Annotated in this window: 53 protein-coding genes and 4 tRNA genes (2 of these 57 only partly in view); 13 read left to right on the forward strand and 44 right to left on the reverse strand. The window is 68.3% G+C overall.

Annotated elements, in window-relative coordinates; all coding sequences use genetic code 11:
- The 4 genes from OG579_RS08005 to OG579_RS08020 all read right to left on the reverse strand — a co-directional run.
- Positions 1-680 carry the 5' end (the start) of a dihydrolipoyl dehydrogenase family protein gene (locus OG579_RS08005; protein ID WP_328858702.1) on the reverse strand. 733 nt of this gene lie to the left of the window's left edge, so the window shows 680 of its 1413 coding nt (coding positions 1-680); the start codon lies at positions 678-680; the stop codon falls past the left edge of the window.
- A gap of 12 nt (positions 681-692) precedes the next feature.
- Positions 693-1553, reverse strand: a complete 861-nt coding sequence (locus OG579_RS08010; protein ID WP_328858703.1) for a DMT family transporter — start codon at positions 1551-1553, stop codon at positions 693-695.
- A 10-nt stretch (positions 1554-1563) separates the two neighbouring features.
- Positions 1564-2457, reverse strand: coding sequence for a DMT family transporter (locus OG579_RS08015; RefSeq protein WP_328858704.1), 894 nt, complete (start codon positions 2455-2457; stop codon positions 1564-1566).
- Between the two features lie 106 nt (positions 2458-2563).
- Positions 2564-3520 carry an esterase/lipase family protein gene (locus tag OG579_RS08020; protein WP_328858705.1) on the reverse strand — a complete coding sequence of 319 codons (957 nt, stop codon included), beginning with the start codon at positions 3518-3520 and terminating at the stop codon, positions 2564-2566.
- Positions 3521-3644: 124 nt separating this feature from the next.
- On the opposite strand from OG579_RS08020, the gene OG579_RS08025 reads away from it, so the two are divergent.
- Both OG579_RS08025 and OG579_RS08030 read left to right on the forward strand, forming a co-directional pair.
- The gene (locus tag OG579_RS08025; protein ID WP_328858706.1) at positions 3645-3956 is read left to right on the forward strand and encodes a hypothetical protein; all 312 of its coding nucleotides are present in this window, start codon (positions 3645-3647) and stop codon (positions 3954-3956) included.
- Positions 3953-4441 (forward strand): SixA phosphatase family protein, encoded by a 489-nt coding sequence (locus tag OG579_RS08030; RefSeq protein WP_328858707.1) that lies wholly within the window; start codon positions 3953-3955, stop codon positions 4439-4441. The genes OG579_RS08025 and OG579_RS08030 overlap by 4 nt, the downstream gene beginning before the upstream one ends.
- 6 nt (positions 4442-4447) lie before the next feature.
- Here the strand turns inward: OG579_RS08030 and OG579_RS08035 are convergent, their stop codons facing one another.
- A complete protein-coding gene (locus tag OG579_RS08035) occupies positions 4448-5395 on the reverse strand; it encodes an NAD(P)/FAD-dependent oxidoreductase (RefSeq protein WP_328858708.1) in 948 nt (315 codons plus the stop codon).
- Positions 5396-5399: 4 nt separating this feature from the next.
- Entirely contained in the window at positions 5400-6293 is an 894-nt protein-coding gene (locus OG579_RS08040) for an alpha/beta hydrolase family protein (RefSeq protein WP_328858709.1), read from the reverse strand.
- A 90-nt stretch (positions 6294-6383) separates the two neighbouring features.
- Here OG579_RS08040 and OG579_RS08045 point away from each other — a divergent pair, with 90 nt between their 5' ends.
- Both OG579_RS08045 and OG579_RS08050 read left to right on the forward strand, forming a co-directional pair.
- Positions 6384-6824 carry a hypothetical protein gene (locus tag OG579_RS08045; protein WP_328858710.1) on the forward strand — a complete coding sequence of 147 codons (441 nt, stop codon included), beginning with the start codon at positions 6384-6386 and terminating at the stop codon, positions 6822-6824.
- A gap of 38 nt (positions 6825-6862) precedes the next feature.
- Entirely contained in the window at positions 6863-7576 is a 714-nt protein-coding gene (locus OG579_RS08050; protein ID WP_328858711.1) for a type 1 glutamine amidotransferase, read from the forward strand.
- On the opposite strand, the gene OG579_RS08055 is transcribed toward OG579_RS08050, so the two are convergent.
- Together OG579_RS08055 and OG579_RS08060 are read right to left on the reverse strand one after the other, a co-directional pair.
- Positions 7554-8459, reverse strand: coding sequence for an undecaprenyl-diphosphate phosphatase (locus OG579_RS08055; protein ID WP_328858712.1), 906 nt, complete (start codon positions 8457-8459; stop codon positions 7554-7556). The genes OG579_RS08050 and OG579_RS08055 overlap by 23 nt on opposite strands.
- Positions 8460-8528: 69 nt before the next feature.
- Complete coding sequence (locus OG579_RS08060; RefSeq protein ID WP_328858713.1) at positions 8529-9614, reverse strand: DNA polymerase IV; 1086 nt, start codon at positions 9612-9614, stop codon at positions 8529-8531.
- Positions 9615-9787: 173 nt separating this feature from the next.
- Here OG579_RS08060 and OG579_RS08065 point away from each other — a divergent pair, with 173 nt between their 5' ends.
- The 4 genes from OG579_RS08065 (at position 9788) to OG579_RS08080 (ending at position 13790) form a co-directional block, all read left to right on the forward strand.
- A complete protein-coding gene (locus OG579_RS08065; RefSeq protein WP_328858714.1) occupies positions 9788-10759 on the forward strand; it encodes an alpha/beta hydrolase family protein in 972 nt (323 codons plus the stop codon).
- Positions 10760-10857: 98 nt separating this feature from the next.
- On the forward strand, positions 10858-11304 hold the full coding sequence (locus OG579_RS08070; protein ID WP_328858715.1) for a VOC family protein: 447 nt from the start codon (positions 10858-10860) through the stop codon (positions 11302-11304).
- A gap of 18 nt (positions 11305-11322) precedes the next feature.
- The gene (locus OG579_RS08075; RefSeq protein ID WP_328858716.1) at positions 11323-12669 is read left to right on the forward strand and encodes a glutamine synthetase family protein; all 1347 of its coding nucleotides are present in this window, start codon (positions 11323-11325) and stop codon (positions 12667-12669) included.
- Positions 12669-13790 (forward strand): amidohydrolase family protein, encoded by a 1122-nt coding sequence (locus OG579_RS08080; RefSeq protein ID WP_328858717.1) that lies wholly within the window; start codon positions 12669-12671, stop codon positions 13788-13790. The genes OG579_RS08075 and OG579_RS08080 overlap by 1 nt, the downstream gene beginning before the upstream one ends.
- A gap of 253 nt (positions 13791-14043) precedes the next feature.
- Here OG579_RS08080 and OG579_RS08085 read toward each other — a convergent pair whose 3' ends face one another.
- The 15 genes from OG579_RS08085 to rplJ all read right to left on the reverse strand — a co-directional run bounded on the left by OG579_RS08085 (position 14044) and on the right by rplJ (position 35036).
- Complete coding sequence (locus tag OG579_RS08085) at positions 14044-18000, reverse strand: DNA-directed RNA polymerase subunit beta' (RefSeq protein ID WP_328858718.1); 3957 nt, start codon at positions 17998-18000, stop codon at positions 14044-14046.
- A gap of 33 nt (positions 18001-18033) precedes the next feature.
- Positions 18034-21540, reverse strand: coding sequence for a DNA-directed RNA polymerase subunit beta (gene rpoB / locus OG579_RS08090; protein WP_203225474.1), 3507 nt, complete (start codon positions 21538-21540; stop codon positions 18034-18036).
- A 354-nt stretch (positions 21541-21894) separates the two neighbouring features.
- On the reverse strand, positions 21895-22929 hold the full coding sequence (locus OG579_RS08095; protein ID WP_328858719.1) for a hypothetical protein: 1035 nt from the start codon (positions 22927-22929) through the stop codon (positions 21895-21897).
- Positions 22929-23642 carry a hypothetical protein gene (locus OG579_RS08100; protein WP_328858720.1) on the reverse strand — a complete coding sequence of 238 codons (714 nt, stop codon included), beginning with the start codon at positions 23640-23642 and terminating at the stop codon, positions 22929-22931. Before OG579_RS08100 ends, OG579_RS08095 begins: the two co-directional genes overlap by 1 nt.
- Before the next feature lie 68 nt (positions 23643-23710).
- On the reverse strand, positions 23711-24952 hold the full coding sequence (locus tag OG579_RS08105; RefSeq protein ID WP_328858721.1) for an MCE family protein: 1242 nt from the start codon (positions 24950-24952) through the stop codon (positions 23711-23713).
- Positions 24949-26256, reverse strand: coding sequence for an MCE family protein (locus tag OG579_RS08110; RefSeq protein ID WP_408068765.1), 1308 nt, complete (start codon positions 26254-26256; stop codon positions 24949-24951). The genes OG579_RS08105 and OG579_RS08110 overlap by 4 nt, the downstream gene beginning before the upstream one ends.
- Before the next feature lie 4 nt (positions 26257-26260).
- The gene (locus tag OG579_RS08115; protein ID WP_408068766.1) at positions 26261-27535 is read right to left on the reverse strand and encodes an MCE family protein; all 1275 of its coding nucleotides are present in this window, start codon (positions 27533-27535) and stop codon (positions 26261-26263) included.
- Positions 27532-28575, reverse strand: coding sequence for an MCE family protein (locus tag OG579_RS08120; protein ID WP_328858723.1), 1044 nt, complete (start codon positions 28573-28575; stop codon positions 27532-27534). The genes OG579_RS08115 and OG579_RS08120 overlap by 4 nt, the downstream gene beginning before the upstream one ends.
- Positions 28576-28587: 12 nt before the next feature.
- Positions 28588-29661 carry an MlaD family protein gene (locus OG579_RS08125; protein ID WP_328858724.1) on the reverse strand — a complete coding sequence of 358 codons (1074 nt, stop codon included), beginning with the start codon at positions 29659-29661 and terminating at the stop codon, positions 28588-28590.
- A complete protein-coding gene (locus OG579_RS08130; RefSeq protein WP_328858725.1) occupies positions 29658-30989 on the reverse strand; it encodes an MCE family protein in 1332 nt (443 codons plus the stop codon). The genes OG579_RS08125 and OG579_RS08130 overlap by 4 nt, the downstream gene beginning before the upstream one ends.
- Positions 30990-30992: 3 nt before the next feature.
- Positions 30993-31853 carry an MlaE family ABC transporter permease gene (locus tag OG579_RS08135; RefSeq protein ID WP_045823813.1) on the reverse strand — a complete coding sequence of 287 codons (861 nt, stop codon included), beginning with the start codon at positions 31851-31853 and terminating at the stop codon, positions 30993-30995.
- A gap of 12 nt (positions 31854-31865) precedes the next feature.
- Positions 31866-32672, reverse strand: a complete 807-nt coding sequence (locus tag OG579_RS08140) for an MlaE family ABC transporter permease (RefSeq protein ID WP_328858726.1) — start codon at positions 32670-32672, stop codon at positions 31866-31868.
- A gap of 44 nt (positions 32673-32716) precedes the next feature.
- Positions 32717-33838: an ABC transporter ATP-binding protein gene (locus tag OG579_RS08145; RefSeq protein ID WP_328858727.1), complete on the reverse strand. Its 1122-nt coding sequence runs from the start codon at positions 33836-33838 to the stop codon at positions 32717-32719.
- A 196-nt stretch (positions 33839-34034) separates the two neighbouring features.
- Complete coding sequence (gene rplL, locus OG579_RS08150; RefSeq protein WP_045823850.1) at positions 34035-34424, reverse strand: 50S ribosomal protein L7/L12; 390 nt, start codon at positions 34422-34424, stop codon at positions 34035-34037.
- 87 nt (positions 34425-34511) lie between these two features.
- A complete protein-coding gene (gene rplJ, locus OG579_RS08155) occupies positions 34512-35036 on the reverse strand; it encodes a 50S ribosomal protein L10 (protein WP_045823816.1) in 525 nt (174 codons plus the stop codon).
- Between the two features lie 623 nt (positions 35037-35659).
- On the opposite strand from rplJ, the gene OG579_RS08160 reads away from it, so the two are divergent.
- Positions 35660-37669, forward strand: coding sequence for a CocE/NonD family hydrolase (locus tag OG579_RS08160; RefSeq protein WP_408068812.1), 2010 nt, complete (start codon positions 35660-35662; stop codon positions 37667-37669).
- Between the two features lie 85 nt (positions 37670-37754).
- Here OG579_RS08160 and OG579_RS08165 read toward each other — a convergent pair whose 3' ends face one another.
- The 13 genes from OG579_RS08165 to OG579_RS08225 all read right to left on the reverse strand — a co-directional run bounded on the left by OG579_RS08165 (position 37755) and on the right by OG579_RS08225 (position 45403).
- Positions 37755-38258, reverse strand: a complete 504-nt coding sequence (locus tag OG579_RS08165) for a TIGR04338 family metallohydrolase (RefSeq protein ID WP_328858729.1) — start codon at positions 38256-38258, stop codon at positions 37755-37757.
- Positions 38255-39076 carry a DUF2786 domain-containing protein gene (locus tag OG579_RS08170; protein ID WP_045823853.1) on the reverse strand — a complete coding sequence of 274 codons (822 nt, stop codon included), beginning with the start codon at positions 39074-39076 and terminating at the stop codon, positions 38255-38257. Before OG579_RS08170 ends, OG579_RS08165 begins: the two co-directional genes overlap by 4 nt.
- A gap of 106 nt (positions 39077-39182) precedes the next feature.
- Complete coding sequence (rplA, locus tag OG579_RS08175) at positions 39183-39905, reverse strand: 50S ribosomal protein L1 (protein WP_328858730.1); 723 nt, start codon at positions 39903-39905, stop codon at positions 39183-39185.
- Between the two features lie 124 nt (positions 39906-40029).
- On the reverse strand, positions 40030-40461 hold the full coding sequence (gene rplK, locus OG579_RS08180; RefSeq protein ID WP_045823855.1) for a 50S ribosomal protein L11: 432 nt from the start codon (positions 40459-40461) through the stop codon (positions 40030-40032).
- Between the two features lie 102 nt (positions 40462-40563).
- Positions 40564-41388: a transcription termination/antitermination protein NusG gene (gene nusG, locus OG579_RS08185; RefSeq protein WP_045823856.1), complete on the reverse strand. Its 825-nt coding sequence runs from the start codon at positions 41386-41388 to the stop codon at positions 40564-40566.
- A gap of 102 nt (positions 41389-41490) precedes the next feature.
- Positions 41491-41937 (reverse strand): preprotein translocase subunit SecE, encoded by a 447-nt coding sequence (gene secE, locus OG579_RS08190; protein WP_045823940.1) that lies wholly within the window; start codon positions 41935-41937, stop codon positions 41491-41493.
- A gap of 97 nt (positions 41938-42034) precedes the next feature.
- Positions 42035-42107: transfer RNA gene (locus OG579_RS08195), tRNA-Trp, on the reverse strand.
- Between the two features lie 227 nt (positions 42108-42334).
- Positions 42335-43420, reverse strand: coding sequence for a fused (3R)-hydroxyacyl-ACP dehydratase subunits HadA/HadB (locus OG579_RS08200; protein ID WP_055792888.1), 1086 nt, complete (start codon positions 43418-43420; stop codon positions 42335-42337).
- Positions 43421-43585: 165 nt separating this feature from the next.
- A complete protein-coding gene (gene rpmG / locus OG579_RS08205; protein ID WP_045823858.1) occupies positions 43586-43753 on the reverse strand; it encodes a 50S ribosomal protein L33 in 168 nt (55 codons plus the stop codon).
- A gap of 83 nt (positions 43754-43836) precedes the next feature.
- Positions 43837-43910 (reverse strand) — tRNA-Met (locus tag OG579_RS08210).
- Between the two features lie 38 nt (positions 43911-43948).
- Positions 43949-44021: transfer RNA gene (locus tag OG579_RS08215), tRNA-Thr, on the reverse strand.
- Positions 44022-44174: 153 nt separating this feature from the next.
- Positions 44175-44258: transfer RNA gene (locus OG579_RS08220), tRNA-Tyr, on the reverse strand.
- 203 nt (positions 44259-44461) lie between these two features.
- Positions 44462-45403, reverse strand: coding sequence for a hypothetical protein (locus OG579_RS08225; RefSeq protein ID WP_328858731.1), 942 nt, complete (start codon positions 45401-45403; stop codon positions 44462-44464).
- Between the two features lie 250 nt (positions 45404-45653).
- Here OG579_RS08225 and OG579_RS08230 point away from each other — a divergent pair, with 250 nt between their 5' ends.
- A complete protein-coding gene (locus OG579_RS08230) occupies positions 45654-46145 on the forward strand; it encodes a YajQ family cyclic di-GMP-binding protein (RefSeq protein ID WP_328858732.1) in 492 nt (163 codons plus the stop codon).
- Positions 46146-46160: 15 nt separating this feature from the next.
- Here the strand turns inward: OG579_RS08230 and OG579_RS08235 are convergent, their stop codons facing one another.
- On the reverse strand, positions 46161-47177 hold the full coding sequence (locus OG579_RS08235) for an Lrp/AsnC family transcriptional regulator (RefSeq protein WP_328858733.1): 1017 nt from the start codon (positions 47175-47177) through the stop codon (positions 46161-46163).
- Positions 47178-47340: 163 nt separating this feature from the next.
- Here OG579_RS08235 and OG579_RS08240 point away from each other — a divergent pair, with 163 nt between their 5' ends.
- Entirely contained in the window at positions 47341-48765 is a 1425-nt protein-coding gene (locus OG579_RS08240; protein WP_328858734.1) for an MFS transporter, read from the forward strand.
- Between the two features lie 64 nt (positions 48766-48829).
- Here OG579_RS08240 and htpX read toward each other — a convergent pair whose 3' ends face one another.
- Positions 48830-49696, reverse strand: coding sequence for a zinc metalloprotease HtpX (htpX, locus tag OG579_RS08245; protein ID WP_055792896.1), 867 nt, complete (start codon positions 49694-49696; stop codon positions 48830-48832).
- An 84-nt stretch (positions 49697-49780) separates the two neighbouring features.
- Positions 49781-50797, reverse strand: coding sequence for a polyprenyl synthetase family protein (locus tag OG579_RS08250; RefSeq protein WP_045823861.1), 1017 nt, complete (start codon positions 50795-50797; stop codon positions 49781-49783).
- 130 nt (positions 50798-50927) lie between these two features.
- On the opposite strand from OG579_RS08250, the gene OG579_RS08255 reads away from it, so the two are divergent.
- Positions 50928-52202, forward strand: coding sequence for a geranylgeranyl reductase family protein (locus tag OG579_RS08255; RefSeq protein ID WP_328858735.1), 1275 nt, complete (start codon positions 50928-50930; stop codon positions 52200-52202).
- Positions 52203-52235: 33 nt separating this feature from the next.
- Here the strand turns inward: OG579_RS08255 and OG579_RS08260 are convergent, their stop codons facing one another.
- From OG579_RS08260 to OG579_RS08280, 5 genes are all read right to left on the reverse strand, one after another.
- Entirely contained in the window at positions 52236-52925 is a 690-nt protein-coding gene (locus tag OG579_RS08260) for a demethylmenaquinone methyltransferase (protein ID WP_055792901.1), read from the reverse strand.
- Positions 52926-53000: 75 nt separating this feature from the next.
- Entirely contained in the window at positions 53001-54146 is a 1146-nt protein-coding gene (locus OG579_RS08265) for a glycosyltransferase family 4 protein (protein ID WP_328858736.1), read from the reverse strand.
- Between the two features lie 82 nt (positions 54147-54228).
- Positions 54229-54711: a DUF3592 domain-containing protein gene (locus tag OG579_RS08270; protein WP_045823865.1), complete on the reverse strand. Its 483-nt coding sequence runs from the start codon at positions 54709-54711 to the stop codon at positions 54229-54231.
- A 57-nt stretch (positions 54712-54768) separates the two neighbouring features.
- Complete coding sequence (gene menD / locus OG579_RS08275; RefSeq protein ID WP_328858737.1) at positions 54769-56412, reverse strand: 2-succinyl-5-enolpyruvyl-6-hydroxy-3-cyclohexene-1-carboxylic-acid synthase; 1644 nt, start codon at positions 56410-56412, stop codon at positions 54769-54771.
- A 158-nt stretch (positions 56413-56570) separates the two neighbouring features.
- Positions 56571-57353, reverse strand: coding sequence for an SDR family NAD(P)-dependent oxidoreductase (locus tag OG579_RS08280; protein ID WP_328858738.1), 783 nt, complete (start codon positions 57351-57353; stop codon positions 56571-56573).
- A gap of 85 nt (positions 57354-57438) precedes the next feature.
- On the opposite strand from OG579_RS08280, the gene OG579_RS08285 reads away from it, so the two are divergent.
- Positions 57439-57671: the beginning of a helix-turn-helix transcriptional regulator gene (locus tag OG579_RS08285; protein ID WP_328858739.1), read on the forward strand. The gene runs 616 nt beyond the window's last position; 233 of the gene's 849 nt are visible here — the first part of the coding sequence; it begins with the start codon at positions 57439-57441; its stop codon lies beyond the right edge, outside the window.

Consider the following 57671-nt stretch of genomic DNA (forward strand, 5'->3'; position numbering starts at 1 on the left):
CGCACCTCGACGCCCGCCGCGCGCAGCCCCTCGATCACCGCCTCACCGACGAAGTCGTCGAGGGCGCCGAGCACCTGTCCGCGGACGAGCATCGTCACCGCCGTGCCCAGTGCGCTCATCCACGTCGCCGCCTCGCAGGCCACCACGCCGCCACCGATCACGATGAGCGACTCGGGTACCTCGCGAACGCCGGTCGCGTCGCGCGACGTCCACGGGTGCACGTCGGCGAACACGCCGGGGACGCTCGCGGTGCTCCCCGTCCCGAGGACCACCGCCTGCCGCGCGGACAGGGTGCGTTCGCCGTCGTCGGTGGTGACGCGGACGGTGCGGTCGCCGACGAGTGCTCCGCGGCCGGAGATGACGTCGATGCCGGCACCCTGGGCCCAGGACCGCTGCCCGGAGTCGTCGTAGCCGCTGACCCAGGTGTCGCGCCGTGCGAGCAGGGCGGCGGTGTCGAGATCACCGACCGACACACCGTCCAGGTGTCGACCCGCGGCGGCCACCTCCACCGGCCGTAAGAGCGCCTTGCTCGGCATACACGCCCAGTAGGAGCACTCACCGCCGAGGAGATCGGCCTCCACGATGGCGGCGGTGCGGTCGGATCCGGCGATGGCGAACTGGGCGGCCACCTCACCGGCGGGCCCACCGCCGATGACGATGACGTCGTAGGTGTCGTTCATCGGCCCAGCCTGCTACGCGATGAGCTCGCTGTCACGGGGGGCCGTCGACGCGGGCGTGTCGACACCCCGCACCGCCGACAGGGTGGCGAGGGTGATGACCGCGCGGACCATCACGACGAGCACGATCACCATCACGGTGGTCTGCCACCAGCCGACGATGACCGCCTCCCCCAGCAGGGTGACGCCGAGCGCCATCGACACCGCGGGTTCCATCACCGTCATCGCCGGGAACGAGGTCTGCAGTTCACCGGCGACGAAGCTGCGCTGCTGCGCGACGACACCGCCGATCGCCACGACGACGAACAGATAGACCTCGGGGCGCGCGTAGAGGTTGAGCGGATCGTGCAGCGCCACGTAGACGACGGTCTTGATGAGCAGTGCGCCGATGCCGAACAGTGTGCCGGCGACCAGGCCGTAGAACAGGGCGCGGTTGTGGTCGCTGGATCGTTCGGCGATCACGACCAACACGATCAGCAGCGCGATGATGGCGGCGATCGTGGCGACGATCAGGGCGTGGTCGGGTCGGCGATCGACCTCGCGCGGGTCGGCGATGAGCAGGAAGATGCCGACGCAGGCGACGAGCACGCCACCCCATGCCCACTCGTAGCGGCTGGGGTGCCGGTGGTCGAGCCACGCCTCGAGCGGCAACGCGAACAGCACCGCGAGAACCACCAGCGGCTGCACGAGCAGGATCGATCCGAGGCCCAGCGCCGCCGCCTGCAGACCGAACCCGCCGAGCGCGATGCCCGCGCCGAGACACCACACGAGCGTGATCGCGCCGCCCTCGCACGAGGCGCGTTGACGCAGCACGGTTCCCGCCGCGATCAGCGCTGCCGCGCCGACCGCCAGCAGCGCGGGGAGCCAGGTGTGCACGTGTTCGAGGTTAGTGGCCGGCCCGGGATGTGCCACCCAGGGAAACGCCCGTCGCGTTCGCGGACACCAGTTCAGGCGGCGCCTCGAACTCCGTTTCGCGAGCTGCGGCGTGCTTGGCCAGCACCACCACCGCGTAGAACATGAGGATCAACACACCACCGGCGAACACGCCCTCGACGACGTCGACATCGGCGCGCTCACCGAGCAGGAGCACGCCCAGCGCCATGGCGACCGCGGGTTCCATGACGGTCATGGCCGGGAACGAGGTCTGCAGGTCGTGGGCGGCGAAGGCGAGCTGTTGCGCCCACACCGACCCGCCCGCGACGACGATGATCAGGTAGAGCTCGGGGTGGACGAAGATGTGCGCGATCCCCTCCCCCATCTGGGTCGTGACGCCCTTGACGAGGAACGACTGCACACCGGTCAACAGCCCCGACGCCGAACCGAAGAGCAGCGCCCGGTAGTGCAGCGACACGAACTTCGCGCCCACCACCAGTCCGGCGAGGACGACGAGGACCGCGACGACGGTGCCGACGAACACCCACGGGCCCGGGGAGGACTCCGACGGTGTCGGCATGGCGATCAGCACGAACGCGGCGATGCACAGGGTGAGGACGATGCCCCACTTCCACTCCTGGAACGTGAGCCGCCGATGGTCGAGGTAGGCCTCCATCGGCAACGCGAACAACACCGACAGCACGATGAGCGGCTGCACCAACAGCAGGGTGCCCAGCCCCAGGGCGACGGCCTGCAGCGCGAACCCGCCCGCGGCGATGAGCACCCCCAGCCACCAGCGCCGGGTGATGCCACCGGTCGGCGTCGACGACCGCTGCCGCACCAGGGTTCCCGTCGCGACCAGCAACGCCGACAGCACGGCGAGCGTCGCGGGCAGGAACAGGTGCATCGCGCCCACGCTACTGGCCCACACGGGGCGCCGCGCCGTCCTCGGGGGCCCGGGAGCGGATTCTCAACGAAGTCTTATCGAGCACCCCGGACAGGTGTGCGACCGATCACCCGACGATCGGCAGGACCGGCAGGCAGGGCACGGATCGCGGGTGTGCGGGATCGAGTGCGTTGAGGACGTAGGTCGCCGCCCGGCGCGAGGCGGCGACGGCGACATGGTCACTGTGGTCGGCCGAACACCCGTTCTGCACAACGATGTTGGTGACGTCGTCGCCGGGCCGCCCCGCCACCTGACCGGAGGTGTACGGGATGACCGCTTCGTCGTACATGGTAGAGATGTTCGTGTACGCGATTCCCGGGACGTAGGGACCGCCGCCGGCGTTGACCTTCGCCAGCAGCGCCGACCCGGTCTGCATCTGGCCGCACGCCGCGCACACGGGTAATCCGGTCTCGGTTATCCCGAGACGCCGCGCCACCACGCCCGCCTGCGCTCCCACCGCACCGCCGGTGCCGTTCCACAGCGGCGCGAGCGACACGTACCGACCGACCGAGGACGCACCGCCGAGGTATCGGACGAACCAGGTCGGCATCAGGGTGCCCTGCGAGTGGCCGACGATGTCGACCTTGGCCGCTCCGGTGGCCTGACGGACGCGGTCGACGAAGGTGCGCAGCTGCGCGGCGCTGGTCTCGATGCGCCCCATGCCCCCGACCTGGTCGAACGGCGCGATCGACGTCACCGTGCCGTAGGTGAGGGCGAACACGCAGTAGCCCTCGTTGCGGAGCAGCGGGACGTAGGTGCCCCAGTTGGTCATGCTGCCGCCGCCGGTGCCGTGGACCAGGACCACCGGATTCGGGTGTTCGGCCGTCGGTCGGCACCGGAAGTCGTTCGATCCGGGCAGCGATCCACCGGGGTGGCCCAGCGCGTAGGGGATGCCGGAGAAGAAGTTGTACGACACCGGGAGCGGGGCCGCGCTCGCCGGCACGACCGACGCGGTGACCGCGCCCGCCGCGAGCAGCAGACCGACGAGCGTCCGCACCACCACCGAAGTAGAACGTGTTCTCATGGGCGGAACGTAACACCTTGTCAGCCGGGGATGGCGTCGTTCGAGCGAGCGACATCGCGACGACTTCGCGCCACGCCGCAGGAGGTGTTTCGCCGATGTCGGTCATCGGATCTACCGTCATCGGGTGGCATCACGCAGGACGGGGACTCCCAGGACGGGGACGCGCGGGATCTCCGACGAGTTGGAGCAACTCCTCACCCTGTCGCGCGCGCAGATCGACCGCGCGTTGACCGACGACGGTGCCCGTGACGGCCTGATCGAACTCAGTCTCGACGAGGATCTCGAACTCCGTGAGGCCGCGGCCGCGGCGCTCGATCGCGGCGACGACGAGCACGCCCGGGCCTACGAGCAGGAGGCGTCGGCGTGGCGACACACCGCGCGGCTGCTGCGTGGGGAAACCGGTTCGGATCGTTCGGCGCGGTCGCGCACCGCATGACGCGCACGCTGATCCTCATGCGCCACGGCAAGTCGGGATACCCCGAGGGCGTCGGCGACCACGAACGTCCGCTCGCCGAACGCGGCATCGCGCAGGCGACACTCGCGGGCGAATGGTTCGCGCGTGACGGCCTCACCGTCGACGCCGTCGTCTGCTCGACCGCGACCCGCACCCGCCAGACGCTGCAGTGCACGGGCGTCGACGCCGCCTCGGTCGATTTCGTCGACGACGTGTACGGCGGCATGCCCGAACACATCCTCGCCGCCATCCGCGATCACGTGCCCGCCGACGCCGAGACGGTGTTGGTGGTCGGCCACGAACCGGGGATGCCCGCGACCGCCGTCACCCTCGACCCGTCGGCCGACATCGACGGGTTCCCGACCTCGGCCTATGCGGTGCTGCGGATCGCGGTCCCGTGGGATCAGATCGGCGTGGCCGCCGGATCCGACACCGCGACGCTGGTGTCGATGAACATCCCCCGCTAGGCGAACTCAGGCGTCGCGGCGTGCGATGATCGCGGCCGCGAGATCGGTGCCCGACCGCCACGCACTCTCGACCCGCGGCGACCCCTCCGGGCACCACTGGTCTCCCGCGAGACCGACGAGCCGACCGTCGATCTGCTGCAGGGAGTGGGTGGCGTCGTGGGCGCCGGTCGGCTTGGCGAAGGTCCAGCGGTGCGCGTGGGTCCACTCGATCGCCGACCGGCCGATCCCGAGCAGCTCGGTCACCGCGTCCTCCACCTCTCCGATCACCTCGGCGGGATCGTCGAGGTGGGCGGCCGCGAGGTCGGGCGTGGTGTGGGCGACGAGCACCGCGGCACCGTCGCCGCGGCGCGAGCCGTCGTCGGCGACGAACGACACCGACGGGTGGTCGTTGACGAACGCGGCGTGGGTGAACGGCAGGTCCCGCATCGACTCCGGCTCGAATCCGACGGCGACCGCGATGACCGGGTCGTAGCCGACCGGATCGGCGATCTCGGTCAACCGCGCGGCCTGCGGATCGGGCATCGCGATCACGACGTCACCCTCGGGCAGCGCGTCGAGGTCGGCGGTGGTGACCTCGATGTCGCCGAGGACGTCGCGGACGAGTGATCGCAGGCCGCCGGGGGTCGCCCACCGCATCGGGCCGGTCGAGGTCGAGGGCTGATCGCCGTCGGCCAGCACGCCGAAGGTGTCGGCCCACTCGCGGGCCAGACCGCGGTCACGCCACTCCCCGACCACCGCCTCGAAACCGTTGTCGCGCACGGTGAAATACCCGGCCCCGACATCGACCCGGCGGCCGTGCAGCTCGGGGGAGGCCATCCGTCCCCCGGGGGCGCGCCCGCGGTCGAGCACGCGCACCGGCACGCCGGCGGCGACCAGCGCGGCGGCACACGCCGCGCCCGCCATCCCCGCCCCGACGACGGTCACCAGCGTGCCCAGGGTGTGTTCGGTGCTCATCGATTCACCGTACGTGCTCGGGCCAGGGGTTCTCGCCGTCGAGCAGCCAGCGCACCGAGTCGGCCCAGAAGTCGTCGCGGTGGCGGCTGTGGAACAGCCCGAAATGGCCGATGGAGCTGTGGCCGAGCACATCCGGTGACAGCTGGACGAACTCGTGTGACGTGGCGGGCAGGTAGGCGAGCACCCGCCGGACGGCCGCGGGCGTGGCGTACTCGTCGTCGGTGGTCGCGACTGCGAGGACGGGTGCGGTCAGGGCTGCGGCGACGGCCACGACGTCGGCGCGTTCGGCGCGGGGGTAGTTGTCCTCCATGCGCGGGCGACGGCGCGCGCACTCCATCGCGACGCCGCGCGGCAGATCCTCCATCCAGCCGAGACGCCGCGCCGGGAAATACCCGCACACGAGGGTCAGCAGCGGACCCACCACGCGCCAGCGCCAGATCAGCCGACGCCGCGCCCATGGCGCGAAGTCACCGCGCCACGCGTACTGGCCACCGACGCTGAGCACGCGCGCGATCTCGGTGTTGCGCGGCGCCCACAGCGGGACCACCCCACCGACGCTGTGTCCGACGACGGAGACCGGCGCGCCGGGCCATCGGCGCCCGGCCTCACCGAGCACGGCGTCGAGGTCCTTCCGGCCCCAGTCCTGCCAGCGACATCGCATGCCGCGCAGGCGGCTCGGCCGCGAGTCCCCGATGCCGCGGTAGTCGAAGGTGACCACGTCGAACCCGGCGTCGGCGAGGAACGCCGCATAGCGGTGGTAGTAGCGGGCGAGCACGCCCGTCGCGGCGGTGATGACGGCGACCCCGGGGCGCCGCGGGGCGGTCGCAGAGGCGGGCCAGTGGTGCCCGTGCAGCACGAACCCGTCGGCGCAGGTGATCTCGATGGGGACGGCGGTCATGCGCGCGAGGACGCCGGTCGGTCTCTCGCGGTGGTCACCGGTTCAGCGTATCCGCGGCCGGTGTCGCGTCGGGCTCCCTAGGATCGCGGCATGACGATCACCCCATCCGCCGTTGACACCGTGACGAAGAAGCTGTCCCGGAAGTCCCGATCCACCGACCGCGCCAAGACGGTGCTCCCCCTGGTCCTCGGCGGTGGCCGTGCCGCGCTGGGGCTGTCGATGCTGCTGGCACCGGCCAAGACCAACGCACTGCTCGCCGGCGCCGACGCGAAGCTGCCGATGATGAAGGTGACCACGAGGCTGTTCGCGGCGCGCGAGGTCTTCGTCGGCGGCGGCGTGGTGGCGGCGACGTCGGCGAGTCCGGCGGTGCTCACCTCCACCATCGAGGCCGGTGTCGCGCTCGACGCCGTCGACGCAGTGTCGTTCGCCGTCACCAAGGGGGTGCCGCTGACCACCCGCCTGTTGACCGTCACCGCGGCGGTCGGTTACGCCGCACTCGGGATCTACACGCTGCTGGTCCTCGAGGACTGAACCCTGCCCGTCGCGGACGGTGCTGCGAGGATGGGGCGGTGACCACCGCACTGTTCCTCGCCCACGAAGACGACCGTGACCGCGGACGCGTCGAGGCCGGATCGCTGGCCGACAACACCCGCGCCCGCGGCTTCGACGTCGTCGTGGCCCATCCCGGCGACGACCTGCCCGACCCGACGAGCGTCGACTTCGTGGCGGTGCTCGGGTCCGCGCACGCCGCCGACGACGACTCCCTGCCGTGGCTGGCGCCCGAACGCGCCTACGTGGCCGCCGTCCTCGACGCCGGCACCCCGGTGCTCGGGGTCTGTTTCGGCGGTCAGCTGCTCAGCCGCGTGCTCGGTGGTGTCGTCACGCGGTCACCGCACCCGGAGGTCGGGTTCGCGACGGTCGAATCGACCCGCGACTTCATCGATTCCGGGCCGTGGATGCAGTGGCACTTCGATCACTTCACCGTGCCGCCGGGCGCCGAACTGATCGCCCACAACCCCAACGGCGCACAGGCATTCGTCTCCGGCCGCAACCTGGGCCTGCAGTTCCACCCCGAGATCTCCGCGGGGTCGTTCGCGGCGTGGCGCCTGGGCTGGACCCGCGAGTCCGAGATCGAGGTCGAACGCGACTTCGGCATCGACGTCGACGACCTCGCCGACCGCATCGCCCGCGACGCGGAGAACCTCAGCTCCCGGTGCGGGCGACTGCTCGACGGGTTCCCTCGCGCTGTAGATCGGGGCCTCAGGCGAACAGCGCGATGCTGATCCCGCCCGCGACGAGGCAGTAGGCGACGAACGGGTAGAGCGTGCGCGTGCGGAAGAACCGCGCGAGGAACGCGACGGCGGCGAGGGCGGCGACGAACGCGCACACCGACCCGACCAGCACCTGCCCGCCGATGCCGTCGCCGGCCGGCCCGAACAGCTCCGGGATCTTCAGCACGCCGGCGGCCAGGATGACCGGCGTGGCGAGCAGGAAGGCGAACCGCGCGGAGTCCTCGTGGTCGAGTCCGCGCAGGATGCCGCCGGAGATCGTGGCGCCCGACCGCGAGATGCCCGGCAGCAGCGCGAGGATCTGGAACGCGCCGATCAGCGCGCCGTCGGGATAGGTCAGATCGGTGACGTCGTCCTTCGCATGTCCGGACCGGCCGGCGCCCGAGGTGGCGTGCCTGCCCGAGCTCGCCGATGTCCGGCGGCGCAGCACCTCGGCGGCGAGCAGCACCAGACCGTTGAGGAAGAGGAACACCGCAGCGATCAACGGCGTCGCGAACACCTCACGCAGCGGCTTCTCGGCGACGAGTCCCACGATGCCGACCGGGATCGTCGCTATCACGATCAGCCATCCGAGCTTCGCCTCGGGAGTGTCCACCGAGCGGGTTCGCAGCGAGCCGACGAGTCCACCGATGATCGCAACCCAGTCGCGACGGTAGAACACGATCAGCGCGAGCGCGGTCGCCACGTGCAACGCGACGAGGAACGCGAGGAACGGGGTGTGCCCCGGGCTGTTCGACTCGGTGACGAGCTTCTCCCAGCTACCGCCGATCCAGGCCGGGACGATCAGCGAGTGCCCCAGGCTCGACACCGGGAACAGCTCGGTGACGCCCTGGAGGAGCCCCATGACGACGGACTGGGTGTAGGTCAGCGTGCTCACGGGAGCCATCGTGGCCTCCGGCCCGCGTCGATGTCATATCGCCGGGGCGACTTGTCGCGAAGGTCGCGATCAGGTGTCCGGATCGGTCAGTTCGAGTCGTACACCGAGCAGTCGGACGGGTCGGTCGAGGTCGAATTTGTCGAGCAGGACGTGCACGGCGGGGGAGATGTCGGCGAGCGACGTCGTCGGTGCGGGGAGCTTGCGCGACTTCGTGCGCGTGAAGAAGGTCGTGGTGCGCACGGTGACGGCGACGCGGAACACGACGCGCCCCTCGCCGACGATCTCGGCGAGCAGGCTCTCGGTGAGCTCGGCGAGCCGGTCGTGCATCTGCGCGACATCGGTCAGGTCCGTCGGGAACGTCTGCACCTTCGAGTGCGACCGTGCCGGTTCGGGTTCGGTGGTGATCGTGGCGTCGCCGCCACCGCGCGCGAGCACGTGGAGCCAGGTGCCCTGGTGCGGACCGAACATGTCGATCAACGTCTGCCGAGGTGTGGCCGCGAGGTCGGCGACGGTGTCGACGCCCGCGGCGGCGAGCTTCGCCGCGGTCTTCGGTCCGACGCTGTGGAGGTCGCGGGTGGGGCGCTCACCCATCTCGGCCCTCCAGTTCTCGCCGGTCAGCGTGAACACCCTCGCCGCGGGGTCGCCGTCGACGGGGCGCTTCTTCGCGATGTTGGTGGCCATCTTCGCGCGCTGCTTGTTGTCGCTGATACCCACCGCGCTGCGCAGCCCGGTGACCGCGGCGACCGTCTCGCGGATCGCCGCGGCGACCGGCACCGGATCGTCGGCGTCGACACCGACATAGGCCTCGTCCCATCCCCAGACCTCCACCGGGTGCCCGAGGGACGCGATCGCCTCCATCACCCTCGCCGACGCGGCGTCGTAGGTGGCGTGGTCGGTGGGCAGGAACACCGCGTCGGGTGATCGCTTCAGCGCCGCCCGCATCGGCATCCCAGCGCGCACCCCCTGCTCACGGGCCTCGTACGACGCGCAGGTCACCACCGTGCGGGGTTGTTCCGGGTCGCCCGAGCCGCCCACGATCACAGCGACCCCCACGAGTTCGGGGTCGCGGATGCGCTCCACGGACACCTGGAACTGGTCGAGATCGACGTGCAGGATCCACCGGTGACGCGCCGTCGACGACGCGGGCGGGGGCATTGCACCACCTGTGAGTTCGGGGACCTGCACAGCCCGATTGTCCCCCGTATGTCATCCTCCACGGGGGAGTCCGTACGGGTGGGGATGCACGAACGCGGACGAATCGTGGAAAAATCTGCCTGCGAATCCAAACAGGAGTGGTGTGTGTGATGACGTCTGAGGGTGGCCGAACGATGAAGCGAACCGGTGTGATGACCCGACCGCGGCCGGTCGTCGGCCTGATCGTGTCGCTGCTGCTGGCCGTCGGCATGCTCGTCGCCGGAACCGGCACCGCCTCGGCGTGGGGCCCCAACCCCGCTCCCACCTTCCGCGCCGCGAAGATCGACGGCTACGGCATGGGCGACCCGGTCATCCGCACCTGGGCCTCGACCACCACGAAGCCGTCGGCAGCACCGACCATCATCTTCCTCGACGGTCTGCGTGCCACCAACGACGTCAACGGCTGGGAGAAGGAGACGAACGTCGCCTACCTCAGCCAGCGGGGATACAACGTCGTCATGCCCGTCGGCGGCCAGTCGAGCTTCTACGCCGACTGGGACAACCCGAGCCCCAGCGCCGGCCAGACGCGTCCCTACCGCTGGAACAGCGTGCTCACCGGCAGCCTGCCCGCGTACATGGACTCCCTGGGATTCTCGCGCAACCGCACGCTGGTCGGCCTGTCGATGGCGGCCAGCCCGGCGATCATGCTCGCGACCACCCGCCCCGACCTCTACTCCCGCGCCGCGTCGATCTCGGGCTTCCCGCACCCGACCGCGCCGGGCATGCAGACCATGCTCCGTGCGGCGGCGTTCGATTCGGGTCGCTTCGATCTCAACGACATGTGGGGCATCTTCCCCAACGTGCGCGCCTTCCAGAACGATCCGTGGTTGAACCTCGGCGCGATGCGCGGCAAGCATCTGTGGGTCTACGCCGCCGCAGGCGTCTGGAACGGGCCGCCCACCAGCGTCGCCACCTTCGGAACCGGTCTGTCCGGCTCAGCGCTCGAGGTGGTCTCGATGGAGCAGTCGCAGACCTTCGCCCTCGCCGCCCGTGCGGCCGGCGCGAACGTGCGCAGCAGCTTCTGGCCCGTCGGCATCCATGCCTGGCAGTTCTGGCAGACCGAGATCGGTCGCATCGAGCGCGCCGGCTGGTTCCGCAACGGCTGATCCGGGTACGTCTCGGGATCGCGGTTCATCGAGGACCGTACCTGTCCTCGATTGCCGAGAGACTGGTCACACCAGTTCATCGACGAGAGGACCCGATCATGACCAGCAGTGTCGACAGCCCGACGAACGCACCGACCGTCCCCGGCGGCCCCTGGACGCTCGAGGTGATCATGCTGCCCGTGTCCGACGTCGACCGGGCCAAGGATTTCTACGCCCGGGTCGGCTTCACCGCCGACCATGATCACGTGGTCCCGGCCGGCTCCCCGGGCAACGCCGGTGACACCGACATCCGGTTCGTCCAGATGACCCCGCCCGGTTCGGGCTGCTCGATCACGTTCGGCGTCGGACTCGTCGAGGGCGAGCCGGGATCGGTAAAGGGTCTGATGATGTGCGTGACCGACATCGAGGCCGTCCGCACCCATCTGCTCGACGCCGGCATCGACGTCAGCGAGGTCGCGATCGAGCCGTGGGGCCACTTCGTCTACTTCGCCGATCCTGACGGCAACGCGTGGTCGGTGCAGTATCTCCCCTACCGACACGGCTGACCGGGCAGACTGTGGCCCATGGCATCCACCACTGATGACGCCCTGGGCCGACTCCGCAGCGCCGGAACGCAGTTCCTCGTCGGGACGGTGGTGAATCCGGCCGGTCTCGTCCACGCCAAGACCGTCGACATCGACCGCGCCGAGGGTTTCGCCGCGACCGGTCTCGGCGTCAGTCCGGTGTGGCATGTGTTCACCACAGATCGCGTCGGCATCGCCTACACCGATCGCTTCGGCGCCGTCGGTGACGAACGCATCCGCGTCGATCTCGGGGCCGCACGCGTGATCGGCGACGGGATGGCGTGGGCACCGGCCGATTTCGTGGACCAGGACCTGGCGCCGGTCGCCGCGTGCGCGCGAACCACGCTGCGGCGCATCACCGATCGTCTCGCCGAGCGCGGTCTGACGGCCCTGGTGGGTCACGAGCTGGAGTTCGGGTTGTTCGGCCCCGACGCCGAGCCGATCCCGGCAACGATGTGGGCGCAGTACGGGTTGGCCGGGGTGCTCGAACACGAGGGCTTCGTGCGCGACGTCCTCGCCGCCGCTCGCGACGCCGACATCGAAATCGCGCAGCTGCACCCCGAATACGGCGGCAACCAGTTCGAGGTGTCGCTCGCCCCGCTGCCGCCGGTCGCCGCGGCCGACCAGCTCGTCGCGGCCCGGCTCGTCATCGGTCGGGTCGCCCGGCGGCACGGACTGCGCGCGTGCTTCTCGCCCAAGCCGATCGCCGACGGCGTCGGCAACGGTGCGCACCAACATTTCTCGATCGCCGGCGCCGACGGTCCGCTGTTCTCGGGGGGCGACGGTCCGCACGGTCTCACCGACACCGGCGCTGCGGCCATCGGCGGTGTCGTGGCCGGACTGCCCGACATCCAGGGCGTCCTCTGCGGCTCGATCGTGTCGGTGTTACGGATGCTGCCGGGCTACTGGGCCGGGGCGTACGCGTGCTGGGGCACCGAGAACCGCGAGGCCGCGGTGCGGTTCATCGAGGCCCGCCCGGCGAACCCCCACGGGGCGAACGTCGAGGTGAAGATCGTCGACCCGTCGTCGAACCCCTATCTCGCGACCGCGGCCATCCTCGGGACGGCGCTCGACGGCATCGACCGTGGTCTCGCCCTGCCCCCGGAGACGCTCGTCGACCCGGCGTCGCAGACCGACGCCGAGCGGGACTCGGCGGGGACCGTGCTGCTGCCGGTCGATCAGGGCGCCATCATCGACGCCCTCGACGCGTCGAACGTGGCCCGCGCCGTCCTCGGTGACGATGTCGTCGACGCCACGGTCGCGGTGCGGCGGTACGAGACCGAGAACTTCGGGCACCTCTCCCCCGGCGAGATCGCCGAGACATTCCGGATGACCTGGAGCGTCTGATGGGTGCGATCGCCGAGCACGCCGCGTCGGTGTCGCTGATCGACCACCACGTGCACGGGTTCTGGGCCTCCGCCGCCCCCGGTGACCCCGATGCCTTCGACATCCGGTTCGCCTCGGCGCTCCTCGAGGCCGACACCGCCGGAGTGCGGTCGATCGACGACGGCTTCGACACCCAGGCGGGTTTCGCGGTCCGTGCACACTGCGCACCGCTGCTGGGCCTGGAGCGTCACTGCTCTCCGGTCGACTACCTGCGCCGCCGCCGAGAGCTGGGCGAGACCGGTGTCGCGCGCACACTGCTCCACGCCGCCGGCGTCGCACAGTGGCTGGTGGACACCGGCTTCGACATCGGCCTGGTGTCGCCCGACGAGCTCGCGGCGGCCGGCGGCGGTGTCGCACACGAGGTGGTGCGCCTGGAACAGATCGCCGAGGAGGCCGCAGCCGGTGCCGGTGGCTACGCCGACGAGTTCGTCGAGATCCTGCAACGCCGGGCCGCGGGCGCCGTCGCCACGAAGTCGATCCTCGCCTACCGGGGCGGGTTCGGCGGCGACCTCTCCGACCCACCGCCCGCGCTGGTGGAACTCGCCGCGCAGCGCTGGCGCGACGAGGGCGGGCGACGGGTCACCGACCGGATCCTGCTGCGGTTCGGGCTGCATCGCGCACTCGAACTCGGGTTGCCGCTGCAGTTCCACATCGGCTTCGGTGACCGCGACGCCGACCTCGCGACCTCGAATCCGTTGCTGCTGACCGACTTCCTCCGAGGCAGCGGCGCCACACCGATCATGCTGTTGCACTGTTATCCCTTCGAACGCGAGGCAGGGTATCTCGCGCAGGCGTTCGGCAACGTGTATCTCGACGGCGGCCTCGCCATCCACCATCTCGGTGCACGGTCGGCAGCGTTCATCACGCGTCTGCTCGAGATGGCGCCGTTCTCGAAGCTTCTCTACTCGTCCGACGGCTGCGGCCCGGCGGAGTTCCACCACCTCGGCGCGGTGTTGTGGCGGTCCGGGATCGCCCGAGCGGTGCAGAGTTTCGTCGACGCCGACGAGTGGTCTCAGCTCGACGCGACACGCGTGATCGACATGATCGCCCACGACAACGCCAAGCGCGTCTACCGCCTCTAGCCCCCAGTTGGGCACGTAACGACACCGGTTGGGCACGAAACGACGCCAGTTGGGCACAGGCGGGTGATTCACTCCTCCACCGAGGTGGTGACGTGCCCAACTGCGGGCGTTACGTGCCCAACTGCGGTCTTCACGTGCCCAACTGCGGTCGTTACGTGCCCAACTGCGGTGGTGACGGGCGGTGAATGCAGAACGACCCCCACCCGGAGGTGAGGGTCGTTCTGGTCAGATCTCTACCGACTAGCGGGGTTGGCTAGCGGTAATCAGACGAGAAACCGTAGTCGTCGAGCGGCACCGCAGCGCCGGCCGGAGCACCGAAGGTGCCGTCCGGGCTGTAGTAGGTGTCGTCGTACGACGGCACGGCGTACGCCGCGGCGCGCGCCTCCTCGGTCGGCTGCACCGTGATGTTGCGGTAGCGGTTGATACCGGTACCGGCCGGGATCAGCTTGCCGATGATCACGTTCTCCTTGAGGCCCACCAGCTTGTCGCTGCGGCTGTTGATGGCCGCATCGGTCAGCACGCGGGTGGTCTCCTGGAACGACGCCGCCGACAGCCACGACTCGGTGGCCAGCGATGCCTTCGTGATACCCATCAGCACCGGACGTCCGGCCGCGGGCTCGTTGCCCTCGGACACGACGCGACGGTTGGCCGCCTCGAACTCGGCGCGCTCGGTGAGCGAACCGGGCAGGAACTCGGTGGCACCGGAGTCGATGATCGTCACGCGACGCAGCATCTGACGAACGATCGTCTCGATGTGCTTGTCGTGGATCGACACACCCTGGCTCCGGTAGACCTCCTGGACCTCGTTGACCAGGTGCACCTGCACCTGACGGGGACCCATGATCCGCAGCACCTCGTGCGGGTCGGCAGCACCTTCCATGAGCTGCTGTCCCACCTCCACGTGGTCGCCGTCGGTCAGCAGGCGCTCCGAGCCGTCCTCGTGCTTGAACACACGCAGACGCTGACGCTTGGAGATCTTGTCGTAGACGACCTCCTCCGAACCGTCGTCGGGAACGATGGTGATCTTGTAGAAACGATCGTCGTCCTCGAGGCGGATGCGTCCGGTGACCTCGGCGATCGGGGCCTTGCCCTTGGGGACACGGGCCTCGAACAGCTCCTGGACACGCGGCAGACCACCGGTGATGTCGTCGCCGACACCACCCTGGTGGAACGTACGCATGGTCAGCTGGGTACCGGGCTCACCGATCGACTGGGCGGCGATGATGCCGACCGCCTCGCCGATGTCGACGAGCTTGCCGGTGGCCATCGAGCGGCCGTAGCAGGACGCGCAGACACCGGTTCCGGTGGTGCAGGTCAGCACGGAGCGGACCTTCACCTCGGTGATGCCGGCGGCCAGCAGGGCCTCGATCGCGGGGTCACCGAGATCCTGGCCGCGCTCGACCACGACGGTGCCGTTGGCGTCGACCGCGTCGGTCGCCAGGGTGCGCGCGTACGACGAGGTCTCGACGTGGGCGTCCCGGATCAGCGTGCCGTCGGCCTGCTTCTCGGCGAGCGTGGTGATGATGCCGCGCTCGGTGCCACAGTCGGTCTCGCGCACGATGACGTCCTGCGACACGTCGACGAGTCGACGGGTCAGGTAGCCCGAGTCGGCGGTACGAAGCGCCGTGTCGGCCAGACCCTTACGGGCGCCGTGCGTGTTGATGAAGTACTCCGCGACCGTCAGACCCTCACGGAACGAGGACTTGATCGGGCGCGGGATGAACTCACCCTTCGGGTTCGTCACCAGCCCCTTCATGCCCGACAGGTTACGAACCTGGGTCATGTTGCCCGTCGCACCCGACTTCGGGATCATCGCGATCGGGTTGTCCTCGGGGTAGTACGCCTCCATCGCGGCACCGACCTCTTCGGTGGCCTGCTTCCAGACCTCGACGAGGGCGTCACGACGCTCTTCCGGCGTGAGCGCGCCACGGGCGTACTTCTTCTCGAGACCGTCGGCCCGCTCCTCGTACTTGTCGAGGATCGCGCCCTTGGTCGGCGGCACGAGCACGTCGGCCATCGACACGGTGACACCCGAACGGGTGGCCCAGTAGAAGCCGACGTCCTTGAGCTTGTCGACGGTCTGGGCGACCACGATCATCGGGTAGCGCTCGGCGAGATCGTTGATGATCACGGCCTGACGCTTCTTCGGCATCTGCTCGTTGACGAACGGGTACTGGACCGGGAGCAACTCGTTGAAGAGCACCCGACCCAGAGTGGTCGCGATCGTCCACGGCTGACCGAACTTCCAGCCGTCGGGGAACTGCTCGGCCTCGATGTCGGCCGGCGGACGCTGATCGGTCAGACGGACCTTGATCGGCGCCTGCACCGACAGCGCGCCGCGGTCCATCGCCATGATGGCCTCGGCCGGGGTCGAGTAGACACCGCGCTCGACGTCGTCGTTCGACGACGCCGTGTACGCGCCGACCTTGTCGTCCTTCAGCGCGGTCAGGAAGTACAGACCCGTGACCATGTCCAGACGCGGCATGGCCAGCGGACGACCCGATGCCGGCGACAGGATGTTGTTCGACGACAGCATGAGGATGCGGGCCTCGGCCTGCGCCTCGGCCGACAGCGGCAGGTGGACCGCCATCTGGTCACCGTCGAAGTCGGCGTTGAACGCCTCACAGACGAGCGGGTGCAGCTGGATGGCCTTGCCCTCCACGAGCTGCGGCTCGAACGCCTGGATACCGAGGCGGTGCAGCGTCGGCGCACGGTTCAGCAGAACCGGGTGCTCGGCGATGACCTCTTCGAGGACGTCCCACACGGCCGGGCGCTGACGCTCGACCATCCGCTTGGCGGACTTGATGTTCTGCGCCTGGTTGAGATCGACCAGACGCTTCATCACGAACGGCTTGAACAGCTCGAGCGCCATCAGCTTCGGCAGGCCGCACTGGTGCAGCTTGAGCTGCGGGCCGACGACGATGACCGAACGGCCCGAGTAGTCGACGCGCTTGCCGAGCAGGTTCTGACGGAAACGACCCTGCTTGCCCTTGAGCAGGTCGCTCAACGACTTCAGCGGGCGGTTGCCCGGCCCGGTGACGGGCCGGCCACGACGACCGTTGTCGAACAGGGCGTCGACCGACTCCTGCAGCATCCGCTTCTCGTTGTTGACGATGATCTCGGGCGCACCCAGATCGATCAGTCGCTTGAGGCGGTTGTTGCGGTTGATCACGCGGCGGTACAGATCGTTGAGATCCGAGGTCGCGAAACGACCACCGTCGAGCTGGACCATCGGCCGCAGCTCCGGCGGGATCACCGGCACCGCGTCGAGGACCATGCCCAGCGGCGAGTTGCCCGACTGCTGGAACGCCGCGACGACCTTGAGTCGCTTGAGCGCGCGCAGCTTCTTCTGGCCCTTGCCGTTGCGGATGGTGTCGCGGAGGATCTCGCCCTCGGCCTCGATGTCGAAGGTCTCGAGGAGCTTCTTGATCGCCTCGGCACCCATCGCGCCGGTGAAGTACTCACCGTAGCGATCCTGCAGCTCACGGTAGAGCCGCTCGTCGATGATCATGTCCTTGGGAGAGAGCTTGGTGAACTTGTCCCAGATCTCCTCGAGGTCGTCGAGGGCACGCTGCGCGGTGTCACGGATCTTGCGCATCTCGCGCTCGCCGCCGTCCTTCACCTTGCGGCGGGCATCGGCCTTCGCGCCTTCGCGCTCGAGCTCGGCCAGATCCTCTTCGAGCTTCTTGGCGCGCTCCTCGAGGTCGGAGTCACGGGTGTCGGCGACACCCTTCTTCTCGACCTCCATCTCGGCCTGCAGCGTCGACAGCTCGTTGTGACGGAGCTCGTCGTCGACCGCGGTGATGACGTAGGCGGCGAAGTAGATGATCTTCTCGAGATCCTTCGGCGCCAGGTCGAGGAGGTAGCCCAGACGCGACGGGACACCCTTGAAGTACCAGATGTGGGTGACCGGTGCGGCGAGCTCGATGTGGCCCATGCGCTCACGACGCACCTTGGCGCGAGTGACCTCGACGCCGCAGCGCTCGCAGATGATGCCCTTGAAGCGCACACGCTTGTACTTGCCGCAGTAGCACTCCCAGTCGCGAGTCGGTCCGAAGATCTTCTCGCAGAACAGGCCGTCCTTCTCGGGCTTGAGCGTGCGGTAGTTGATCGTCTCGGGCTTCTTGACCTCGCCGAAGCTCCACTTGTGGATGTCGTCGGCGGTCGCCAGACCGATCTTCAGTTCGTCGAAAAAGTTGACGTCGAGCAAGTTGTAACCTTCCTAGCTCTTAATCAGAGGTGATCAGTTGGCGAGATCGTCGACTGTGGCGGATTCGTTGCGCGACAGGTTGATGCCGAGGTTGGCCGCTGCGCGCTCCAGGTCCTCGTCGTCACCGTCACGCATCTCGATCGCGGCACCGTCCGAGGACAGGACCTCGACGTTCAGGCACAACGACTGCAGCTCCTTGAGAAGCACCTTGAACGACTCCGGGATACCCGGCTCGGGGATGTTCTCGCCCTTGACGATCGCCTCGTAGACCTTCACGCGGCCCACCACGTCGTCGGACTTGATGGTCAGCAGCTCCTGCAGCGTGTACGCCGCGCCGTAGGCCTGCATGGCCCAACACTCCATCTCGCCGAAACGCTGGCCACCGAACTGGGCCTTACCGCCGAGGGGCTGCTGGGTGATCATCGAGTACGGACCGGTCGAACGGGCGTGGATCTTGTCGTCGACCAGGTGGTGCAGCTTGATGATGTACATGTAGCCCACGGCCACCGGGAACGGGAACGGCTCGCCGGAGCGACCGTCGAACAGCGTCGCCTTGCCGTCGCCGTTGACCATCACCTCGCCGTCGCGGTTGGGGAGCGTCGAGGACAGCAGTCCGGTCAGCTCCTCGTCGCGAGCACCGTCGAACACCGGGGTGGCGGTGTTCGTGTCGGGACCGTTGGACAACATGTCCTCGGGGAGTCCCTGCGCCCACTCGGGCGTGCCCTGCGCGACGTCGATGTTCCAGCCGGTCTTGGAGATCCACCCCAGGTGGGTCTCGAGGATCTGACCGATGTTCATACGACGCGGCACACCGTGGGTGTTGAGGATGATGTCGACCGGGGTGCCGTCGGGCAGGAAGGGCATGTCCTCGGCGGGGAGGATCTTGCCGATGACGCCCTTGTTGCCGTGACGGCCGGCGAGCTTGTCGCCGTCCTGGATCTTGCGCTTCTGCGCCACGTACACGCGCACGAGCTCGTTGACACCGGGGGGCAGATCGTCGTCGTCATCGCGCGAGAACACGCGGATGCCGATGACCTTGCCGGTCTCACCATGGGGCACCTTGAGCGAGGTGTCGCGCACCTCGCGCGCCTTCTCACCGAAGATGGCGCGCAGCAGGCGCTCCTCGGGGGTCAGCTCGGTCTCGCCCTTCGGCGTCACCTTGCCGACCAGCACGTCGCCGTCACGGACCTCGGCACCGATGCGGATGATGCCGCGCTCGTCGAGATCGGCGAGCACCTCGTCGGAGACGTTCGGGATGTCCCGGGTGATCTCCTCGGCACCGAGCTTGGTGTCGCGGGCGTCGATCTCGTGCTCCTCGATGTGGATCGAGGTGAGGACGTCCTCCTCCACGAGGCGCTGCGACAGGATGATCGCGTCCTCGTAGTTGTGGCCCTCCCACGGCATGATCGCGACGAGCAGGTTCTTGCCCAGCGCCATCTCACCCTGATCGGTACACGGACCGTCGGCCAGGACCTGTCCGACCTCGACACGCTGGCCCTCGTCCACGATCGGACGCTGGTTGGCGCAGGTGCCGTGGTTCGAGCGCGCGAACTTGCGCATCCGGAACGTGTCGCGGGTGCCGTCGTCGGCCATCACGGTGATGTAGTCGGCGGAGACCTCCTCGATCACGCCGGCCTTCTCGGTGGTGATGACGTCGCCGGCGTCGATCGCGGCACGCAGCTCCATGCCGGTACCGACCAGCGGCGACTCGCTGCGAACCAGCGGCACCGCCTGACGCTGCATGTTCGCACCCATCAGGGCGCGGTTGGCGTCGTCGTGCTCGAGGAACGGGATCATGGCCGTGGCCACCGACACCATCTGGCGCGGCGAGACGTCCATGTAGTCGACGCCCTGGGGGCCGACGAACTCGACGTCGCCACCCTTCTTGCGCACGAGGATCCGCGACTCGGTGAAGCGGTTGTCGTTGTCGAGGACGGCGTTGGCCTGGGCCTTGACGTACCGGTCCTCCTCGTCGGCGGTCAGGTAGTCGATCTGGTCGGTCACCTGTCCGTCGACGACCTTGCGGTACGGCGTCTCGATGAAGCCGAACGGGTTGACCCGCGCGTACACCGACAGCGAACCGATCAGACCGATGTTCGGGCCCTCAGGGGTCTCGATCGGACACATGCGGCCGTAGTGCGACGGGTGGACGTCACGGACCTCGAGGCCGGCACGCTCACGCGACAGACCACCGGGACCCAGCGCCGACAGGCGACGCTTGTGGGTCAGACCCGACAGCGGGTTGTTCTGGTCCATGAACTGCGACAGCTGGGAGGTCCCGAAGAACTCCTTGATCGCGGCCACGACGGGACGGATGTTGATCAGGGTCTGCGGCGTGATCGCCTCGACGTCCTGGGTGGTCATCCGCTCGCGGACCACACGCTCCATGCGGGACAGGCCCACGCGGATCTGGTTCTGGATCAGTTCACCGACGGTGCGCAGACGACGGTTGCCGAAGTGGTCGATGTCGTCGACCTCGACGGGCACCTCGACGCCGCCGGGGACGGTCATCATCGCGGGCACGTTGGGCTCGGACTCGTGCAGGCGGACGAGGTACTCGACCGTCGCGACGATGTCCTCCTCGGTGAGCACCGAGGACCCGACCATCGGGTTGTCGGTGAGACCGAGCTTCTTGTTGAACTTGTAGCGACCCACGCGGGCGAGGTCGTAGCGCTTCTCCTTGAAGAACAGGTTCTCCAGCAGGGTCTGCGCCGACTCCTTCGTGGGCGGCTCGCCCGGACGCAGCTTGCGGTAGACCTCGAGGAGCGCCTCGTCGGTGCCGGCGGTGTTGTCCTTCTCCAGCGTCGACATCATGATCTCGGAGAAACCGAAACGCTCGGTGATCTGCTCGGTGGTCCACCCGAGCGCCTTGAGCAGCACGGTGACCGACTGGCGACGCTTGCGGTCGATGCGGACGCCGACGGTGTCGCGCTTGTCGATGTCGAACTCGAGCCATGCGCCACGACCCGGGATCACCTTGACGCTGTGCAGCGTCTTCTCGGTGGCCTTGTCGATGTTGGCGTCGAAGTAGACGCCGGGGCTGCGGACGAGCTGGCTCACCACGACACGCTCGGTGCCGTTGATGATGAAGCTGCCCTTGTCGGTCATGATCGGGAAGTCGCCCATGAAGACGGTCTGCGACTTGATCTCGCCGGTGTTGTTGTTGATGAACTCGGCGGTGACGAACAGCGGCGCCGCGTACGTCATGTCCTTGTCTTTGCACTCCTCGACCGAGGCCTTGACCTCGTCGAAGCGGGGATCGGAGAACGACAGCGACATGGAGCCGGAGAAGTCCTCGATCGGGGAGAGCTCGGCGAGGATGTCGTCGAGGCCTCCGCTGGGGTTCTCTTCGCCACGCGCGAGTGCGCGGGCGTGCCACTCCGGTGCGCCGACGAGCCACTGGAACGACTCGAGCTGCACGTCGAGCAGACCGGGAACTTCGAGAGGCTCGCTGAGCTTTGCGAACGATGCACGGCGCGGAGCGCCGGGAATGGTTGATGTGGACTGGCGGGAGACTGCCAAGATGCGTCCTTCCAACACGAAATCTTTGAGGTGCCGAGCTTCTGTGTGCCGTACGACGCGGAATGCGTCTGCGGGCGTTGGTGGCGGCGCCGGAAGCGACCTTGGTCGTCATCGGCGACGCCCGAACGCAGCACACAGAAGTGGCCGAGAAAGGAAATCGTGATGTGGACAGGAGGCAGCCAGCGCAACGTCCAACTGTATCAGAAAAAGAACTCCGCGTGTCAAGCCGCGGGAAGGTCGTCAGAAGACCTCGTGCGCTGGGGCTCTACCAGTGGCTGCCGGTGATCCGTCGCTGCAGATAAGCGTGCAACCACGGGGCGTGTGAGTCAAGAGGAACGCGCAGGTCGGTGTGGAGAAATTGCGTCAAGACGCTCAGAAATCGGCGAAATTGCTGATCAACCATTTGCCGTTGACCTGCTTCATCGACACCTGGTAGCGCTTGGTGCCGCTGCCGGCGGCCTGCTGGTCCTGCGTCTGACTGATGATCAGGTTCACGATCAGCAGCGCGTTGCCGTCCTGGATCGACTTCACACCGACCGAGTCGACGCGACAGTCGACACCGCCCGCGGTGAGACCCGTCTGCTGCAGCGCATCGCGCACCGCGGTGTTGTACTGCGAGAACCGCTGGGCGGCCTCACCGGTCACGTTGGCCGCGGCCGTCGCCTGCCACTCGTCCATCTTCGCGTAGTTGACCGCGAACACCGAGCAGATACGCGACTTGGCCTGCGAGGTGACCTCGCTGGTGATGCCGGGGTCGACGAAGGCCTGGTTCGCGCTCAGTGACACACCGGGCTTGGCCGCCGAGATCGCGGCGATGATCCCGAACACGACCGCGAGCGCGGCGACTATCGACACCGCGCGCCATCCGGGCGCGGCGAGTCGGATCCGGCGCGACGAGGTCGTCGTGTCGCTCGCGGCGGCGGGACGGGCCGCTGCCGTCCCGGCCCGCTGGGGCTTGATGGTGGACACCTTCGCCGCGGGGGGTCGCTTGCCCCGCGGACCGGTCGCCGGCTCGGCGCTCGTGTCGGCGGTGGCCGTGTCGGCGCTCGCGGTGGTGTCCGTGTCGGCGGTCGCGGCGGTGCCGGCGTCGTCGGCCGAGGTCCACTCCCCCGCATCGGGCGTCTCGACCACCGACGCCGCAGCGGCCGTCGCGTCCGGCGTCGGAGTCGGGGCGGGCGCCGGCGGGGTCTTCTCCGCGGTCGTGTCCCGCGTGGTCGGCTCGACCTTCGCCGCCTCGAGCTTCGTGGGCTCGACCTTCTTCGGCTCGGGCTTCTTCGACTCGGCCTTCTTCGGGCCGGCCTTGGCCGGCTGCACCTTCTCCGGGACCGCCTTGGCCGGGGTGTGGCCGGCGACCTTCGGGACGCGTTTTCCGGTGGTTCCGCGACGCGGCGGACGAGGGGTGGTCATCAGTTTCCTCCGGGCGCGGGGGTCGCAGGTGCGGACGCGGCCGGGGCCGGGGCCGAGGGGGCACCCGACGCAGCGGGAGCGGCACCGCCGGCGGCCGGGTCGGTGCTGTCGATGGCGACGGCGTCGAGCGGCTGGATGTTGCTGGCCTTCCAGATACCGCCCTCCTTCGTCACCTCCACCTGGAATCCCATGGTCTGGCTCGAGGACGCCTCGTTGGGCCGCGACGACGTCACGGCGATGAACACGAGGGTCTTCGCGCTGTTGTCGTCAGTGTTGAGCTCCACGACCGAACTCCGGAGCAGCTTTGCGCTGAGCGTCGCCGCCTTCGACGGGTCGCCGGCCTGCTTCTGCAGCTCGGTCAGGCCGGTGCTGCCGAGCAGCTGGGTGCGGGCGTTGCCGGTGACCGAGTCCTGCAGCCGGGCCTGGTAGCCCTTGCTGTCCTTGAGATCGATGTTGAGCACGTTGAGCATGGCCTGCTCGGCGCCACCGAGGGCGTCGTCGCGGGCCGATTGCACGGGCTGCTTGTTCACCGCGTCGTCGTACCAGCGGTATCCGAAGATGCCGGTGAACACGATGGCGGCGATCAGACCGGCCACGGCGACGACGCCGGCGACCGGCAGTCCCGCACTGGCGAGGCGGCGGCGCCACACCGACTCCGTGGCAGCCTCCGGCTCGTTCGGTTCAGGAGAGTTCACACGCTTCTTCGACTTCATCGGGCGCCACTGTAGTCAGTCAACCTGTGTGCACCATCACCCGCGGGTGCGCGGGTGACGGTGACGCCTCAGCGCGGGACGACGCCGAGCAGGTAGGACAGCTGCGTGGCCAACGGGTTCAGGTTGAGCTTGTCGGGATCCTTCTTGGGATTGCGATCCCAGGGCTGCGTGTAATACGGGTCCGCGTACTTCGCGTTCTCGGCACCACGCACCGCGGTCGGGTTACCCTGCGCCACGGCACACTTCGCGTCCTTGTTGAACGGGAAGTCGTCGTAGTTGATGTCGAAGTTCGGGTTCTTGCGCTTCTCCTCGGCGATGATCGCGTCGGTGCTCTCGTAGCCGATCGTGCACGACGCCGGGTTGTTGGTCTCGAGCACCGCACCGAAGTGGATGGTGCCGTCGCCGGGCGCCGGGGTGTAGCTACCGCTCGACAGCGCCGAGAGCATCGCGAGACCGGGACCGACACCCTGGTACGTGCCCTTCACGTTGCGGACATCGAGCGCGAGGTTGCGCACGACCGACGTGAGGTCGCCGCCGCTGCGCTGCAGCAGTGCCGAGATCTGCGTGGCACTGGTCTGACCCGTGGTCAGCAGGCGTCGGAGATCGGGATCGCTCGAGGCGAGCTGCGCGGTGACCAGACCGAGGTTCTTCGACCAGTCGAGGATCGCGTCGGACTGATCGGCCTGGGTGGTCAGCACGGTGTCGCTGTTGCGGATCAGCGAGATCGTCTGCGGCAGGTTGTCGTTGCCCGACTTCGACAGGTTCGCCAACGAGTCGACGAGAACCCGCAGGTTCTGGCCGTTGCCGTTGAACGCCTTGCCGAGTTCGGTGATGACCGTGTTCAGGTCGCCCAGCGGCACCGATTCGGTGAAGTCGACCGCCGAGGCGATCACGTCCTGCACCGGGGTAGGGATCGTCGTGTTCGAGATGACCGACCCGTCCTTGAGGTACGGCCCGCCCACGCTCGAGGGACGCAGGTCGACGTACTGCTCACCGATCGCCGAGCGGTTGGCCACCACGGCCTGCGCCGTCGCCGGCACCTTCGGACCACCCGAGTCGAGCTGCAGGTTGACGCGCACACCGTCGGGACGCAGCTGCAGTGAGCCCACGCGCCCCACCGGGACACCCTGATAGGTGACCTCGGCATTGGTGAAGATGCCGCCGGAGTCCTTGAAGTCCGCGTGCACGGTGTAGAGCCCCACACCGACGAGCTTGTCGAGACGGGCGTAGGTGGCACCGACGTAGATGATGGCCAGCACGCCGACGAGCGTGAAGACGATCAACTGCCATTTGACGAGCCTCGACATCATCGGCCGGTCCCCCCGTTCGCACCCTGCAGCATCGCCATGGGACCGGTCAGTGCCGTCTGCCCCTGCTTCGGCGAGGGCAGCAGGGCGTACTGGCCACCCGACGGCGGCGTGTTCGGTCCCGGCCGGGAGTTCAGCAGCGGCAGCAGCGTGATGGTCGGGAAGCCCAACCGTGCGCCGTTGCCGTTGTAGTACGGGTTGCGCGGATCGATCCGCGGCTGGATGCCCGAACGGACCGGGGTGTACTTCGGCTCCGGCTGACCCACACCGAGCGCCTCGAGCTGGTTGAGCAGCCGCAGGTCGACGCTGAGGAACAGGTTCGTCGAGCTACCGCGCACACCGGGCAGGAGATCGTCCGGGAACGGGTAGGTCGGCAGCAACGGCAGGGCGGTGATGATGTCGGGCGCCGCCGAGGCGAGCGCCGACAACGTCGGCCGCAGCGACCGGAGATCGGTGATGATCTCCTGGCGCGCGCGCCCCAGGATGTCGACACCGACCTGGCCGAGACCGTCGAGCTTCTGCAGCAGGTTCACGAACTGCGGTCGCTGGTCCTCGAGGACCTTCACACCGGCCGGCAGCTGGTCGAGGATGCGGTTGATCTGGGCGGTCTGCGCCTCGGTCCGCGTCGACAGTGTCGCCAACCCGTCGATCGCCCGGGTGATGTTGTTCTTCTGGTCGTCGAGGGTCTTGATCAGCCGCGACGTCTGGTTGAGCAACGACTTCACCGTCGATGTACGGCCGTCGAACGCGTTGTTCAGCTCGTCGACGATCGGCTTGATCTGCGCGATGCCGCCGCCGTTGAGCAGCATCGACAACGCGCCGAGGACCTGCTCGATGTCGGTGGCGGTTCGCGTGCGGGCCACGGGGATCGCCTGTTGCGACGACTGCCGCGGCGCCGACGCGTTGTCCTTCGGGTCCACGAGCGCGATGAACTTCTCGCCCAGCAGGTTGGTCTGGGAGACGTTGGCCTCGGCCTTGTCGGAGAGGTCGATCTTGTTCTTGACCTCGACGGTGACCTGGGCCGACCACTGATCCGGCGCGATACCGATGTCGGTGACCTTGCCGACGGTCACACCGTCGAACTTCACGGCCGACTGCGGGACCAGGTCGAGGACGTCGGAGAACTGGATCTTGTAGGTCCGCGGGTTGTCGCCGACATCGGCGCCACCGGGCAACGGCAGCGAGTAGACGCCGTTGGAACACCCGGTGAGCACGATCATCGACGTCATCGCGGCGGCACCGGCCGCGACGAGGCCGCGGCGGCTCAGGACCGACTTCAGGGGCATCGGTGACTTCAGAGAGGACATCGGGTCAGCCACCTGTCAATCCGGGCGAGGGCGTACCGGGACGGGTCCCGGGGACCGGTCCACGCCGCTGCTGGTTCTCGCCGCTCATGATGCCGAACGGGAGGTTGAGCGTCGGGGTGGTGATGCCCTTGTTGATCTGGTCGGTGATGTTGCCGCACTGGTCGAGCAGCGGACGCAGTGTGTTGCTGAACTGCGTGAACGCGGGATCGCCCGGCTTGAGCTTGCCCAGGTCGAGCAGCTTGCACCCGGCACCGGCGAGGTTCTGCAACTCCGGCAGCACCACGCGCAGGTCGAGGGTTCCCGACTCGGCGTTGTAGGCGTTGATGAGGTTGTTGATCGTCACCGGGAGCACCGTCAGCAGTTCCTTCTGCTGGTCGGTGGTGTCGGCCAGGGTCTGCGCGGTCGGGATGAGCTCCTTGACGCGGTCGCCGAGCGCGATCCGGTTGTCCTGCACGAAGCCGGCGACGTCACCGAGGGCGACCGACAGCTTGTTCAGGGCCTCGCCGAGCTGGGAACGCTCACCGGCGAGGAACGAGGAGAAGGAGTCGAGCTGGGTGTTGAACTGGCGCACCTGCGCGTCGTTCTCGGCCAGCGCACCGACGAACACGTCGAGGTTCTTCACGGTGTCGACGAGGCTGCCCCGCGAGTCGCTCAGGGTGAGAGCGGCCTTGGAGAGCTGGTCGATGGTGGCACCGAGCTTCTCGCCGTTGCCCTTGAGGTTCTTCGCGCCGGTCGTGATGACCTGGCTCAGTGCGCCGGTCTTGTTGGCGCCCTGCGGCCCGAGGGAGTTCGACAGCTTCTGCACGCTCGAGTAGAGCTGGTCGATCTCGACCGGGACCATCGTCTGGTTGAGGCTCAACGTGATGTCGTCGCCGGCCTTGGCCATCCCCTTCTGGTAGGTCGGGGTGAGCTGGATGTAGCGATCGGCGACCACCGACGGAGTGATCTGTACCGCGCGCACGTCCTTGGGCAGGTCGTGTCCGCCGTCGACGGTGAAGGTGATCTTCACCTTGTCGCCCTGCGGCTCCACATTGTCGACCGAGCCGACCTTGACGCCCATGATGCGGACGTCGGTGCCGGAGTAGATGCCGACGCTGGACTTGAAGTACGCCGTCACCTTGGTCTGGTTCAACGAGGTGAACAGCCACCACAGCGATCCGGCGATGATCAGCGCCACCACGACACCCACCACCAGGAAGGCGATGTGGCGCGGGGTGAACCAGCGACCGGGGCCCGAGGAGTCGCGCAGGTCGTGGCGGGGTGCGTTGGTCGTCATCATCCTGTCGCCCCCGTTCCACCGTTGTTGAGCTGCTGGTTCTTGTTCGGCGGCCGCGTGGTGTTCTGCGCGGGCAGACCCGGCGGCAGGATGTTCGTGATCACCGAGTCGAACCAGCGGCCGTTGCCGAGCACGTTGGCGTAGAGCCGGTAGAACGGCGCGAGATTGGTGATGGAGTCACGCAGGTTCTGATCCTGTTTCTGCAGCAGGTCGGTCACGCCCTTGAGCGATTCCAACGCCGGGCCGATCTGCTTCTCGTTGTCGCGGACGATGCCGGTCAGCGTCGTCGACAACTGCGACGTGCTGCTCAGCAACCGGGAGATGGCCGACTGGCGCGTGTTGAGTTCCTGCAGCAGGTCACCGGCGCCGGCGATGAGGCGGGTGAACTCCTGGTTGCGGTCGGCGAGGATCTTCGAGGTTCCCTTGGTCGCGTCGAGGAGCTTGCGCACCTCCTGATCGCGGCTGGCGATCGTCGTCGACAACCGGGTCAGACCGTCGAGCGACCCACCGAGCTCGGCGGGCGTCCCGGAGAACGCGGCCGAGAGGGTCCGGAAGCTCGTCGCGAGCTGGTCGGTGTCGATCTCCTGGATGTTCTCCGACGCGTCGTTGAACGCCTCGATCACGTCGTACGGCGACGTGGTCTGGGTGATCGTCTTGCTCGGGTCGGCGAGCTTGTCACCCCGCGGCTCGATGGCGAGGTACTTCTGCCCGAGCACGGTCTTGATCTGGATCGACGCCGAGGTCTGGTCGCCCACCCAGGTGTCACCGACACCGAACTGCACCTGCACCTTGTTGTCGACGATGTCGACGCTCTGCACGGTGCCGACCTTCACGCCGGCGACGCGCACCTCGTCGCGCGGCTTGAGCCCCGCGGCCTCGGTGAAATCGGCCTTGTAGACCGTCCCCGCGCCCACCAGCGGCAGGTTCGCCAGGTAGAACGACGACAGCGCCGCCATGATCAGGATCGCCAGGCCCAGGGCCCCGACGGTGACCGGGCTCCGCAGAGGGGTGTCCGGGCGGCGATTTTGCTTCTTGTCAGCCATGATTCACTCCCCTCAGCTCGGCGGATCGTCGTTGGCCCAGCATCGCGTCGCGACGTTGGTGTAGAGCACGTAGTTGATGTCGGGCAGCGGGATCAGCGGCTGGCTCAGCATCGTCGACTTGCCGTTGCCGGCCACCAGGTCGATCCCGCAGAGATAGAACTGGAACCACGAGCCGAAGGTCGCCGCACGGCCGATCTTCGCCGCCTTGATCGGCAGGTTGGTCAGCGTCTTCTCGACCTCGCCGCGGCGCTCGTTGATCCGCTGCGACAACTGGTCGAGGCTCGCGATCGAACCCTGCAGCGACGGACGGACCGGCGTGAGGATCGAGTTGGTCACCGCGGTCAGGTTCGACACCGACGTGATCGCCGAGCCGACCGAGTTGCGCTGCGCGGCGAGGCCGGTCACGAACTTCTCGGTGGTCGTCAACAGCGACGTCAACTGGTCGTCGTGGGCGTTGATGTTGTCGAGCACCGTGGTCAGGTTCGTGATCAGCTCGCCGATCACCTTGTCCTTGTCGGCGATCGTGTTGGTCAGATCGGCGGTGTCGGACACGAGGTCGGTGATGGTGCCGCCCTCGCCCTGGAAGACCTTGATGATCTCGTCGGAGAGCTTGTTGACGTCCTCGGCGGTCAGCTGCTGGAACAGCGGGCGGAAGCCGTTGAACAGGTCGGTCAGGTTGACCGACGGGTGGGTGTTGGCGATCGAGATCGTCGACCCCTTCGACAGCATCGCGCCGTTGTCGCCGGGTCCCCGCTCGAGGGCCAGGTACCGCAGGCCCGTCAGGTTGCGGAACTTGATGTAGGCCTGCACGCCGTCGGGGAGCTTGTCGCGGTTGATGGAGAAGGCCACCATCGCCTTGTCGTGGTCGTAGACCTCGACCGACTTGACCTGTCCGACACGCACACCGGCGATGCGGACGTCGTCGCCCTGGTTGAGCAGCGAGGCATCCGAGAAGACGGCCTTGAAGTCGTTGCTGCCGCCGGCACCGGAGTTGGCGATGGTGACGCCCAGGGTGGCGGTCGCTATCACGGTGATCACCGCGAAGATGATCAGCTTGATCAGCGGCGAGTAGAAGTTGTTCTTCACTTGACGGTCACCTGCGCCCCCTGCATGCCGGGGGCGACGATCTGCGCGATCCAGCCGGGAACCTGATCGGGCGTGGTGCCCGCCTCCGAGGCCATGATCGCCTGGAGGGCGACCTTGTTCTGCGGGTCGTCGTAGACGCTGGGCGTGATGGTGCCCGCCGGGGTCCCGGAGAAGTCCGGGGTCGGCAGTTCCTGCACGGTGCGCGGGCCGGGGTTACGCGACGGCGGCTGGTAGGAGCCGTCGTTGAGCGATCCGCCCGGGTACTGCGGGAACGGACGACCCGACTCGTAGTGGTGCGGGTAGCAGATCGGTCCGCGGTTCTCGAGCAGTCGCGGCTCGTCCTGGTTCGGCAGGTAGCGTCCGCGCGGGTTCGAGAACGTCAGGCTCACGCGCACGCCCGGGTTCTTCGTCCCCTTGCCGACGATGTTGCCGACCTCGGGGATGAGACCCGCGAAGTTCTTGAACGTGCACCCGAACGCCGGCGACTGCTCGGCGATCGCCGACAGCAGCGGCTCGGAGTCGATCGCCAGGGTCAGCAGGTCGCGACGGTTGGTGGCCAGGAAGTCGGTCGTGTCGACCGCCGCCTTGGTCACCGTCGAGATGAACCCGCGCAGATCGCCCTGCTTCTCCACCAGGGTGTTGGTGGTGGTGCGCAGCGAGTCGAGCGCGTCGACGATGTCGGGCAGCGCCTGGGAGTAGGTCTGCGAGAACGACGCCAGGCCGCGCAGGGTCCCCTGCAGCTCGGGCATGTTCCGGTTGAACTGGGTGAAGATGTTGTTCAGCTCCTCGAAGCTGGTCCCCAACCGCTCACCGTTGCCGGTCAGCGCCTTCGAGAGGGATCCGAGCGTGACGCTGAGGTCCTGCGGCGGGATCGCCTCGAGGACCGGCAGCAGCTTGTCGAACAGTGCCTGCAGCTCCAGGGCGTTGCCGCTGGAGTCGGTGCGGATGGTCGAGCCGTTCGTGAGGGTCGGACCCGCGGTGTCGGCGGGCAGCTGCAGGGCCACGTACCGCTCGCCGAACAGCGTCTTCGGCAGGATGCGGGCGGTCGTGCCGGCCGGGAGCATCTTCGCCTTGTCGGGCTGGAGCCCGAGCTCGACGGTGACGGCGCCGTTGTCGGATGCGGTGACCTTGTTGACCTGTCCGACGATGAGGCCGCGGACCTTCACGTCGGCCTTGTCGGGCAGCGCGTTACCGGCCGAATCGGTCGTCAGGTTGACGTCGGTGAACGACTGGAAGGTCTGGTTGAACTTGAGGATGGTGCCGCCGATGAACAGCGCGACCACGATGAAGAACACCAGGCCCAGCAGGCGGGTACGGATGACACTCATGGATCAGCCCGCCACCCTCACGCTCGTGCTGGTTCCCCAGATCGCGAGACCCAGGAAGAAGTCGAGGACCGCGATCAGGACCAGTGCCGATCGGACGGCACGTCCGACCGCCACGCCGACACCGGCCGGGCCGCCGCTGGCGTAGTAGCCGTAGTAGCAGTGCACCAGGATGATCACGAAGGCGAAGACCAGCACCTTGCCGAAGGACCACAACACGTCGGCCGGTGGCAGGAACAGGTTGAAGTAGTGGTCGTAGGAACCCGACGACTGCCCGTTGAACTGGGTGTTGACCACTCGCGTGGCGATGTACGCCGCGAGGAGACCCAACACGTACAGCGGGATGACGGCGATGAAGCCTGCGATCACGCGGGTGGTGACGAGGAACGGTACCGACGGGACGGCCATCACCTCGAGGGCGTCGATCTCCTCGGAGATGCGCATGGCGCCGAGCTGGGCGGTGAAGCCGCAACCGACCGTGGCCGACAGGGCGAGACCGGCGACCAGCGGGGCGACCTCACGGGTGTTGGCGTAGGCCGAGAGGAAGCCGGTGAGTGCCTGCGAGCCGATCTGGTCGAGGGCGGCGTAGCCCTGCAGACCGACGACGACACCGGTGAAACCGGTGAGCAGCACCATCACGCCGATCGTGCCGCCGATGATCGCGAGACCGCCTGCGCCGAAGGCGACCTCGGCGAGCAGACGCAGCAGCTCTTTCGGATAGTGCTTGATGGTCCGCGGCGTCCAGGCGACGGCGCGACCGTAGAACGACATCTGCGTGCCGGCGCCGTCGAGCACCTTCAGGGGTGCCGCGACACCCTTGCGGATGCGGTAGTTGAGCAGGTCGGCCCTGCTCTTGGCGATGGTCATCTATGCACTCCCCTACGAACCCTTGGCGGGGACGATCTGCAGATACACCGCAGTGATGATCAGGTTGGCGAAGAACAGCAGCAGGAAGGTGATGACCACGCTCTGGTTGACCGCCTCGCCGACACCCTTCGGGCCACCCTTGGGGGTGAGGCCCTTGTAGGCGGCGATGACACCGGCGATGACACCGAAGATCGCGGCCTTGAGCGTGGCGACGTACAGGTCGGGCAACTGCGCGAGCGCGCTGAACGATGCGAGATACGCACCGGGCGTGCCGTTCTGGACGATCACGTTGAAGAAGTAACCGCCACCGATGCCGACCACACACACCAGGCCGTTGAGCAGCGCACCGACGAGCACCATGGCCAGCACGCGGGGCACCACCAGACGCTGGATCGGGTTGATGCCGAGCACCCGCATCGCGTCGATCTCCTCGCGGATGGTGCGCGAACCGAGGTCGGCGGCGACGGCCGAACCGGCCGCACCGGCGATCAGCAGCGAGGTGATGATGGGCGCGGCCTGCTGCAGCACGATCAGGACGCTCGCGGCGCCGGTGAACGACTCGGCACCGAGCTGCTTGATCAGCGACGACGTCTGCAGCGAGACGATGGCGCCGAACGGGATGGCGATGAGCGCCGTCGGCAGGATGGTGACGCTCGCGATGAACCAGGCCTGCTGGATGAACTCCCGCAACTGGAACGGGCGCACGAAGATGTTGCGTGCGACGTCGATGAAGAGCTGGACGATGTTGCCCGTCTGCGTGAGCGCGGAGTTACCGGCCTGCTGCACCTTCTCGACGCCACGCGTGGTGGCTGAGCTCATCGACGACCCTCGATCGAGCGAAGGCGCGGTGACGCGACGGTCATTCAGTTCCCTCCGCGGTAGGCGGGGAACTGCTCGGTGTTGTCGTTGGATCCGGCGAACTGCTTCTCGGTATCCACCTTCTGCGACCCGCCGGACTGGCCCGAGCGCTCCTGGGCCTCGGCGTTGTTACGGCGGACCTCGTCCTCGGCCTCCTGCGACTGACGGATCGCCTTCTGGGCGCTCTCGGGCAGCTCGTGCATCATGTCCTCGACACGCTGACGATGACGCGCCGACGCCTTGCGCTCGGGCATACCCGGGTTGGGCTGCACCTGCGGGATGATCTCCGAGAAGTCGTCCTTCGTGCCACCGCCACCGATACCGGCATCGGCCAGTTCCTGCTCCTGGGCGGCGGTCGCGTCGTCCTTCTCCTCCGACATGCCGATCGGACCGAAACGGTCACCGGAGAGGAACTGCTTGACCGCGGGCTCATCAGAGGTCAACAGCACCTCACGCGGACCGAACATGACCAGCTCCTTGCGGAACAGCATGCCGATGTTGTCCGGGATGGTCCGGGCGATGTTGATGTTGTGCGTCACGATCAGGATCGTCGCGTCGATCTCGGCGTTGATGTCGATCAGCAGCTGCGAGATGTAGGCCGTGCGCACCGGGTCCAGACCCGAGTCGGGCTCGTCGCACAGGATGATCTGCGGATCGAGCACCAACGCACGGGCCAGGCCGGCGCGCTTGCGCATACCGCCGGAGATCTCACCGGGCAGCTTGTCACCGGCGTCGCCGAGACCGACCAGGTCGAGCTTCTCCATCACGATCGAGCGGATGTCGCTCTCGGACTTCTTGGTGTGCTCACGCAGCGGGAAGGCGGTGTTGTCGAACAGGCTCATCGACCCGAACAGCGCGCCGTCCTGGAACAGGACACCGAACAGCTTGCGGATCTCGTAGAGCTCCTTCGAGGAACACTTGGTGATGTCGGTGCCGTCGACGATCACCGAACCCTGCTCCGGGTGCAGCAACCCGATGAGCGCCTTGAGGAACACCGACTTGCCGGTACCCGAGGGCCCCAGCAGCGCACTCACCTCGCCCTCGGGGAGCGTCAGAGTGACGTCGCGCCAGATGTTCTGCGATCCGAAGGACTTGGTGAGTCCCTCGACGCTGACCTCCACACCCACGTAAAACTCCCTCTGCTGTGCCACCCCGGCTTGTGGTTGGAGTCACTCTAACCCACGGTTCGCCATCGACGAACATCAACTCGACAATTGGTGCGCTCGCCGGAAAATACCGTCGTGACCTGCAGATACGACAAGGCCACCCCGCAGCAGCGGGGTGGCCTTGTGCAGTCCGACGGAATAGACCGTCCAGACGGGACTACTTGACGGAGACCTTGGCGCCGGCCTCTTCGAGCTTCGCCTTGGCGGCCTCGGCGGCATCCTTGTCGACCTTCTCGAGGATGGCCTTGGGGGCGCTCTCCACGAGGTCCTTGGCCTCCTTCAGACCCAGACCCGAGACGACCTCACGGACGACCTTGATGACCTGGATCTTCTTGTCGCCCGCGCCCTCGAGCACGACGTCGAACTCGTCCTGCTCGGCAGCGGCCTCGGCGCCACCGGCGGCCGGGGCTCCGGCAGCGGCAACGGCGACCGGGGCGGCCGCGGTGACCTCGAAGACCTCTTCGAACTTCTTCACGAAATCGCTGAGCTCCAGCAGGGTCAGTTCCTTGAACTGATCGATGAGCTCGTCAGCACTGAGCTTCGCCATGGTGGCGTCCTTCCTGTTGTCCCCCGTGGGGGTGAACCCACACACGGGGAATGGTGTGGTGTCGGTGGGTGGTGCAAGAACGGCGAGTTATTCGCCGGCCTCGGTCTTCTTCTCCTGCAGGGCCGCGGCGAGACGCGCGACCTGCGATGCGGGCTGGTTGAACAGCCCGGCAGCCTTCGCCAAATTGCCCTTCATGGCACCGGCGAGCTTTGCCAGCAAGATCTCTCGGGTCTCGAGGTCGGCGATCTGCTCGATCTCGGCCACGGACAGCGCGCGGCCGTCCATGTAGCCGCCCTTGATGATGAGAGCCTTGTTGTCCTTGGCGAACGTCTTGATCGCCTTGGCGGCGTTGACCGGTTCACCTTCGATGAAGGCGATCGCGGTCGGGCCGACGAACAGCTCGTCGAGTCCAGCGACGCCCGCTTCCGCTGCGGCGCGCTTGACCAGGGTGTTCTTGGCGACGGAGTAGGTTGCGCCCTCGCCGAGTGAACGACGCAGGTCAGAGAGCTGCTTGACGGACAGGCCACGGTATTCCGTGATGACTGTCGCCGTGGAGCCCTTGAACTGCTCGGTGATCTCCGCGACTGCGGTGACCTTGTCGGACTTGGCCATACTTCGCCTCCTCTCATGTCGATTCGGTGTCGGCCGGAAGGGCCCACTCACGACGAACGCCCCGAGCGCAGGGCATCGGGGCGTAGAGGAAAGACGGCCGAGAACGGCCACCGAACTTCACACGTCCACCCTGCGTGGGTCGCCGGCGATGAGCCGGACCTTCGAACACCTCCCGGGTGGGAGACGTCGACCGACGGTCTCTGGTTGAACAGATGTTCCCGCGGGCGTGAGCCCACGAACGTCATCGGGGACCAGAGTAGCGGCGCGGGCCGCGACGGACCAAATCGATGCAGGTCCGGGCCCGTCCCCCGGCCGACGACGCCGCAGAATCCGGTACGGATGTCCCAAGGTGTAGACATCGTTACCAAAGCGGGGACGTCCATCCCGCTCTGGTCACAAGTTCCTACGGTGCCGTATCCATACCCCATAGGCTGGGTTACATTCTGCTGGAGCAGCTGACGTGACCTGCGCCACAACGCGGTGCACACGCCAGACCACGACGGAGTGGACACAGCGAGATCCCGGCCTACGCCGACCTCGCTCCCCACAGCGAGGCGACAGCGATGAGCGTGCAGGTCGATCCACCAGAACTGCCCATGACCGAGGGCCACGGCGGCTCGGCGATGCCCGCCCCCGCCCATCCCGCCCCCGCGCCGGGAACCGACCGCCGTCCGCGCCCCACCCCGCTGCCCACCCTCCCGCTGGGCGATCCCACCGGCGGCGCCGACGCGCTGCGGTGGAAGCACCTCGTCGACGGCCCGCTCCGCTACCCCCACGTCAGCATCGACCGTGACGTCGAGATCCGGATGTCCGACGGCGTCCTGTTGCGCGCCACGGTGATCCGGCCGGCCGATCACCACCGTCGCGCGGTGTCGACGGCGTACCCGGCCGTGGTCAACATCAACCCGTACAACCGGGCGCTGCTCGACGTGATCGACACCGCCCTCCACTCGCCGGTGGTCGGGCGCGGTGTCCGCGGCCTCGCGGGCACCGTCAACATCATCGGTACGCCGCTCTCGGGGGCCACCGACGACACCCGCATCCTCTCCGGCGGCGTTCTCGACGTCTTCGGCATCAACCGCAACCTGGTGCGCAGCGGGTACACCCAGGTGATCGTCGACGTCCGGGGAACCGGTGCGTCGCATGGGAAGTGGCAGATCCTCGGCGCCCGCGAGCAGCAGGACTCGGTCGAGATCTGTCGGTGGGTGGCCGCGCAACCGTGGTGTGACGGCACCTACGGCATGGCCGGCTGGTCGTACTCGGCCATCAACTCGCTGCAGGCGGCCGACAAGCGACCCGAGGGACTCAAGGCGGTGTTCGCGGTCGAGGGGTGCGAGGACATCGTCCGCGACATCTACATCACCGGCGGACTGCCCTCGGCGTTCATCCCGATGTGGCTCTCGATCGTCAACGTCCTCAAGTGGATCCCGAACCCGGCGACGTCGGTGCGGGACATCCTGCGCGGCAACGCCGTCAAGTGGTTCGCCGACCGTGTGGCCTCACCGGCGACCGAGGTCGGTTCGCTCGCGTGGGGTTTCCTCACCGGACACGACGACCGCGTGTACGACGACCCGTACTTCGACGAGCGCGATCCCGTGGTCGACCGCATCGACGTACCGACGTTCCTCTTCGGCGGATGGCACGACCTGTTCGGTCGCAGCGCCACCTCCATCTACTCCCACCTCGACATGGAGCCCGGCCGCAAGCAGCTCGTCGTCGCCGACGGCTATCACGTCGACGCCGGATCGGGCTTCGGTGGACCGACCCATCCGCCGCGGGTCGATGTGCTCGAGCGCGCGTGGTTCGACAAGTGGCTCAAGGGCATCGACAACGGTGTCGACAACTACGGCCCGGTGACCCTCGAGCAGCAGGGCGGCTCGTGGACCTCCGGTGACTGCTTCCCGCGCGCCGGCGCCACGGTGCGTCGCCTCTACCTCGACGACAAGCGTTCGGGCACCGCGTCGCACGCGGTGCACGACGGCACCCTGGGTGGATCACCGGTCGCGACAGGCCGATCGCTCGGCATCCGCCCCGACATGCGTGGCCTGAAGTCGCGCGACATGACCCAGGTGACCGCGGGTATCACCGCGATGTTCGGCAAGGACTTCACCACCGACGCCCGCCACCAGGAGGGCGGGGCGCTCGCGTTCACCACGCCGCCGGTCACCGAGCGCACGCAGATCAGCGGTGCGATGAACCTGCGACTGCACGTGTCGACCTCCGGCCAGGAGGGCATCTGGGCCGTCACCGTCAACGACGTCGCCCCCGACGGCACCTCGCGTGTCCTCACCAACGGCGCACTGACCGTCTCGAACCGCGCGATCGACCACGACCTGTCGGAGTACGCCGACGACGGCACGCTGCTGGTGGCGCACCACTACCTCAGCCGCAAGCGCAAGCTCCCGGTGCCCGCCGACGTCGCCCTGCCCATCGACGTGGACCTCGTCCCCACCGACGCCGTCCTCGACATCGGGCACCGACTCCGCGTCGACGTCTACGCCGGCAGCGTCCCGCGCTACCTCACGGTGATCCCGGACCTCATCCGCGCACACGGTCGCAGGCAGGACCTCGTCCTCGATCCGAAGCACCCCAGCTACCTGACCTTCCAGGCCATCGGCTCCCCCGGCTGGTGACCCCGCCCCCGCCAGTTGGGCACGTAACGACACCAGTTGGGCACCTGACGACGCCAGTTGGGCACCTCGACCGGGCGTCGACCCCTCAGCTCAACGCGATGCCGCTGTCGGTGAGGATCACGCGGTAGACGAAACCCGCCTCGGGACCGAGAACATCGGTGACCAGGTCGACGAGCGTGGTCGCGAACTCCGGTCCGTGGGGAACGACACCGGGTTCGGTCAGGTGGTGCGACACCTCGTGCAACACGACCAGTTCCCGCAACGCCCATCGACCTTCTGCCGATTCGGGCACGGCGATCACCGGCGACGGTGCGGATTCGTAGTGCGCACTGCGGTCGCCGCGCCGGGCCCGGACCGCGACGGGGAGATCCGCACGCGGGAACCGCTCCCGCACCGACGGGCGCGCCAGCACCCGGTCGACGTAGGCGCGCACCGACTCGACCGACCCGAACCGCCCCTCCGGCGGGAGGGTGATCGAGGTGCCGGCGAGTTCCACCGTCGGCTGTGCCGACTCGAACAGCGACAGCACCATCGCCTCGGCGGCATACAGTGCCGACCGTTGGGTGTCACGGCCCGTCGGGGGGCTCACCCCGATTCCAGTGCGCCGCGGCTCCCGTCGAGGTGGCCCTGCTCACCGAGTCGGGCACGACGCCCCGCGGAGTCCCCCGCGCGCCGCGCGGCCTCGGAATACCCGGCACTCGCGCTGGACCCCCGCCACGTGCCGCGCGCCGTCGACTCCGCACGATGGAAGTCGACGACCGCGATCTCCTTGTCGCGCAGCGCGATCTGGGTCGACGACGACCGTGCCGACGTCGCCGCCACGGCCTCGGCCCGCGCCTCGTCGCGCGCCTCGGTGAGGCGCAGACCGATCCGTTCGGCGAAGGCCGACTGGAAGTTGAGTCGCGCGGTGATCGGCGACAGCGGCGTCTGCTCGACCACACGCCGGGTGCGCCACCGCGAATGCTGGGTGACCACCTTGTGCGCGACCTCGTTCTTGTAGCCGCCGGCCTTCAGATAGGCGTCGCTCGCGGCGACCATCTGCACCACCAGCGAGCTGTAGAGCGCCTCGGTGCTGTCGATGTCGCCGGAGAAGCCGTAGGCGAGGACGAAGGTCGAGTTGCTCGCGACGTCGACCTTCACGTCGTTGGCGTGGGCGATTGCCACGAACAGCGCCACGTAGGTACGCAGACCACGCTTGCCCTTCGTCCCGATCGCGATCTGCCGTGCCACCGGCGCGGTGCGGGCCGCGGCCGGATCGTGTGCCCGGGCGACCGCCAGATCGATCGACGCCGCCGTCGCCAGACGCTGCGCGGCCTGCATGAAGGTCTGCGCCTCGTGCTCGTTGTCGGTGCCCTCGGCCTGGCGGAGCAACCCGGCGATCCGGGTCAGCAATTTGTCGTCGCGCATATCCCTCAGACTATCGAGACCGCGATTCGGTTCCGCCGCAGCGCAGAAAGAACTCCCCGCGACGATCGTGATCGTCGCGGGGAGTTCGTGTACAGCTGTGACCTGATCAGGCCTGGGCGTCGGCGGGCACCGCGTAGTTGCGGGTCACGGCCGGATCGACCGGGATGCCGGGGCCCGAGGTGGTCGAGACGGTGACCTTCTTGAGGTACCGGCCCTTGGCCGCGGACGGCTTCGCACGGAGGATCTCGTCGAGCGCGGCGCCGTAGTTCTCGGCGAGCTGCTCGGGCGCGAACGACGCCTTGCCGATCACCAGGTGCAGGTTCGAGGCCTTGTCGACACGGAAGTTGATCTTTCCGCCCTTGATCTCGTTGACGGCCTTGGTGACATCGGGGGTCACGGTGCCGGTCTTCGGGTTGGGCATGAGACCGCGCGGGCCGAGGACGCGTGCGATACGTCCGACCTTCGCCATCTGATCCGGCGTCGCGATCGCGGCGTCGAACTCGAGCCAGCCGCCCTGGATCTTCTCGATGAGATCCTCGGCACCGACCTCGTCGGCACCGGCGGCGGTCGCCTCGGCGGCCTTGTCGCCGACGGCGAACACGATGACGCGGGCGGTCTTGCCCGTGCCGTGCGGCAGGTTCACGGTGCCGCGGACCATCTGGTCGGCCTTGCGGGGATCGACGCCGAGACGGATGGCGACCTCGACGGTGGCGTCGTACTTCGCCGAACCGGTGGCCTTCGCCAACGCTGCAGCCTCCAGCGGGCTGTACAGGTTGTCCTTGTCGATCTTCTCGGCCGCGGCCAGATATGCCTTGCTCTTCTTGCTCATGTGTTCATTCCTTCTCCGCAACTACTGCGGATGGGTGGTGTGCGGACCGAGCCGGTCCTCCCACGCTTGCTGACTGGTTGGTGGAGACGGCTGCACCGTCTCCGGGTCGTGCGACGTCGCGAGCTCAGTCGACCGTGATGCCCATCGACCGGGCGGTGCCGGCGATGATCTTCGCGGCCTGCTCGACGTCGTTGGCGTTGAGGTCTTCCTGCTTGGTCTTGGCGATCTCGCGGACCTGGTCCATGGTGACCTTGCCGACCTTCTTGCTGTGCGGCTCTCCCGAGCCCTTCTGCAGACCGGCCGCCTTGAGCAGCAGCTTGGCCGCGGGCGGGGTCTTCAGCTTGAAGTCGAACGAACGGTCCTCGTAGACCGAGATCTCGACCGGGATGACCGTGCCACGCTGCGACTCGGTCGCGGCGTTGTAGGCCTTGCAGAACTCCATGATGTTCACGCCGTGCTGACCGAGCGCCGGACCCACGGGCGGGGCGGGGTTGGCCGCACCGGCCTGGATCTGGAGCTTGATGATCCCGGCGAGCTTCTTCTTCTTGGGGGGCATCTCTCTTTTACCTTCGTGTTGTCTTCGTGTGTGTCCGACGACCCGGTCGCACCCGGTGTCGGACGTCCCGCGTCCGCTGGAGACGCGAAGTCGTGGAAAAAATCAGATCTTCTCGACCTGGGCGAAGCCGAGTTCGACCGGGGTCTCGCGACCGAAGATCGACACCAGCACCTTCACCTTGCGCTGCTCGGCGTTGACCTCGGAGATCGAGGCGGGCAGCGTCGCGAACGGTCCGTCCATGACGGTGACGCTCTCGCCGACGGTGAAGTCGACCTCGATGATCGACGCCGACGAGGTCTCGCCGCCCTCGGAGGTCGCGCCCGTCTTGCCGGCGACGGGCTTCTTGGCCTCGGCGCGCGGCAGCAGGAACTGCAGGACTTCCTTCATCGACAGCGGCGACGGCTTCGAGGTCATGCCGACGAAACCGGTGACGCCGGGGGTGTTGCGCACCGCGCCCCACGAGTCGTCGTTGAGCTCCATGCGCACCAGGATGTAGCCGGGCAGCACCTTGCGCTGCACCTTCTTCTGCTGGCCGTTCTTGACCTCGGTGACCTCTTCGGTGGGGACCTCCACCTGGAAGATGTAGTCGCCGACGTCGAGGTTCTGCACGCGGGTCTCGAGGTTGGCCTTCACCTTGTTCTCGTAGCCGGCGTAGGAGTGGATCACGTACCAGTCACCCGGTGCGCGACGCAGTTCCTTCTTCAGCTCCTCGACCGGGTCGACCTCTTCCTCGGGCTCGGCAGGGGTCTCGTCGGTGGTTGCCTCGTCGGTGCTCGGGGTGTCGTCGACGATGGATCCGGCGACGGCCTCGGTCAGCTCTTCGGTCGCGGCGACGTCGACCGGCGCGTCCAGGACATCACTGCCCGACTCGATCGCCTCGAGGTCGGCATCCTGGATGCTCTCGGTGTCGTGCTCAGGGGTGCTCACTGCAGCCCACGCTCCCTTTCATTGCTTACCGTGTGTGCCGCTGCGCGACGCACACCATTTTTGGCGCGAACGCCCGCCGTGATGTCCTCCGACCGGTCGGTGTCAGCCGAACAGCCAGAGCACGGCCTTGGCGAAGCCGAGGTCGATGCCCGAGATGAACGCTGTCATCACGACCACGAAGATCAACACGATGATCGTGTAGCGGACCATCTCCGACCGGGTCGGCCAGATGACCTTCTTCAGTTCTCCGACGACCTGTCGCAGGAACGTCCACAGTCGGACGAACGGGTTGCGGCTGGTGGCCGTCGAGGTGTCGGTCCGGGTGGACCGTTCCTTCAGGGCGACGCCGCCGGCGGTGGTGGCACCGTCGGTGTCGGCGGCGGCCGAACGCTTGCCACGCGGGGTGGACGAGCGCTTGCCGCTGGGCCGGGCGTCGGAGTCCGCGGAGGTGGCGTCGGCGCTGTCCGCGCCGGCGGTGGTGTCGGCGTCGGTTGCCTCGGCGTCGGGGACCGACCCCTTCGCACGGGCAGCTCTGTCGCGTCTGCTCACCTTCATCCTCTCGTCGAACGTGTGTCCGTCACGCGGCCGGGCCGCGTGATGTCCTGCGGTTCACCGAGAGCCGTGATGACACCGTTCTCGGCGAGGGCAGGGGCGACAGGACTTGAACCTGCAACCTGCGGTTTTGGAGACCGCTGCTCTGCCAGTTGAGCTACGCCCCTCTGGGCCGGTGACTGCACCGACCCGGTGGACACGACTCACCCGCGCACGACCATCGTCGCACCGGAGGAGTCGATTCCATCTTCGTTCCACACAATCAACGCGCCGCCCGTGGGCAGCGCGCAGCTCGGTGAACCTCAGACATCCGAGTGTACGACACCCGATCGTGCGAACTCCAATTCGCTCCGAGGTCACGGGCCGAAAACGCCTCCCGGCGCCGTGGGCCGGATCAGGAGAACTGGACGCTGGCCAGCGCGCGGCCGAAGATCTTCTTGCCGTTCGACTTGGCGGTGAGCGCGATCTGTCCGCGCCGGGTCTCGGGATCGAGCGACTTCACCTTGGCGGTGAGGTCCATCTGGCCGTAGCCGTCACGCGGGACGTAGACCGGCGCGGTGAAGCGCACGTTGTACTCGTAGACCGCGCCCGGGTCGCCGACGAAGTCGGTGACGTAGCCCGCGCTGATGCCCATGGTCTGCATGCCGTGGGCGACGACGGTGTCGAGGCCGACGATGTCGGCGATCTCGTCGCTGAAGTGGATCGGGTTCGGATCACCGGCCACACCGGCGTAGTTGATGAGGTTGCCCCGGGTCAGCTTGACCGTGCGCGGCTCGAGCTCCTGGCCGACGGTGAGGCTGTCGAAGCTGATCGCCCCGTACGCCTTGGGCTCGACGGCCGGATCGGGCTCGGTGAAGAAGCCGCTGTGATCGGGGATGGTCTGACCGTGGTCGTAGGTCGCGCCCTCGACGAGCATCGTGTGGGCGACGGTCTGCATGAACGACGGCGCCGGGGATTCACCCGCGCGGGCGACCAGCGTGGTCCAGGTGGTCATGACCGGCACGTCGTGCTGGTTGTGGATCTGGTTCTTGGTGACGAGCACGTCCGCGCCGCCCATCTGGCGGTACGAGTCGAGCGACACGACGCAGATCAGGCGGTCACCGACCTCGACGGGCTTGTGGAACACCAGGCGCTGGTCGGTCTGCAGCATCTTCCACAGATCCCAGCCCTCCACCATCTCCTCGAAGAGACGGCGCTGGGCGATCATGCCGGGGATGGCGACGAACGACAGCGGGGCGATCAGCGTCGAGTGTCCGTTCGCGGTGGCCGCGGCCTCGTTCCAGTGCACGGGGTTGCCGTCCTGCACGGCGCGGGCGTACTCGCGGACCTTCTCACGGCCCACCTCGTAGTAGTCCTCGACCGTGTAGTGGAAGCCGACCTGAGCGGCGGTGCGCTCGGCGATCTCCTCGGGCGACAGGCTCGTCTGGTTGGCCATGATCGCGAGGCGTTCCTCGACCGAGGCAATGGACTGATCACTCATGTGTCACCGACCTGATCTGTGTTGATTCTCGACCGTGGGGGCGACCGTCGCGGCATACGCGCCGTGGTCGCCGGATCGCCGACTCCCGCGGGCGGTCGGGCACGCGGCCCGACCGAGACTCAGGAGACGACGCGTCCCGCCGGTGCTACCGGCGGGACGGGTGGGTCAGCGCGATTCCTTGTGGCCCTGATGCTTGCCGCAGTTCGGGCAGAACTTCTTGATCTCGAGCCGGTCGGGATCGTTGCGGCGGTTCTTCTTGGTGATGTAGTTGCGGTGCTTGCAGACCTCGCAGGCCAAGGTGATCTTGGGGCGCACATCTGTTGAGGAGGCCACGGGGCTGCCTTTCGGGTGGATCGTTCTCGGGTACGGATGCCGGCACCGGTGGGCGCCGCGTCCGCTGAGCTTGTCTCTCGCAGTAGCGATGGCCGGACTCGAACCGGCGACCTAACGATTATGAGTCGTTCGCTCTAACCAACTGAGCTACACCGCCATGGCCGCCCAGGCCGGTGACGGTCTGGGAGTCCAGCGAGCCCCCTAACGGAATCGAACCGTTGACCTTTTCCTTACCATGGAAACGCTCTACCGACTGAGCTAAGGGGGCGGGACCCGAGGCGTTGTTCGACGCCCCGAGAGCCTTGTCGAGGTTACACAGCAGCCCCGAGTGTCGCCAAATCGCTGGGGTCCGATGCGCTCTACGGGCTGGTCGAGCCCGTATAAGCGCAGCTCACAAGGACTTTCAGAAGTCCTTGATGAGTGGTGGCACGTGTAGGATTCGAACCTACGTAGCTTTCGCGACGGATTTACAGTCCGCTCCCATTGGCCGCTCGGGCAACGTGCCGTGTGTCGGACCCGCGCTCAGCGCGATTTGGCGACGCGATGAAGATTACAACGTCACCCCCACGGTTGCGAAAACCGGTGGTCACGCACTGTTCGGGCCCTGCCGCCACCGGTCCGCAGGGCTGATCACCGTTCGCATGCTCGATCACCTCTCGCGCGCCGCCGCGAGCATGCGGATCGTCTCTCGGCATGCGTCCGCCTCGATCAGCTCACACGCCGTAGGGCCCGGGCCCGGTTGATCGCGCGTTCGATGCGGGCGAGCACGACATCGGGTCGCCGGAGGAGCTCATCCCAGCTCCATCGCACCACGACGTACCCGAGGTCGACGAGTTCCTGCGCACGGAACTTCTCCTCGTCGAGCACCTCACGCAGCGATTTCTCCGAGTACTGGCCGAAGTACTTCCCCATCCCGTCGCACTCTCCGACGACGCCGAACTCCTCCCACCAGAAGTCCACCCGCGCGACGAGCCGGCCGCGATCACGGACCTCGTGCTGGATGTCGGGGCTCGGGAGATTCGAGCGGCCGATGACAAGCCTGCTCCACGATTCCAGCGGGCTCTCGGCACGGCCGTCGAGCATCGCGACGATCTCCCGCGCCCGGCGTGCACCGCGCATCGGTCCCGCAGCGGCGAGCCGATGCTCGAGCTCATGACGCGTGGTCAACCCGCGATGCAGGGCCGCATCGCCGACGATCACCGCGGTGCGGACCGAGTCACGCCGGGCGAGGTCGACGACGGTGCGCGGGACGGTCGTGGTGAGGCAGCCGTCGACGAAGACGAGCTCGTCGCCGGTGACGTTGCGGGTCAGCACGCTGACCGAGGTGCGCTGCGTGCCCGATGCGGTGCCGCCCGGGCGCACCAACCGCACACGGGACAGGTCGGCGCCGACCACGGGCAGTCCGTGGTTGATCGCGGCCGCGACCTCGGCGAGCGCGGTACCCGGCGACATCCCGGCCTGCACCGCGCGGGCGAGAGCGAGGTGCTCGTGCTCGGGGAACGCACCGATCGATGCGGGTCGCATGTAATAGCCCGGCGCCACCGACACCAGCGAGCCGCTGCGCAGCGCCGCGGTGATGCGGTCGCGCGACACCCCCATCCGCTCGAGGTCGCGACGCGTGGCCACCGTGGTCAGGTTCGACAGGTCCATGCGTCCAGCCTGGAACCGGCGAGGGCGACGAGGTCGCTGCCGACCCGCGACCGCGGGCACCTGTCCACAGGTGCCGCACCATCCCCACATCGCGAGGCCCGCGCACAGTTCGCGTGGTCGCGCACTGTTCGCACGCTCGCGACAGCACGCGAGGCGGGAGGCGGCATGCGAGCGGACCGACGGCGTGCGAACGACACGAGGCGAAGCGAACCGAATCGGAAATCCGCGCGGGGCTGACTACCCTGGCGACATGGCAGATTCATCATTCGACGTGGTCAGCAAGATCGATCGACAAGAGGTCGACAACGCTCTCAACCAGGCCGCGAAGGAACTCTCGCAGCGCTACGACTTCCGTGGCACCCACACCAAGATCGACTGGTCGGGCGACGAGACCATCGTGATCACCTCCGACACCGAGGAGCGCACCGAGGCCGCGCTCGAGGTGTTCAAGGAGAAGTTGATCCGACGCGACATCTCGCTCAAGGCGTTCGACGCGGGCGAGCCGGCGTCGTCGGGCAAGGGCTACCGCCTGTCCGGCACCCTGGTCCAGGGCATCGACTCCGAGAAGGCCAAGAAGATCACCAAGGCCATCCGCGACGAGGGCCCCAAGGGCGTCAAGGCGCTCATCCAGGGCGACGAGCTGCGGGTGTCGAGCAAGAAGCGCGACGACCTGCAGGAGGTCATCTCGCTGCTGAAGGGCAAGGATTTCGAGATCGCCCTGCAGTTCGTGAACTACCGCTAGCCGCGCGGCGACCGGTCATCGCAGCGAGATCAGTGTGCGGGCGTCGTCGACCACCGCACGCGCCTGCTTGATCTGCTGCAGGATCGGTACGAACTCGAGGTCGTCGGTGCCGGGGATGGCACCGAACTTCTCGGTGATGATCGTGTGGAGATGCAGGGTGTCCCGCGCCTGGATCGACGCCATCAGGTTGCTCGCACCGGTGGTCGCGCAGACGAAGGTCACCTCGTCGATGGCGCCGATGGCTGCGCCCGTCGACGGCAGCAGCCTGCTCGGCACACGTCCGAACACGATCACCGCCATCGGGCTGCCCAGCGCCGTGTTCGCCAGGTCGACATCGAGGTAGAGCGCACCGTCGGCCACGAGCTCCTTGATGCGCGACGCCACCCGTGTCGGGGTGAGGGACACACGAGAGGCGATGCGCGTGAACGGCATTCGTGCGTCGCGGGCCAGTATCGCGATGATCTCGCGGTCGGTGGCGGTCAGGACGGGCGGGTCGCCCACCCGATCCCGATCGCGCTCGCTGTTGTCCGCCATCGCGAAGTCCCGGTCGGCGACGTCGTCGAGACGGGCCAGCTGCTCGGCCGAGAACAGCCCGGACGCCCCGAACAGCTCGGTGGTGATCGGGTATCGCGAGATCACCAGATGCGCCGAGAACGACTGCACCAACGACGTCTTCGGCAGCCGGTCGATGAGCATCCGCTCCTGATCGGCGGTGTTCTCGGAGCGGTGCACGCAGATGACCTCGGAACTGGCGAGACTGACCCAGCTCATGTCGGGATGCTGCGCGAGCGCCGCGGCGAGTGTGCCACCGCGACCGGGGAGCGGCGTGATCCGCAGCAGCGCCTGCGTGCCGCCGAGCAGAACGGGGTCCACCAGGGCCGTGCACTGGATGACGCCACCTCCGACGAGCATCTGGTAGCGCCGGGCCACCGTCTGCTCGGACAGACCGATCACCGATCCGATCTGCGCGAACGGCATGCGGATGTCGCGGCTGAGGCAATGGATGATCATGCGGTCGAAGACGTCGATCATGGAGGAATGGTCGCACGATCGACCTGCCGACGAGGGATCGCTGCCGATTCGCGTCCTGCGTGCAGGGGATCGCACTGCTGCGCCGCACGATGGATCCCGTTCGGGCACATCGCCCACATCCGCTGCGGCGATCAGCAGATCGCCCCCTCTGAAAGGCATTGCCATGCGCAAGTGGACACCGCTCGTCGCGGCCTGTCTGGGCACGTTCATGCTGCTCATCGACGTCACCATCGTCAACGTCGCGCTTCCCGACATCCGCTCCGACCTCGGCTCCAGCTTCAGCGAGCTGCAATGGGTGGTGGACGCGTACGCGCTCGTCCTCGCCGCACTCGTGCTGGCCGCGGGGAGCATCGCCGACGGCATCGGCCACAAGCGCGTCTATCTGGTGGGCCTCGTCGTCTTCGCGGGGTCGTCCCTCGCCGCGGGGTTGGCGCAGGATCCGACCGCCCTGATCGCGGCTCGTGCGATACAGGGTGTCGGCGCGGCCGCCATGTTCGCCACCACCATCAGCCTGTTGCACGCCACCTACACCGGTCGCGACCGCGGCACCGCCTTCGCGGTCTGGGGCGCGGTCAGCGGCGCCGCGGCCGGCGTCGGGGTCGTCCTCGGCGGGGTCCTCACCGACGTCCTCGACTGGCGGTGGATCTTCTTCGTCAACATCCCGATCTCGGTGCTCACGTTCTGGCTCTCGGCGATCGCCTTCCGATCGGGTGCGCGCGGCCGACTGCGGGTCGACATCGCCGGGGTCGTCACGTTCAGCGCCTTCGCCGCCGCGACCACCTACGGCATCATCGAAGGCGGCGAGTCCGGCTGGTCGACCATGACCACGATCGTGTCGTTCGCGATCGGCGCAGCGGCGCTCATCGCGTTCGTGACCGCCGAGTCGGTCCAGAGCGCACCGATGTTCCCGCTCGGCCTGCTGCGCATCCGCGTGTTCTCCGGCTGCATCATCGCGGCCGCGATCTTCAGCGTGGCCGCCTTCGCCTCGCTGCCGCTGCTGTCGATCTGGATGCAGGGGCGCCTCGGCCTGACCCCGTTGCAGACGGGTCTGGCGATGCTGCCCATGCCGGTGGTCGCGTTCGTCGTCGCGGGCGTGGGCGGGAAGCTCCTGCACGACGCCCAGCCACGGACGACGGTGGGCGGCGGCCTGCTGTTCGTCGGCGCCGGCTCGCTGGGGCTGCTGCTCATCGGCCCCGGGTCCGGCTGGGCGACAACGATTCCGGGCATGGTCATCGTCGGTGTGGGTGTCGGTCTGGTGGGGCCGGCCCTCAATGCGGCCGCGCTCGCCGCGGTCCCGGCGCGTCAGTCGGGCATCGCGTCCGGAGCGGTGAACACCGCCCGTCAGCTCGGGTTCGCACTGGGCATCGCGGTGCTGGGGTCGGTGTTCTCCACCGTCGCCGGCAGCTCCACACCACGCGCCATCGGCGACTTCGTCGACGGTCTCGACGCGGCCTTCGCCATCGCGGGAGTCGTCGGCGTGATCGGCGGCATCGTCACGATCGCCCTGCTGGGCCGTCGCGCCGGCCACGTCGCCCCGACGGTCGACGCTGCGCCGGTCGACGAGACGCGCTCGGTCACGATCGGCTGATCACAAGACGGACGAATCGACCCCGTCGCGCCAGGCGCAACGGGGTCGGTTCGGCGTCGGGGGGTCAGCGCGGGCCGCGGGCCATCTCCTCGAGGCGCGCGATGCGCTCCTCCATCGGCGGGTGCGTCGAGAACATCCGGCCGATGCGCTCGCCGCCGCGGAACGGGTTGGCGATCATCAGGTGGCTCTGCGCGGCGATGTCGGTCTGCGGGGGCAGCGGCGCGGCCTGCACGCCGCCGGAGATCTTGCGCAGCGCCGAGGCGAGTGCGAGCGGGTCGCCGGTGAGCTCGGCGCCCGAGGCATCGGCCTGGAACTCCCGCGACCGCGACACCGCGAGCTTCACCACGGTCGCCGCGATCGGGCCCAGCAGCGAGATGAGGATGAGCGCGAACGGGTTGGGCCCGTTGTCGCGGTTGCCCCCGAACATCCCGGCGAACATCGCGAAGTTGGCCAGACCGCTGACCACGGCGGCCATGGCGCCGGCGATCGAGGAGATCAGGATGTCCCGGTTGTAGACGTGGCTCAGCTCGTGTCCGAGCACCGCGCGCAGCTCCCGCTCGTCGAGGATCTGCAGGATGCCCTGCGTGCAGCAGACCGCGGCGTTCTTCGGGTTGCGACCGGTCGCGAAGGCGTTCGGCGCCTCGGTGGGGCTGATGTAGAGCTGCGGCATCGGCTGGCGCGCGGTGGTCGCGAGCTCACGCACGATGCGATAGATGACCGGCGCCTGCACCTCGGTGACGGGCTGCGCGTGCATCGCCTTGAGCGCCATCTTCGCGCTGTTGAAATAGACGTAGGCGTTCATGCCGACCGCGAACAGGACCGCGACCAGCAAGATCGCCGGGCTCCGGAAGGCGGCGCCGATGGCGACGATGATCGCCGACATGGCGCCCAGCAACAGCACCGTCTTCAAGCCGTTTGCGTGCCCGTGCATGGTGGTCGTTCTCCTCGGGGTGAGCGGTGGGATTCACCTGCTCAACGGTCGAGGTGGCCTCGTGAGTTCCGCGAGGCGGAGGGCTCAGCCGATGCGGTCGACGGTGTAGGTCACCAGCGACGTGAGCGCGTCGGTCGACGGGCTGGCCGGCAGCGCGGCGAGCTCGGCGAACGCCTTGTCGGCGTAACCGCGCAGCGTCTCGCGCGCACGATCCATGCCCGGCGAGGCGTTGAGGAGGGTGAGCGCCTCGGTGACGTCGGCGTCGTCGACGAGCGGGATGCGCTCACCGGAGTCGCTGACGAGCAGGGCGCGCAACCGGTCCGCGTCGGGACCGGAGTCGCGCAGCGCGTACAGCACGGGCAGCGTGTGGACCCCCTCGCGGAGGTCGGTGCCCGGGTTCTTGCCGGAGTCGTCGGACTGCGAGCTGATGTCGATGATGTCGTCGGAGACCTGGAACGCGGTGCCGATGGCGTCGCCGAGGCGCGAGAGCCGTTCGATGTCCTCGGAGGCGGCGCCCGAGGTCATCCCGCCGAACCGTCCGGCCGCGGCGATCAGCGACGCCGTCTTCTCCCACACCACACGCAGATAGTGGTCGACGGGGTCGGTGCCGGCCTGGTTGCCGATGGTCTCGCGCATCTGACCGGTGACCAGTTCGGCGAAGGTGTCGGCGATGATGCGCACCGACTCGGGGCCCAGGGTCGAGACGAGACGCGAGGCGCGGGCGAAGAGGAAGTCGCCGGCGAGGATGGCGACGCTGTTGCCCCACCGCGAGTTGGCGCTCACCGTGCCGCGCCGCATGTCGGCCTCGTCCATGACGTCGTCGTGGTAGAGCGTCGCGAGGTGGATCAGCTCGACGACGGTGGCCGCGGTGATGACCTCGGTCGCGTCGGGGCGCGGCCCGAACTGTGCGGCGAGCAGCGCGAACAGCGGGCGGAAACGTTTGCCGCCGGCCTTGGCGAGGTGCGTGGCCGCCTCGGTGAGGAAGTCCTCGCCCGACGACAGCTCGGCGAGGAGCAGCTCCTCGATACGTGCGAGCGAACCGCCGATCTCGTCAGAGAACTGCTCGGAGCCCATGTCGAGCCCCATGAACGTCGTCTTCACGACGCGACTCCCGTGAACCTCGTCCGCACGACTCGGCGCTCCATCTCCCACTGGGTCCCCGACTGATGTCACCGGACCGTCTACGACCGAGCGTAATCGTTGCGTCGAACGTTCGGTGATACTGGATCAGGTGACCTCCATCGCCGACGCGGACCAGCCGTCCCCCGCGCCCCTCCCGACCCACGCCGACGTGCTGGTGGTGGGCGCCGGGCCGGGCGGTTCGGCCACCGCCGCGCACGCCGCGGCGGCGGGCCATGAGGTCGTGTTGCTCGACAACGCCGTGTTCCCACGCGACAAGACCTGCGGTGACGGACTGACCCCGCGCGCGATCGCCGAGATGGAGCACCTGGGCCTGGGCGCCTACCTGTCGTCGCGGCCGAAGATCGTGGGACTGTCGATGCGCGGGTGGGGCGCCTCGCAGCAGATCCGCTGGCCGTCGGGGCGCTTTCCCGCACACGGAAGTGCCGTTGCCCGAACCGAACTCGATGATCGCATCCGTGTCGCCGCCCTCGATCGCGGCGCGACGATGGTGCAGGGCGTCAAGGCGGTCGGCGTGGTCCGTGACGGTGATCGCGTGAGCGCGGTCGAGGTCGTCGGACCAGATGGTCCGGCGCAGATCACGGTCGGTCAGCTCATCGTCGCCGACGGCGTGCGCTCACCGCTCGGACGCGAACTCGGCCGAGAGTGGCACCGCGACACCGCCTATGGCGTCGCGGCACGCGCCTATGTGCGATCCGACCGCGCGGGCGACGAGTGGATGGGGTCCGATCTCGAACTCCACGACGGCGACGGCGGACTGCTCCCCGGGTACGGATGGGTGTTCCCCCTGGGTGCCGACGACGGTCTGGTGAACATCGGTGTCGGTGCGTTGGCGACCGCGAAACGACCGGCGCACATGGCGTTACGGCCGATCGTCGAGCACTACACGAATGCACAGCGCGAGCGCTGGGGGCTGCACGGCGCACCGATGCGGGTCACCTCGGCGCTGCTGCCGATGGGTGGCGCGGTGTCGGGGGTGGCCGGTCGCAACTGGATGCTCGTGGGCGACTGCGCGGCGTGTGTGAACCCGCTCAACGGCGAGGGCATCGACTACGCCATGGAGACCGGCCGCTTCGCCGCGGCGCGCCTCGGCGAACGCGATCACACCGCCGACTGGCCCGCCCTGCTCGCCGACCACTACGGCGCCGCGTTCTCCGCGGCCCGTCGTCTCGCCGGGGTGCTCACCGTGCCGAAGGCGGTGCCGGTGCTGGGACGGCCGGGCATCCGCTCGGCGGCGCTGATGTCGATGGTGGTGCGCGTGATGGGCAATCTGATCACGCCCGAGGACACCGACCTCGTCGCACGCCTGTGGCGCACTGCCGGTCGCGCATCGACGACGATCGACTCCCGACCACCCTTCCGCTGACCGGGCACGTCATCCGCGTCGATCGGGGGGCGGCTACTTGACGGCGCGGTGGAGCGCGGCGATGCCGCCGGTGAGGTTGCGCCAGCGGACGCTGTCGAACCCGGCCGAGGCGATCTTGGTCGCCAGACCCGCCTGATCGGGCCAGGCGCGGATCGACTCGGCGAGGTAGACGTACGCCTCGGGATTGCTCGACACCTTCGTCGCGACCGACGGCAGCGCCTTCATCAGGTACTCCATGTACACCGTGCGGAACGGCCCGAACACCGGCGTCGAGAACTCGCAGATCACCAGTCGCCCAGCCGGTTTCAGCACGCGGTACAGCTCCGCGAGTGCAGTGTCGACCGAGGCGACGTTGCGCAGACCGAACGAGATGGTGGCCGCGTCGAAGCTCTCGTCGGCGAACGGGAGGGTGAGCGCGTCGGCCGCGACCTTCGGCACCGGCCGCTTGTGTCCCGCCTTGAGCATCCCCAGCGAGAAATCGGCGGCGATGCAGTGCGCGCCCGACTGCGCGAGTTCCTCGGTCGAGACGGCCGTACCCGCGGCGAGATCGAGCACGACATCACCCGGTCCGAGACCGAGCGCGTGCCGCGTCGCGGTGCGCCACCCACGGTCCTGCCCGAAGGACAGCACGGTGTTGGTGATGTCGTAGCGGCGCGCGACGCCGTCGAACATCGCGGCGACATCGGCGGGTGCTTTGTCGAGGCCGGCGCGGGTCGAGGTCATGGGCTCAACGTTACGTGGCCATCGGCGCCGAACGCACCGAGAGGCCCACCACACACGGGCCGCGCAGCCCGTGGATCAGGCAGAACGACGCACGCCGAGGCTGCCGGCGCGGCCGAGGACGGCGTCGTAGTGGCCGAGCAGCTGATCGCAGATCGACGGCCACGTCTTGCCCGCGACACCGCGTCGCGCGGCCGCACCGAACTCGGTCCCCACGGACGAGTCGACGAGGGTGTCGACGGCATCGGGCAGGCGCTGCGAGAAGGTCGGCACGTCCAGCAGGTAGCCGGTGCGGAAGTTCGCGATGAGGTCCTTCGGGCCACCGGCGTCGGGGCCGATCACCGGGATGCCGCTGGCCTGCGCCTCCTGCACCGCCTGGCAGAAGGTCTCGTGCTCTCCGGGGTGCACGAAGACGTCCATGCTGGCGTAGGCGCGGGCGAGTTCGAGACCGCCGAGTTCGCCGGTGAACACCGCGTCGGGCATCAGTTTCTCGAGGCGGGCGCGCTCGGGGCCGCCACCGACGATGACGAGTTGCCGATCGCGCCGCCCCGACAGCACCGCGAGGCGCTCGACGTGCTTCTCCGGCGCGAGCCGTCCGACGAACCCGACGATCGGCACACCGTTCGGGCTCCACTGCGCACGCAGGTCGTGGTCGCGGCGATCGGGGTGGAAGCGTTCGGCGTCGACACCGCGACCCCAGCGGAACACGCGCGGAACCCCATGGTCCTGCAGCGCTTTCACCGACACCGTCGACGGCGCGAGCGTACGGTCGCACGCGGCGTGGAGGCGCCGGGTCCACGACCACGCGGCACGCGTCCCGATCCCGATGCCGTAGCTGGCGGCGAATCCGGCGACGTCGGTCTGGAACACCGCGACGGTGGGGATGTCGAGTCGGCGCGCGGCGTGGGCACCGACGGCGCCGATCACAAAGGGCGAGGCGAGGTGGACCACGTCGGGCGCGAAATCGGCCATGGCGCGATAGAGCGAGCGATGCGGCACGCCGACCGGCAGGCTCGACACCTTCGGCACCATCAGCGACGGTACGAGATGTACCGGCACACCGTCGATCTCGCGGGGAGCCGCCGGCATCCCGCGGGGGGTGTCGGGGGCGAAGATCATCGCCTCGTGCCCGTGCGCCGTGAGGTGCTCGCAGACGCGCAACACCGAGTTCACGACACCGTTCATGTTGGGCAGGAAGCTCTCTGCCACTATCGCCACTCGCACGCACCCAGTGTGTGCAGCGCACCTGTCTCCTACGGCACCTCGACGTGACGCCGGCCGTAATGCCCGGTGAACGTCGCGCGGGTCAGTTCACCGGTTGTTCGTCGGGTGCTCGCACGGAATCCGGTGCGGCGGCGGCACCGACGACCCGTCCGCGACGGCGCGTGATCTCGGCGAGCAACACCATCACCACCACGATGAGCAGCCAGGTGTAGCCCACGATCGACACCGCCGGGATGATCGCCAGGCTCGCGTCGCGTCCGGCGACACGCACGAGATCGGGGTTCGTGCTGTCGTACTCGACGCTGATCCGTTGTCCGGCAGTGAGTTCCGTGGGGTAGAAGATGCCGAGGCGAGGGCTGCGGAGTTCGCCGCTCTCGGTGTAGAACCGCACCGTCGACTTCGTGGCGCCCGCGGTCACGACGTCGGCGGTGGCGGTCGCCCTGTGGGCGTCGATCGAGGAGTCGTCGCGGTAACAGCCGGCCACCACCACGATCATCATGATCGTCACGATCGCGCCGATCAGCAGCAGCGTGATCTGCGTGCGTCGCAGGGCGGTGGCGGACATGCGGGCCAGACTACCGACGCGGCCGGCGCGCGGCGGCCACATGCACGACGGGCAGCGTCACAGGCCTGCGCCGATGGCCGCGTGGAGGTCGCGGAGCCGATCACGGTCGGTCGACACCTCGATCACCCGGACCCCGCCGTCGGAATCGGCCGCCAGGGCCGACGGCAAATCCGCCACCGACACCTTGCGGTGCGGCACGGAGAACCCGGCGCACACCGCGGCGAGGTCGGTGCGGTGGGGCGTGCCGAAGACGCGTTCGTAGGCGCCGTCGTACTCGGCTCCGCTGAACCGACGTTCACCCTGCTCGAGCAGCGCGAAGATGCCGCCGCCGTCGTCGTTGGCGACCACGATCGTGAGGTCGCGCGGGCGCGGTTCGGCCGGTCCGATCAGCAGGCCGGTCGCATCGTGCACGAAGGTGAGGTCGCCCATGAACGCGACCGTGCGGCGATCGTCGGCGCTCAGCGCGGCACCGATCGCGGTCGAGACGGTGCCGTCGATGCCGGCCACCCCCCGGTTCGACAGCACCCGGACCTCCGGCGACACGCGCCCGGCCAACGCGACGTCGCGGATGGGGTTCGATGCCCCGACCACGAGTTGTTCGCCCGGATGCATCGCCGCGCTCACCACCCGCGCGACATGCAGGCCGGTCACAGGGCCGGGGCGGTCCAGTTCGGCGTCGACGGAGCCGACCGCGCGCTGGTGGGCGTCGGCGCAGTCCTTGAGCCATTGCTCCGACGGCGTGCCCGACACCACCGCGCGGGTACCGGTCGCGAGCACATTGCCCGAGACGTCGGGCCAGCGCGGTCCGGTCGTCAGGGCGTACACCCGCACGGTCGGGTCGGCCAGCAGCCGCGACACCCCGCGGTGCAGCGTCGGACGACCGCAGATGATCGCCTGCGTGGGGCGCACCAGCCCCAGCGCGAGCGGGTGCAGCGCGGTCTCCGGCGCCGGCGCGGTCGGTTCGGCGACCGTCGGGATGCCGGCGAGCTCGGGGCGTACGCCCGCGCCGTGACCCGACACCACGACGGTCGGTTCGGTCAGGTCGATGTCGACCGGCACGTCGAGGCGGCCGAGGGCGGCCGTGGTCCACGGTGCGCCGTTGTCACGGCCGGCGAATCCGTCGAGCGGGTCGTCGGGTCCCACCCCCGCTTCGGGGACCAGCGGCTCGCGCAGCGGGATGTCGAACTGGACCGGCCCGGGGTTGCCGGTGCGTGCACCGCGTGCGGCGGCCAGGGCGCGCCCGACGCCCGACCGCCACTGGCTGTTGGTGTCGAGGTCCTGCTCGGCGAGCCCGAGGCTGATCGCGAGTCGGACCTGCGTGCCGAAGATGCCGAATTGCTCGATGGTCTGGTTCGCACCCGATCCGAGCAGCTCATAGGGCCGGTTGGCACTCACCACGATCAGCGGGACCCGCGCGTAGTTGGCCTCGAAGACCGCCGGGCTCACGTTGGCGACGGCGGTACCGCTGGTCATCACGATCGGCACCGGCTGCCCGGACGCCACGGCCAGACCCAGCGCGAGGAAACCCGCGGTCCGCTCGTCGATCCGCACGTGCAGGCGGATCCGGCCGGCGGTGTCGGCGGCGTGCAGCGCGAAGGCGAGCGGCGCGTTACGCGACCCGGGGCACAGGACCGCCTCGCGTACGCCGCCTCGGATCATCTCGTCGACGATCACGCGGGCCTGCACGGTGGACGGGTTCATCTGACCAGGTTAACGACAGATCACCGGTGGTCGACGCGATGTCGGCCACACCCTCGCCCCGCCAGTTGGGCACGTAAGTCCGTCAGTTGGGCACGTAAGTCCGCCAGTTGGGCACATACGGACGTCGAGTGGGCACCCTCGGCGTCCGTATCCCGCGCTCAGGCCCCGCCGCCGCCGTCGACCGGCAGGATCGCACCGGTGACCATCGAGGCGCGGTCGCTGAGCAACCACGCGGCCGCCTCCGCGACTTCACGCGGCTCGGCCATACGGCCCATCGGGGACGCCGCGATCGTCGCGTCGATCACACCCGGCGACCGCGCGTCCCAGTCGAGCATCATCTCGGTGGTGGTGCCGCCAGGGGTGATGGCGTTGACCCGGATGCCGTCCGGAGCCCAACTGACCGCGGCCGACTCGGTGATGCTGTTCAGCGCGCGCTTCATGGCGCCGTAGGCGGGGAGCATCGGGTTGGCGCGGCGACTACCGATACTCGACGTGTTCACGATCGCCCCGCCACTGCTGCTGCGCATCAGGGCGACCTCGGCGGTCATCGCGACCCAGTGCGCCCGGAAATTCACGGTGAACTGGTCGTCGATGTCGATGTCGCTGGTGGTGTCGAGCGGACCGGGCTGCTGCACGATGCCGCCGTTGTTGAAAGCACCGTCGAGCCGGCCGTGCAGATCGGCGACACGTCCGACCGCGGCGCGGATACTCGCGGCCTCAGCGAGATCCACGGTCACGGCGTCGGCGACACCGCCGTCGGCCCTGATCTCGGCGACGATGCGTTCGAGTGCGTCGGTGCTGCGGGCGGCGAGGACGACCGACGCCCCTTCCGCCGCGAAGAGGCGGGCGGCCGCTGCACCGATGCCGCGACTCGCGCCGGTGATGAAGATGACCTTGCCTGCCAGCAGTCCGATGGGCGTGCGGTTGTGAGAGTTCGTCATGACACCAGCGTGGGACGACGACCCGATCGTATGCAGGCACAGTCGGTACTACCCTGCGCCGTCGCGGGGCGCGCACACTCGAGACATGGACAAGCAGGAGTTGGGTACCTTCCTCCGCAGCCGACGTGAACGCCTTCGGCCCGAGGATGTCGGGCTGCCCGCGGGCCCACGGCGACGCACGCCGGGTCTACGTCGCGAGGAGATCGCCGTGCTCGCGCACATCTCCACCGAGTACTACGTACGGCTCGAACAGGGCCGGGCCCCACGCCCGTCCGCTGAGGTGCTCGCCGGGATCGTCGGAGCGCTCCGGCTCACTGG

The sequence above is a fragment of the Williamsia herbipolensis genome, assembly GCF_036153515.1.
Classification (GTDB): domain Bacteria; phylum Actinomycetota; class Actinomycetes; order Mycobacteriales; family Mycobacteriaceae; genus Williamsia_A; species Williamsia_A herbipolensis.

Bases quoted from the DNA above. Each gene is read 5' to 3' on its own strand.
- OG579_RS08015 (WP_328858704.1), bottom strand. From the start codon at position 2,457: ATGCACCTGTTCCTGCCCGCGACGCTCGCCGTGCTGTCGGCGTTGCTG.
- OG579_RS08020 (WP_328858705.1), bottom strand. From the start codon at position 3,520: ATGAGAACACGTTCTACTTCGGTGGTGGTGCGGACGCTCGTCGGTCTG.
- OG579_RS08030 (WP_328858707.1), top strand. From the start codon at position 3,953: ATGACGCGCACGCTGATCCTCATGCGCCACGGCAAGTCGGGATACCCC.
- OG579_RS08035 (WP_328858708.1), bottom strand. From the start codon at position 5,395: ATGAGCACCGAACACACCCTGGGCACGCTGGTGACCGTCGTCGGGGCG.
- OG579_RS08040 (WP_328858709.1), bottom strand. From the start codon at position 6,293: ATGACCGCCGTCCCCATCGAGATCACCTGCGCCGACGGGTTCGTGCTG.
- OG579_RS08045 (WP_328858710.1), top strand. From the start codon at position 6,384: ATGACGATCACCCCATCCGCCGTTGACACCGTGACGAAGAAGCTGTCC.
- OG579_RS08060 (WP_328858713.1), bottom strand. From the start codon at position 9,614: ATGCCCCCGCCCGCGTCGTCGACGGCGCGTCACCGGTGGATCCTGCAC.
- OG579_RS08065 (WP_328858714.1), top strand. From the start codon at position 9,788: ATGAAGCGAACCGGTGTGATGACCCGACCGCGGCCGGTCGTCGGCCTG.
- OG579_RS08070 (WP_328858715.1), top strand. From the start codon at position 10,858: ATGACCAGCAGTGTCGACAGCCCGACGAACGCACCGACCGTCCCCGGC.
- OG579_RS08075 (WP_328858716.1), top strand. From the start codon at position 11,323: ATGGCATCCACCACTGATGACGCCCTGGGCCGACTCCGCAGCGCCGGA.
- OG579_RS08080 (WP_328858717.1), top strand. From the start codon at position 12,669: ATGGGTGCGATCGCCGAGCACGCCGCGTCGGTGTCGCTGATCGACCAC.
- OG579_RS08095 (WP_328858719.1), bottom strand. From the start codon at position 22,929: ATGACCACCCCTCGTCCGCCGCGTCGCGGAACCACCGGAAAACGCGTC.
- OG579_RS08100 (WP_328858720.1), bottom strand. From the start codon at position 23,642: ATGAAGTCGAAGAAGCGTGTGAACTCTCCTGAACCGAACGAGCCGGAG.
- OG579_RS08105 (WP_328858721.1), bottom strand. From the start codon at position 24,952: ATGATGTCGAGGCTCGTCAAATGGCAGTTGATCGTCTTCACGCTCGTC.
- OG579_RS08110 (WP_408068765.1), bottom strand. From the start codon at position 26,256: ATGTCCTCTCTGAAGTCACCGATGCCCCTGAAGTCGGTCCTGAGCCGC.
- OG579_RS08115 (WP_408068766.1), bottom strand. From the start codon at position 27,535: ATGATGACGACCAACGCACCCCGCCACGACCTGCGCGACTCCTCGGGC.
- OG579_RS08120 (WP_328858723.1), bottom strand. From the start codon at position 28,575: ATGGCTGACAAGAAGCAAAATCGCCGCCCGGACACCCCTCTGCGGAGC.
- OG579_RS08130 (WP_328858725.1), bottom strand. From the start codon at position 30,989: ATGAGTGTCATCCGTACCCGCCTGCTGGGCCTGGTGTTCTTCATCGTG.
- OG579_RS08135 (WP_045823813.1), bottom strand. From the start codon at position 31,853: ATGACCATCGCCAAGAGCAGGGCCGACCTGCTCAACTACCGCATCCGC.
- OG579_RS08140 (WP_328858726.1), bottom strand. From the start codon at position 32,672: ATGAGCTCAGCCACCACGCGTGGCGTCGAGAAGGTGCAGCAGGCCGGT.
- rplL (WP_045823850.1), bottom strand. From the start codon at position 34,424: ATGGCGAAGCTCAGTGCTGACGAGCTCATCGATCAGTTCAAGGAACTG.
- rplJ (WP_045823816.1), bottom strand. From the start codon at position 35,036: ATGGCCAAGTCCGACAAGGTCACCGCAGTCGCGGAGATCACCGAGCAG.
- OG579_RS08160 (WP_408068812.1), top strand. From the start codon at position 35,660: ATGCCCGCCCCCGCCCATCCCGCCCCCGCGCCGGGAACCGACCGCCGT.
- OG579_RS08170 (WP_045823853.1), bottom strand. From the start codon at position 39,076: ATGCGCGACGACAAATTGCTGACCCGGATCGCCGGGTTGCTCCGCCAG.
- rplA (WP_328858730.1), bottom strand. From the start codon at position 39,905: ATGAGCAAGAAGAGCAAGGCATATCTGGCCGCGGCCGAGAAGATCGAC.
- rplK (WP_045823855.1), bottom strand. From the start codon at position 40,461: ATGCCCCCCAAGAAGAAGAAGCTCGCCGGGATCATCAAGCTCCAGATC.
- OG579_RS08200 (WP_055792888.1), bottom strand. From the start codon at position 43,420: ATGAGTGATCAGTCCATTGCCTCGGTCGAGGAACGCCTCGCGATCATG.
- OG579_RS08225 (WP_328858731.1), bottom strand. From the start codon at position 45,403: ATGGACCTGTCGAACCTGACCACGGTGGCCACGCGTCGCGACCTCGAG.
- OG579_RS08230 (WP_328858732.1), top strand. From the start codon at position 45,654: ATGGCAGATTCATCATTCGACGTGGTCAGCAAGATCGATCGACAAGAG.
- OG579_RS08235 (WP_328858733.1), bottom strand. From the start codon at position 47,177: ATGATCGACGTCTTCGACCGCATGATCATCCATTGCCTCAGCCGCGAC.
- OG579_RS08240 (WP_328858734.1), top strand. From the start codon at position 47,341: ATGCGCAAGTGGACACCGCTCGTCGCGGCCTGTCTGGGCACGTTCATG.
- htpX (WP_055792896.1), bottom strand. From the start codon at position 49,696: ATGCACGGGCACGCAAACGGCTTGAAGACGGTGCTGTTGCTGGGCGCC.
- OG579_RS08260 (WP_055792901.1), bottom strand. From the start codon at position 52,925: ATGACCTCGACCCGCGCCGGCCTCGACAAAGCACCCGCCGATGTCGCC.
- OG579_RS08270 (WP_045823865.1), bottom strand. From the start codon at position 54,711: ATGTCCGCCACCGCCCTGCGACGCACGCAGATCACGCTGCTGCTGATC.
- menD (WP_328858737.1), bottom strand. From the start codon at position 56,412: ATGAACCCGTCCACCGTGCAGGCCCGCGTGATCGTCGACGAGATGATC.
- OG579_RS08280 (WP_328858738.1), bottom strand. From the start codon at position 57,353: ATGACGAACTCTCACAACCGCACGCCCATCGGACTGCTGGCAGGCAAG.